At 64.0% G+C, this 57,003-nt stretch carries 53 protein-coding genes and 2 pseudogenes (1 of these 55 only partly in view); 32 read left to right on the top strand and 23 right to left on the bottom strand.

Going from position 1 to position 57,003, the window contains the following annotated elements; translation table 11 throughout:
• The 5 genes from JYA52_RS06365 to JYA52_RS06345 all read left to right on the top strand — a co-directional run.
• Positions 1-248: the final stretch of a prephenate dehydratase gene (locus JYA52_RS06365; RefSeq protein WP_205652356.1), read on the top strand. Its footprint begins 610 nt before the window's first position; the window shows 248 of its 858 coding nt (coding positions 611-858); its start codon lies off the left edge, out of view; it ends in the stop codon at positions 246-248.
• 93 nt (positions 249-341) lie between these two features.
• On the top strand, positions 342-1,139 hold the full coding sequence (locus JYA52_RS06360; protein WP_205652355.1) for a hypothetical protein: 798 nt from the start codon (positions 342-344) through the stop codon (positions 1,137-1,139).
• A gap of 99 nt (positions 1,140-1,238) precedes the next feature.
• Positions 1,239-1,625: a VOC family protein gene (locus JYA52_RS06355; protein ID WP_205652354.1), complete on the top strand. Its 387-nt coding sequence runs from the start codon at positions 1,239-1,241 to the stop codon at positions 1,623-1,625.
• Between the two features lie 169 nt (positions 1,626-1,794).
• Positions 1,795-2,607 (top strand): MBL fold metallo-hydrolase, encoded by an 813-nt coding sequence (locus JYA52_RS06350; protein ID WP_205652353.1) that lies wholly within the window; start codon positions 1,795-1,797, stop codon positions 2,605-2,607.
• 120 nt (positions 2,608-2,727) lie between these two features.
• Entirely contained in the window at positions 2,728-2,991 is a 264-nt protein-coding gene (locus tag JYA52_RS06345; protein ID WP_205652352.1) for a hypothetical protein, read from the top strand.
• A gap of 83 nt (positions 2,992-3,074) precedes the next feature.
• Here the strand turns inward: JYA52_RS06345 and JYA52_RS22920 are convergent, their stop codons facing one another.
• The 3 genes from JYA52_RS22920 to JYA52_RS06330 form a co-directional block, all read right to left on the bottom strand.
• Positions 3,075-3,632, bottom strand: coding sequence for a response regulator (locus JYA52_RS22920; RefSeq protein WP_307869323.1), 558 nt, complete (start codon positions 3,630-3,632; stop codon positions 3,075-3,077).
• Between the two features lie 99 nt (positions 3,633-3,731).
• The gene (locus JYA52_RS06335; RefSeq protein WP_205652351.1) at positions 3,732-4,055 is read right to left on the bottom strand and encodes a sensor histidine kinase; all 324 of its coding nucleotides are present in this window, start codon (positions 4,053-4,055) and stop codon (positions 3,732-3,734) included.
• A complete protein-coding gene (locus JYA52_RS06330) occupies positions 4,036-4,698 on the bottom strand; it encodes a HAMP domain-containing sensor histidine kinase (RefSeq protein ID WP_205652350.1) in 663 nt (220 codons plus the stop codon). The genes JYA52_RS06335 and JYA52_RS06330 overlap by 20 nt, the downstream gene beginning before the upstream one ends.
• Before the next feature lie 238 nt (positions 4,699-4,936).
• On the opposite strand from JYA52_RS06330, the gene JYA52_RS06325 reads away from it, so the two are divergent.
• Positions 4,937-5,098, top strand: coding sequence for a hypothetical protein (locus tag JYA52_RS06325; protein ID WP_205652349.1), 162 nt, complete (start codon positions 4,937-4,939; stop codon positions 5,096-5,098).
• A 364-nt stretch (positions 5,099-5,462) separates the two neighbouring features.
• Here JYA52_RS06325 and JYA52_RS06320 read toward each other — a convergent pair whose 3' ends face one another.
• Positions 5,463-5,960 (bottom strand): hypothetical protein, encoded by a 498-nt coding sequence (locus JYA52_RS06320; protein ID WP_205652348.1) that lies wholly within the window; start codon positions 5,958-5,960, stop codon positions 5,463-5,465.
• Positions 5,961-6,425: 465 nt separating this feature from the next.
• Between JYA52_RS06320 and JYA52_RS06315 the strand changes: the two genes are divergently transcribed.
• On the top strand, positions 6,426-7,037 hold the full coding sequence (locus JYA52_RS06315) for an ammonium transporter (protein WP_372433748.1): 612 nt from the start codon (positions 6,426-6,428) through the stop codon (positions 7,035-7,037).
• A 63-nt stretch (positions 7,038-7,100) separates the two neighbouring features.
• Here JYA52_RS06315 and JYA52_RS06310 read toward each other — a convergent pair whose 3' ends face one another.
• The 8 genes from JYA52_RS06310 to JYA52_RS06275 all read right to left on the bottom strand — a co-directional run bounded on the left by JYA52_RS06310 (position 7,101) and on the right by JYA52_RS06275 (position 12,727).
• Entirely contained in the window at positions 7,101-7,532 is a 432-nt protein-coding gene (locus tag JYA52_RS06310; protein WP_205652347.1) for a dihydrofolate reductase family protein, read from the bottom strand.
• 98 nt (positions 7,533-7,630) lie between these two features.
• Positions 7,631-7,990: a cupin domain-containing protein gene (locus JYA52_RS06305; protein WP_205652346.1), complete on the bottom strand. Its 360-nt coding sequence runs from the start codon at positions 7,988-7,990 to the stop codon at positions 7,631-7,633.
• A 104-nt stretch (positions 7,991-8,094) separates the two neighbouring features.
• Entirely contained in the window at positions 8,095-8,562 is a 468-nt protein-coding gene (locus JYA52_RS06300) for an ester cyclase (protein WP_205652345.1), read from the bottom strand.
• A 261-nt stretch (positions 8,563-8,823) separates the two neighbouring features.
• Positions 8,824-9,705 (bottom strand): alpha/beta fold hydrolase, encoded by an 882-nt coding sequence (locus JYA52_RS06295; RefSeq protein WP_240460021.1) that lies wholly within the window; start codon positions 9,703-9,705, stop codon positions 8,824-8,826.
• A 147-nt stretch (positions 9,706-9,852) separates the two neighbouring features.
• Positions 9,853-10,101 carry a hypothetical protein gene (locus tag JYA52_RS06290; protein ID WP_205652344.1) on the bottom strand — a complete coding sequence of 83 codons (249 nt, stop codon included), beginning with the start codon at positions 10,099-10,101 and terminating at the stop codon, positions 9,853-9,855.
• Complete coding sequence (locus JYA52_RS06285; protein WP_205652343.1) at positions 10,098-11,282, bottom strand: CaiB/BaiF CoA transferase family protein; 1,185 nt, start codon at positions 11,280-11,282, stop codon at positions 10,098-10,100. The genes JYA52_RS06290 and JYA52_RS06285 overlap by 4 nt, the downstream gene beginning before the upstream one ends.
• Positions 11,283-12,161, bottom strand: a complete 879-nt coding sequence (locus JYA52_RS06280; RefSeq protein ID WP_240460026.1) for an HpcH/HpaI aldolase/citrate lyase family protein — start codon at positions 12,159-12,161, stop codon at positions 11,283-11,285. It abuts the gene before it with no gap.
• Entirely contained in the window at positions 12,161-12,727 is a 567-nt protein-coding gene (locus tag JYA52_RS06275; protein WP_205652341.1) for a MaoC family dehydratase, read from the bottom strand. The genes JYA52_RS06280 and JYA52_RS06275 overlap by 1 nt, the downstream gene beginning before the upstream one ends.
• 216 nt (positions 12,728-12,943) lie before the next feature.
• Between JYA52_RS06275 and JYA52_RS06270 the strand changes: the two genes are divergently transcribed.
• Positions 12,944-14,116 carry an acyl-CoA dehydrogenase family protein gene (locus JYA52_RS06270; protein WP_205652340.1) on the top strand — a complete coding sequence of 391 codons (1,173 nt, stop codon included), beginning with the start codon at positions 12,944-12,946 and terminating at the stop codon, positions 14,114-14,116.
• Between the two features lie 44 nt (positions 14,117-14,160).
• Here JYA52_RS06270 and JYA52_RS06265 read toward each other — a convergent pair whose 3' ends face one another.
• Positions 14,161-15,084 carry a LysR family transcriptional regulator gene (locus tag JYA52_RS06265; RefSeq protein ID WP_240460020.1) on the bottom strand — a complete coding sequence of 308 codons (924 nt, stop codon included), beginning with the start codon at positions 15,082-15,084 and terminating at the stop codon, positions 14,161-14,163.
• Positions 15,085-15,215: 131 nt separating this feature from the next.
• On the opposite strand from JYA52_RS06265, the gene JYA52_RS06260 reads away from it, so the two are divergent.
• The 7 genes from JYA52_RS06260 (at position 15,216) to JYA52_RS06230 (ending at position 25,076) form a co-directional block, all read left to right on the top strand.
• On the top strand, positions 15,216-18,554 hold the full coding sequence (locus JYA52_RS06260; protein WP_205652338.1) for a 2-oxoglutarate dehydrogenase E1 component: 3,339 nt from the start codon (positions 15,216-15,218) through the stop codon (positions 18,552-18,554).
• Between the two features lie 81 nt (positions 18,555-18,635).
• Complete coding sequence (locus JYA52_RS06255) at positions 18,636-19,295, top strand: response regulator transcription factor (RefSeq protein ID WP_205652337.1); 660 nt, start codon at positions 18,636-18,638, stop codon at positions 19,293-19,295.
• 3 nt (positions 19,296-19,298) lie between these two features.
• The gene (locus JYA52_RS06250; protein WP_205652336.1) at positions 19,299-20,762 is read left to right on the top strand and encodes a sensor histidine kinase; all 1,464 of its coding nucleotides are present in this window, start codon (positions 19,299-19,301) and stop codon (positions 20,760-20,762) included.
• Positions 20,759-21,715, top strand: coding sequence for a TAXI family TRAP transporter solute-binding subunit (locus JYA52_RS06245; protein ID WP_205652335.1), 957 nt, complete (start codon positions 20,759-20,761; stop codon positions 21,713-21,715). The genes JYA52_RS06250 and JYA52_RS06245 overlap by 4 nt, the downstream gene beginning before the upstream one ends.
• A 52-nt stretch (positions 21,716-21,767) precedes the next feature.
• The gene (locus JYA52_RS06240) at positions 21,768-22,481 is read left to right on the top strand and encodes a GntR family transcriptional regulator (protein WP_205652334.1); all 714 of its coding nucleotides are present in this window, start codon (positions 21,768-21,770) and stop codon (positions 22,479-22,481) included.
• A 163-nt stretch (positions 22,482-22,644) separates the two neighbouring features.
• Complete coding sequence (locus JYA52_RS06235) at positions 22,645-24,036, top strand: MFS transporter (protein ID WP_205652333.1); 1,392 nt, start codon at positions 22,645-22,647, stop codon at positions 24,034-24,036.
• A gap of 98 nt (positions 24,037-24,134) precedes the next feature.
• On the top strand, positions 24,135-25,076 hold the full coding sequence (locus JYA52_RS06230; protein WP_307869322.1) for a nucleoside monophosphate kinase: 942 nt from the start codon (positions 24,135-24,137) through the stop codon (positions 25,074-25,076).
• Between the two features lie 176 nt (positions 25,077-25,252).
• Here JYA52_RS06230 and JYA52_RS06225 read toward each other — a convergent pair whose 3' ends face one another.
• Complete coding sequence (locus JYA52_RS06225; RefSeq protein WP_205652331.1) at positions 25,253-25,600, bottom strand: cupin domain-containing protein; 348 nt, start codon at positions 25,598-25,600, stop codon at positions 25,253-25,255.
• A 179-nt stretch (positions 25,601-25,779) separates the two neighbouring features.
• On the opposite strand from JYA52_RS06225, the gene JYA52_RS06220 reads away from it, so the two are divergent.
• From JYA52_RS06220 to JYA52_RS06170, 11 genes and pseudogenes are all read left to right on the top strand, one after another.
• Positions 25,780-26,475: a haloacid dehalogenase type II gene (locus tag JYA52_RS06220; protein WP_205652330.1), complete on the top strand. Its 696-nt coding sequence runs from the start codon at positions 25,780-25,782 to the stop codon at positions 26,473-26,475.
• Between the two features lie 18 nt (positions 26,476-26,493).
• Complete coding sequence (locus JYA52_RS06215; protein ID WP_205652329.1) at positions 26,494-26,964, top strand: RidA family protein; 471 nt, start codon at positions 26,494-26,496, stop codon at positions 26,962-26,964.
• A 137-nt stretch (positions 26,965-27,101) separates the two neighbouring features.
• Positions 27,102-28,205: an alanine racemase gene (locus tag JYA52_RS06210; RefSeq protein WP_205652328.1), complete on the top strand. Its 1,104-nt coding sequence runs from the start codon at positions 27,102-27,104 to the stop codon at positions 28,203-28,205.
• 84 nt (positions 28,206-28,289) lie between these two features.
• Positions 28,290-29,024 carry an SDR family NAD(P)-dependent oxidoreductase gene (locus tag JYA52_RS06205; RefSeq protein ID WP_205652327.1) on the top strand — a complete coding sequence of 245 codons (735 nt, stop codon included), beginning with the start codon at positions 28,290-28,292 and terminating at the stop codon, positions 29,022-29,024.
• A 35-nt stretch (positions 29,025-29,059) separates the two neighbouring features.
• A complete protein-coding gene (locus JYA52_RS06200) occupies positions 29,060-30,466 on the top strand; it encodes an NAD(P)/FAD-dependent oxidoreductase (protein ID WP_205652326.1) in 1,407 nt (468 codons plus the stop codon).
• A gap of 162 nt (positions 30,467-30,628) precedes the next feature.
• On the top strand, positions 30,629-31,762 hold the full coding sequence (locus JYA52_RS06195) for an FAD-dependent oxidoreductase (RefSeq protein ID WP_205652325.1): 1,134 nt from the start codon (positions 30,629-30,631) through the stop codon (positions 31,760-31,762).
• Positions 31,763-31,833: 71 nt separating this feature from the next.
• Positions 31,834-32,574, top strand: a pseudogene (locus tag JYA52_RS06190) (GntR family transcriptional regulator).
• A 25-nt stretch (positions 32,575-32,599) separates the two neighbouring features.
• Positions 32,600-33,250, top strand: a complete 651-nt coding sequence (locus JYA52_RS06185; RefSeq protein ID WP_205652324.1) for a GntR family transcriptional regulator — start codon at positions 32,600-32,602, stop codon at positions 33,248-33,250.
• A gap of 296 nt (positions 33,251-33,546) precedes the next feature.
• A complete protein-coding gene (locus tag JYA52_RS06180) occupies positions 33,547-34,206 on the top strand; it encodes a GntR family transcriptional regulator (RefSeq protein ID WP_205652323.1) in 660 nt (219 codons plus the stop codon).
• 52 nt (positions 34,207-34,258) lie between these two features.
• The gene (locus JYA52_RS06175) at positions 34,259-37,159 is read left to right on the top strand and encodes an FAD-binding and (Fe-S)-binding domain-containing protein (RefSeq protein ID WP_205652322.1); all 2,901 of its coding nucleotides are present in this window, start codon (positions 34,259-34,261) and stop codon (positions 37,157-37,159) included.
• A gap of 28 nt (positions 37,160-37,187) precedes the next feature.
• On the top strand, positions 37,188-38,675 hold the full coding sequence (locus JYA52_RS06170) for an NAD-dependent succinate-semialdehyde dehydrogenase (protein ID WP_205652321.1): 1,488 nt from the start codon (positions 37,188-37,190) through the stop codon (positions 38,673-38,675).
• Positions 38,676-39,787: 1,112 nt separating this feature from the next.
• Here JYA52_RS06170 and JYA52_RS06165 read toward each other — a convergent pair.
• The 3 genes from JYA52_RS06165 to JYA52_RS06155 all read right to left on the bottom strand — a co-directional run bounded on the left by JYA52_RS06165 (position 39,788) and on the right by JYA52_RS06155 (position 43,614).
• Complete coding sequence (locus tag JYA52_RS06165; RefSeq protein ID WP_205652320.1) at positions 39,788-40,627, bottom strand: hypothetical protein; 840 nt, start codon at positions 40,625-40,627, stop codon at positions 39,788-39,790.
• Positions 40,628-40,729: 102 nt separating this feature from the next.
• Entirely contained in the window at positions 40,730-42,880 is a 2,151-nt protein-coding gene (locus JYA52_RS06160) for a transglycosylase domain-containing protein (protein ID WP_205652319.1), read from the bottom strand.
• Between the two features lie 149 nt (positions 42,881-43,029).
• On the bottom strand, positions 43,030-43,614 hold the full coding sequence (locus tag JYA52_RS06155; protein ID WP_205652318.1) for a helix-turn-helix domain-containing protein: 585 nt from the start codon (positions 43,612-43,614) through the stop codon (positions 43,030-43,032).
• A gap of 121 nt (positions 43,615-43,735) precedes the next feature.
• Here JYA52_RS06155 and JYA52_RS06150 point away from each other — a divergent pair, with 121 nt between their 5' ends.
• From JYA52_RS06150 to JYA52_RS06140, 3 genes are all read left to right on the top strand, one after another.
• Positions 43,736-44,800: an NAD(P)/FAD-dependent oxidoreductase gene (locus JYA52_RS06150; protein ID WP_205652366.1), complete on the top strand. Its 1,065-nt coding sequence runs from the start codon at positions 43,736-43,738 to the stop codon at positions 44,798-44,800.
• 5 nt (positions 44,801-44,805) lie between these two features.
• Positions 44,806-45,681: a class I SAM-dependent methyltransferase gene (locus tag JYA52_RS06145; protein WP_205652317.1), complete on the top strand. Its 876-nt coding sequence runs from the start codon at positions 44,806-44,808 to the stop codon at positions 45,679-45,681.
• 1,056 nt (positions 45,682-46,737) lie between these two features.
• Positions 46,738-47,490, top strand: coding sequence for a DUF429 domain-containing protein (locus JYA52_RS06140; protein ID WP_205652316.1), 753 nt, complete (start codon positions 46,738-46,740; stop codon positions 47,488-47,490).
• Positions 47,491-47,899: 409 nt separating this feature from the next.
• On the opposite strand, the gene JYA52_RS06135 is transcribed toward JYA52_RS06140, so the two are convergent.
• Entirely contained in the window at positions 47,900-48,409 is a 510-nt protein-coding gene (locus JYA52_RS06135; RefSeq protein ID WP_205652315.1) for a hypothetical protein, read from the bottom strand.
• Positions 48,410-48,924: 515 nt separating this feature from the next.
• Here JYA52_RS06135 and JYA52_RS06130 point away from each other — a divergent pair.
• The gene (locus tag JYA52_RS06130) at positions 48,925-49,296 is read left to right on the top strand and encodes a ribosomal maturation YjgA family protein (protein ID WP_205652314.1); all 372 of its coding nucleotides are present in this window, start codon (positions 48,925-48,927) and stop codon (positions 49,294-49,296) included.
• 695 nt (positions 49,297-49,991) lie between these two features.
• On the opposite strand, the gene JYA52_RS06125 is transcribed toward JYA52_RS06130, so the two are convergent.
• From JYA52_RS06125 to JYA52_RS06110, 4 genes are all read right to left on the bottom strand, one after another.
• Complete coding sequence (locus tag JYA52_RS06125) at positions 49,992-50,846, bottom strand: sucrase ferredoxin (RefSeq protein ID WP_205652313.1); 855 nt, start codon at positions 50,844-50,846, stop codon at positions 49,992-49,994.
• Between the two features lie 52 nt (positions 50,847-50,898).
• A complete protein-coding gene (locus tag JYA52_RS06120) occupies positions 50,899-52,104 on the bottom strand; it encodes a cupin domain-containing protein (RefSeq protein ID WP_240460018.1) in 1,206 nt (401 codons plus the stop codon).
• A gap of 2 nt (positions 52,105-52,106) precedes the next feature.
• A complete protein-coding gene (locus JYA52_RS06115; RefSeq protein WP_205652312.1) occupies positions 52,107-52,358 on the bottom strand; it encodes a hypothetical protein in 252 nt (83 codons plus the stop codon).
• 107 nt (positions 52,359-52,465) lie between these two features.
• Entirely contained in the window at positions 52,466-52,984 is a 519-nt protein-coding gene (locus JYA52_RS06110) for a hypothetical protein (RefSeq protein ID WP_205652311.1), read from the bottom strand.
• A 227-nt stretch (positions 52,985-53,211) separates the two neighbouring features.
• Between JYA52_RS06110 and JYA52_RS06105 the strand changes: the two genes are divergently transcribed.
• Positions 53,212-53,580: a hypothetical protein gene (locus JYA52_RS06105; RefSeq protein ID WP_205652310.1), complete on the top strand. Its 369-nt coding sequence runs from the start codon at positions 53,212-53,214 to the stop codon at positions 53,578-53,580.
• A 1,414-nt stretch (positions 53,581-54,994) separates the two neighbouring features.
• Positions 54,995-55,804: an alpha/beta fold hydrolase gene (locus JYA52_RS06100; RefSeq protein WP_205652309.1), complete on the top strand. Its 810-nt coding sequence runs from the start codon at positions 54,995-54,997 to the stop codon at positions 55,802-55,804.
• 1,015 nt (positions 55,805-56,819) lie between these two features.
• Here JYA52_RS06100 and JYA52_RS06095 read toward each other — a convergent pair.
• Positions 56,820-57,003: pseudogene (locus JYA52_RS06095) on the bottom strand (sugar phosphate isomerase/epimerase); the annotation flags it as partial.

Below are 57,003 nucleotides of genomic sequence, written 5' to 3'. Positions count from 1 at the left end.
TCCCGTCCGCGCTCTACAAGGCCCTTGGCGGTTTTGCCACCAACGGCGTGAACATGACCCGGCTGGAGAGCTACATGGTGGGCAACGAGTTTGCTGCCACCATGTTCATGGCCGATGTCGAGGGCCACCCCGCGGACCTGCCGTTGCAGCTGGCCTTGGAGGAACTGGAGTTCTTCACCACCGAGGTCAGGATCCTGGGTGTGTATGCCGCCGCCGAGTTCAGGACCGGGGAGGCAGCGAACGACTGACCTACCTGCTTGGAGGGACGGCGAATGTTCCGTTTCAGGGGTGCCGCCCCTGCACGACGCATTCCCGGTGCGTCGCGATAAACTGGATTGACCATGATCGGTGCCCAGCTCCGTCTTCTGGCCTGGTTCGTCATCCCCGCGACCCTCCTCTCGGGCTGCGCGCCCGCGATCAGACTCGATGAGGCCGCCACCGATCGACCGATCCAGACCTCCTCGGCCCCGCCGGCCGCCCGCGAGGACGTCCCCGCCCCTCACCGGCCCCCGTCCCCCACCCCGACCCCGGTGCCACGGGCGTTCGCGCTCAACCTCTATCAGGAGGGGGACTTCGTGCCGCAGTACACCTTTGACTGGTGTGTGGCAGCGAGCATCCAGATCATGCACAACGTCACCGACGACACGGGGGGCGGCACGTGGGCCGATCGCGTTCAGCAGGGCCAACTGTGGGAGATGGCCCGGGCACGGTCGTCCAACTCGTTCAACGGTGCCAACCCCTTGGGTTGGGCGAAGGTGCTGACCGAGGTAGGGATGGGGCCTTACGCCGTCGTCAGTATCGCTGACTACGGCGAAACGCTGCGGACCGCGGCGCGAGCCATCGCCGACACGGGCCGGCCGGTCGGGCTCGTCATGTGGCGCGGTCGCCACGTATGGGTGATGAGCGGCTTCACGTCGCTCGGTGATCCCGACCAGTTCCCGAAGTTCTCGGTCACCGGCATCCGCGTCCAAGATCCGCTCTACCCTTACGGCGACCAGCAGTGGGGACCATCCCCCGCGCCCAACGCCCTGCTCACCCCCGAGCAGTTGGCGACGCAGTTCGTCGTCCGCGAGCCACGACGTTGGAGCAGCAATCTGCCGACCGGCTACATGCTGGTGCTGCCGGTCGCCAAGGCCTAATCAGACCTGTCGTAGTAGCAACAATCCACATAGGCGCTCTTGAAATCTGAAGAGCGCTGGACGTAGATGGTCGCAGACAAAACACCCGAGGAGGTCACCATGACGGTCGCTTTCAACCACACCATCGTCTACGCAACGGACAAGCGCCGCTCGGCGGAGTTCCTGGCGACCGTGCTCGGACTGCCGAAACCCCAAGCCATGTGGTCTTTCATGACCGTACCCCTCGACCACGGAGTGGCCCTCGATTTCGCCACGGCGGACCGGCCCATCTCCCCGCAGCACTACGCCTTCCTGGTCAGCGAGGAGGACTTCGACGGAATCTTCGCGAGGATCCAGGCCCACGGCATCCCCTACTGGGCGGACCCGGGACGGTCCCGCCCGCAGCAGATCAACCACAACGACGGCGGACGTGGCGTCTACTTCGCGGATCCTGACGGGCATTTCCTCGAGGCGATCACGCGTCCATACGGATCGGATGCTGCATGACACTCTGGGGCCGGGTGCCAATGAGAACGATTGGCCTGCCAACTCCATTGGTACCGCAAGGATCCTCTTCCTAGGAGACTTTCGCGTGCCATATTCTGGGCACGCCAGCCCACGGCCCAAGGTGAAGAGGGCGGAAAGCAGGACACAATACGCTGAGAAGGGACCACCCATGCTGATCTGCGCAACCTGCGCCGTCGAACGCGATGAACCTACCCCGGAGCTCTGCCCGATCTGCACCGATGAGCGGCAGTACGTGCCCGAGGACGGACAAAAGTGGCTCACACTGGACGGGCTGGCGCAGGAGGGACAGCAGACATTGTTCAAGGAGAACGAACCAGGACTGATCGGGATCAAGACGGAGCCAAAAGTCGGGATCGGCCAGACCGCTCAGCTCGTGGTGACACGCGAAGGTTCGCTGCTGTGGGATCCGGTCGGCTACGTCGATGACAACGCTGTGAAGGCCGTGCTCGAGCGAGGTTCGGTCCTGGCGATCGCCGCCAGCCATCCACACATGTTCGGTGTGCAGGTCGAATGGTCGCATCGGCTCGGAGGCGTCCCTGTACTTGTGGCAGATGCGGACCGCCGCTGGCTGGGGCGCCACGATCCAATCATCGAATACTGGTCCGGCAGTCAAACTATCGCCGAAGGATTGACACTGCACCAGACCGGTGGGCACTTCCCGGGCAGCGCGGTGGTGCACTGGGCTGCAGGAGCGGATGGCAAAGGAGTCCTGCTGACCGGTGACAGCGTGTATCCGAATCCAGACCGCAGCTCCATCGCCTTCATGCGCAGCTACCCGAATCATTTGCCGCTATCCGGCGCGGTGGCGTTGCGAATCGCCGCGCAACTTGGAGAGCTCAAGTTCGACCGGATCTACGGCAACTTCAACAACGTAATCCCGTCCGGTGCCAAGGCCGTCCTGCACGATTCCGCCCAACGGCACGCTGCTTGGGCGCGAGGAGACTTCGATAATTTGACCTGAACCCCATCCGCAGCCGTCTCCGCTCCGAACAACCAATGTCGCCGGACCGATTAGGCCTACCCCGCGGGCGACACCGGACGCGAGACCGAAAACAATAAACAACCTCTGAAACGAGCGCACATGACTTCCACCCCATACTTCGACCGGTTTCTCTACGAGGCCATTGCCGCCGATCGGGAAGCAGGAGCCGGGCTCGGGCCCGACTCCCTGTACGGTCTCTACACGAGTTGGTGCATGGTGAGTCACTCCCCCATCGCGTCGCCGGGAGCCTTGTTCACAGCGCTCAAGGAGCGGCATGGCATCAGTCCCTCGAGCAACCGCCTTGCGATGACTGGTCCAGCCGCGACCGATTACATCCTGGCCAGCGCACCAAACCTCGTTTGAGGCAGCCAACACGTCTCAGGCCACGGCTGCCCCACGTCCACTAAATACCTGCTCCATCAGCATCACTCCCCCGGAGACCCGGATTACGGCTCGATGAGCCCGGTGCGGATGGCGAACCGTGTGAGGTCCAGCCGGTCGCGCAACCCCAGCTTCTGCAGGACGTTAGCCCGGTGGCGATCGACGGTCTTCACGCTGATCCTGAGGATCTCGGCGATCTCCTTAGCGGAGTTCCCCTCTGCGACGAGCTTCGTAATCTGTTCCTCGCGGGGCGTGAGGATGCTCTGCGGCATCCGGTCGCCACGGCGGTCCCGCTCCAGGTAGTCGCGGATGAGCGCAGTGACCGCGCCGGGGTAGAGGAACGACTCCCCGCGCATCGCTGCCCGGCACGCCTCGATGAGGTCTCGGTCAGCGACCGACTTGAGCACATAGCCCGAGGCCCCGGCGCGCAGCGCTTCGAAGAAGTACTGCTCATTGTCGTACATCGACAGGATGAGGATCCGCACGTCGGGTGCGCTCCGCGATATTTGCCGCGCCGCCTGGATGCCGGTCATCTGGGGCATGGCGATGTCGAGAACAGCGAGGTCCACCCCGCCCGCGGTCGCGGCGGCGACGGCCTCTGTGCCGTCGGCGGCCTCGGCCACGACGGTGAGGTCTTGGTTCCGCGTCGAGGATCAGGCGAAGGCCGCGGCGGACCAGCGCGTGATCGTCCGCGAGCAGGATGCGTGGGTTCGGCCATCAGTTCAGCTCCCTGCCGCGGGGCCGGGAACGACGAGGCAAACGTCGGTCCCCCCGCTCGGCCGTGCGGCAACCGTCAACTCGGCACCGATGAGCAGCGCGCGTTCGCGCATCCCCCGGATGCCCGCGCCCACGCGGAGGTCGCCGCCCCGCCCGTCGTCGAGAATCCGCAGGGTGAGCCCCGTCGTCGACGAGGTGAGCGCGAAATCGACTCGTGTCGCGTGCGCGTGCCGGGCGACATTGGTGAGCGCCTCCTGCGCGATGCGGTAAAGCACCAACTCGACCTCCCTGCTGAGCTCGGGGAGCTCGTCATCGAGCTCCCACGTCATCGAGCTCCCACGTCACCGGGATCCCGCTCGAGCGGGAGAACTCCGAGCCCAGCGAACTCAGCGCGCTCCGCAGGCCAAGGTCGGCGAGCACGCCCGGGCGCAGCCGCTGCGCCACTTGCCGGACCTCCTCCAGGCTCGCCCGGACCGCTTCCTGGGCCACGAGGCTCTCCTCCCGGAGATCGTCGGGAGATCGGTCGACAACGCGCTTGAGGCTGAGGAGAGCAACAGTCAGGCTCTGGCCGATCTGGTCGTGCAGTTCCCGCGAAATCCGCTGACGCTCCCCCTCCTGCGCAGCCAACGCGAGGGCGCTGCTCGCGCTGTTCTCCGCCTCCAGGCGGTCCAGCATCTCATTGAAGGTCCGGATCAGGTGTCCGAGGTCGCCGTTGCCGGCCTCGGTCGCCCGATCGCCACCGCGCCGCAGCAGGCCCACCCGGCGCATCACACTCGTCAGCGCGTCCAGCGGCGCCAGGCTGGCCCGCACCAGGGCTGCGTTCGCGGCAAGGATGAGAGCAAGGCCGATGAGCAGGACCGGTACCTCGGTGAGCAGCACGGGCGAGGACACCGTCGCCGGCGAGAGCGCCAACACGAGCGTGCCGATCGCGAAGAGCAACCCGTTGATGATGAACAGACGCCAGAACAGCAACTGTGCCGGTCCTTACGGAGGCAGGCCGCGAGTCGTTCCGGCGGCCCAGGTTTCGGGCGGGGTCCGCATCCGACTAGCCTGACGCGGCCCGCGTCCTTTGTCTATGAGGGCTCGCCCCCACGGGCGGACAAGCCCCGGGCGCGCGGCGCTCCGGAAATGGGTGTTACCCCCAATGGCACCTCCCTGGCCGCGGCGCGAGACTGAATCTACCCCCAAAACCGACGGAACGGAGGACCCAATGGAGACCGTCGCGGCCAGCGCGAACGTCGTCGGGATCGGCATCGCAGCGAAAGCAGGGCACCCCATCTCGTTCTGGCAGTTCACCAAGTACGGCATCATCGTGACCGTGCTCAGCACGCTCATGGCCTGGCTCTACGTCTGGCTGCGCTACTTCACCTGATGCGATTCACACACCAGACCGTCCCGAAAGCGGGCGTCGGCGCGGCGCGGCAGGGCAAACATCGAAGTCAATCTGACACCGTCCAAGCGATCCCCCACGACCGCCATCCACGGACCCCAACCACTCGCTGAAGGGGGACGTTCCGGCAGTGTGAATCGCAGCGGTATTTGGCGTTGTTCTGTCAGCAGTGAACGGCGGTGTCCGTTCCAGGAACCCGCACCGAAGTACTTTATGGGCGAACCAAAGCGCTTGGTAATCACACCCATCGGCTGAAGCTGGCACTGCCTCGTGTCTTACCAACCGATCGACTTACGGACACCAAGGGTGTCTCCGCAGTGAGCATGAGCGGCGGTGGGCCTCGCCGTCACGAGCCGAACTTGAAGGAGTTGACGACTGCGCCAGCTCCGGCTCCCCCGAGATAGTCCATGAGGCTGTGCTGCGCAACCACCGAGGTTACCTCGATCGCGACGTTTCCTCCCTTCCAGTCGAGGAGGAAGAGTCGCATCTCCAACGGAGCGCCCATTGTGTGGTGCAGTTCAGAAACTCCGCCACCGACGATGACGGGAACCGCGTGGATGACGCCGTCGAGCGGGCATGTGCTCCTCCATCCATCACCCACCCGGAAGTCGAGCGCGATACCGGACAATCCGCCCACCGACACAGGAGCCTCGGCCACGATCTCAAGACCCGGCACAGTGCGATACCACGCGGCTAGTTCCGCGGCACTTGTGCCAACCCCGGGCTCCGCTTCTTCGACGCACAGCGATGGCGCACGGACATTCTGGTAGACACCGATGTAGCTGCCGCCCCAGACGTCTACCTGTGGATCGCCGGTCCGGCTCAGCAGTACATTTCCAGGCAAATCCTCACCGTTGGCCCAGCCTTTCGGGACGGTGTAGGACAACTTCGGTTCAAAGGACTTGGTCGAGTAGGTACCCGCATCAAGGCGACCCAGACAGACACCACCATGTGGATCCGGACAGGTTGACCCCGCTGATTGCCCTGGTCCACTGGGTGTGGCATCCTCCGATGGCGCCCCGGACTCGCCCGATGAGGTGCAAGCACCGAGCGTCCCTATCAGTAGGCTGGCGAGGATCACCGCCACGGTTGGTGGCCGGCGGCAACGGGAATGCGGCTGCGAGGAAGTATCCATGCCGCCTCGGGCGACGATTTCCCTGACGCGCATGATGCCTCTTGTCATTTTGAGTAATGAGATCCGGAATGAGGTGTACACGATAAATCGGGCACTTACGAGGCGACGACCGGTGCCACGTCAATAGCGACGGCCACAGGCCCTCAACATACGCTCGGGACGGAGCTGAGGGAAGTGGCTGATGCAGGACAGCCCCCTAACTCCTTGCCGGCAGCTTCTGGCCGCTATGCGTTGGGCACAAGGCTCGGCCTCCTAGCATGGGCCCTGGTGGAACGCATCAGGCTTGGCAGCGCCAGCAGCATGGGCGCCGCCTCCGGCCTGAACTCGGCCCTCGTTGCCATCACTCCGGCGTGCGGCGCGGTCAGCCCGCTCGGCGCCCTGGCCATCGGACTCATCGCCGGCGCCGTCTGCTCACTGGCCATCGAACTGAAATTCCGGCTCGGATTCGATGATTCGCTCGACGTCGTGGGCGTCCACCTGGTGGGCGGCATCCTCGGAACGCTCCTTATCGGATTGTTCGCCACTGAGGCCGCCCCCAACAAGGTCAACGGACTGTTCTACGGCGGCGGTTTTGGTCTGCTCGGCGTCCAGGCGCTGGCAACCCTGGCTGTGCTTGCCTATTCCTTCGTCGTCACGTGGGTCATCGCAAAGGTCCTCAACGTCACGATGGGCCTGCGCATCCACGAGGCCGATGAACTGCGCGGCATCGACATCGCAGCCCACGCCGAGGCCGCGTACCTGAGCGACGAAGAGCCTGTCGAACTGGGCTCCCCCCACCGCGGATAGCCGGGGCCATCATCGTCGAATACATCAGGTGCTTTCGAGATGATGGCCGGTGGATGGACAGAGTCAGACGTGCAGGGTCGGCCGGTAGATGAGCTCTTGGGTGTGGCCGTCGAGCGTCCGGCTCTCGATCAACTCGAGGTCGAAGTCGGCCCCACCCTGGAAGATCGGGTTCAGTCCGGTCTGACCGGTGATCACAGGGAAGAGCGTCACTTGGACGCGGTCGACCAAGCCGGCGGCCATCAGCGCCCGGTTCAGCGACAGGCTGCCGTGCGAGCGCAACGGCACCTCGGACTCTTCGGTGCTCGAGGCCAGCATCTGCACGTGCGCCCGAAACGTGTTGGCCCCGAAGACCATCCGCTGCTCCTGGTCGTACAGGGCGAGGCGGTGGTCGAGCAGCTCGGGACCTTGCTTGCCCCAGTAGCCGCCCCAGTTGCCGCTATGGGCGCCGAAGCCGTCGAGGCTGGTAAAGACGTCGAAAGTGTAGCTAGCGGTCATGATGTTCTCCTCGAGTTCCTTGGGAACGGCGGCTCTCAGCCCAGGGAGCGGCGGCAATGCCAACGGCCGTCACACCACTACGCCCAACGAACCAGCCATCACATGCTTGGATCTGACGTCGGACGAACAATGACGAGCATGCGACAGCCGCCGCCGCTTAGGTAAGGTCCGTGACGCATGCCGGGTGGACGGCACGCGTACATACCGGGTGTGAAAGTCTTCCCGAGGGTCACATCAGTGAGTTCCCCCGAGAGAATCATGACCTCCTCCCAATAGTCGTGGACGATCACGCCGCTGGCTATGGTGTTGGCACCGGGATCATAGCGTTGGAGCAAGGTCGAGTCTCCGCTCAGAGGGTCCGCAGCGAGTATCTGCTCCCAGATTCCGCGTTCGGCGTCGCCGTTCGCCTTCTGCCAGTCAACGAGGGGTTCGTGGAACTCCAGCTCTGGTTTGCGCATTTGCATCTCCTTCAGTCTCCACGGAGGTCCGTGTTGTATGCATAGAGTATGCGAGAGCTGGAGTTGCGCCACTCTTCTCAAACCGATTACCCGTGATTAGGCACCTAGGCTAGCCCCAGTTGCGTTTGTTGAGTGGTGACGTCGTAGTAGCGGCGCTCCTCGACGATCTTGCCGGACTCGTCGAAACGGCTGAAGAATGCCATGGGAAACTCTAGCCGGCGGCCTGTTGCCGGGATTTCTTCTCCAGTGGGTAGTTGGAGCGGTCCGGTGTTCGTTCCGACAATTGTGCCCTCACCGGCGACAAGGCGCTCGTCTACCAGAGTGTTCGTGTAAGAGAACTCGATATCCGGTAGTGCCCTGAGGAACACCTCCGCGTCCTGTTCGATTGCCGCCCGGCCGCGCAGCGGCTCAGGGTACTGCGGGTCGACGACTACTGCGTCCTCTGCATAGAAGCTGGCAAAAGCCGTGGCATCGTGTGCATTGATCGCCCGAAGCTGCGCTTCGAGGGACTGCCTGGTGTCTGCGGGCTCCGATTGGTCGGGGTTGCCTGTGCCGAAGCTCTGAGTGGTCATGAGAATTGCCACCAATCTGCGCATGAAAATGCGGGTGCTTCTGCGTTTGAGAAGCACGGTTTTGGTGCCAGCCCCCGCCTGTGGCATTAAGTGCGGGGCAGCTTGGAAAGGTTGCAGAGCCTTTCGCGGCTATCCGTGAGCAGTACCGCGACGAACGCGGCCAGGCCTATTTTAGGACTCGAGCAGTTTCCGGGAAAGGTCATAGAATCTGCCCATTCAAACCAGCCCGGGGACAGAAAGACAGCAGGTCTTGAAAATGTCCTATAAGGGGGGCCGCGACCGGTCCTGCCAGCCGGAAGGCACAGGCGAGTCCAGGAAGGTCGTCACAACGTCCCGCACCAGGCCGGTCCTTGCCAGCCCAAAGAAGTGTGTTGTGCCGGGAAACACCGCGAGCTGTGACGCGGGAACGCCTTCAAAGTCACCGTTCACATCTCCGCCGCGCAGCTGGAGGAACCGCACCACATGCTCGAGCTTGACCATGTCGCAATCGCCGACGGTGATCAGTGTCGGGGCGGCGATGCCGCTGATCTCATCATCACTCCACCCTCTTGCGCCCGCGTCGTAGCTACCCAGCTTGTCCAACAGCCCCTGGAGATGCTCGCGGTCCGGGTGGGGCGACACGGCCAGATAACGCTGTTCCATTGGGGTGCCGGCGATCATATCGACGGTCATTGCAGCGACCGCTTCGGCGTTTCCACCCCGGTCGCCGTCGGGTCGAAACGACACGGACGAGACGATGAGTTTGCGGACAAGGTCCGGGCGGTTCACCGCCAAGTGAAGTGCGACAGCACCGCCGACGCTGAACCCGAATACATCGACCTCGCGGACGTCCAAATGCGCAAGGAGCCCGGTAACATCGGATGCCAGGTCGCGGGTAGTCAGTGGACGGTCGATGTCGTTCGTTCGACCGTGACCTTGGAAATCCGTGGCGATGACCCTGCGCCCTGCCGACAAGCTCGGGATTAGTGCGCCAAATTGCTGCTCGATATCGAACAGCCCGCCATGCAGGAGCAACAGCGGTGTGCCGCCGGCACCATGCAGCTCGCAATACATCTGCAGTCCGTTGACGGCGACGTACCCGGTTTCGGGAGCTTCCGTCACTCGCCGGTGCATCTGCATGTCCTCCGCTTCGTTTCGGGCCATCCTAGTCCGGATGCGGTCTCGGCGGCAGGGCCGTGGATCGCGGCGTGCGGCCTTGCTCTGGCTGCTCCACACGAATGTCCGATACGGAAGTCGTCAGGTCCTCGACGGCGAGGTAACTTGGTATCCAGATATTGGCCGAACCAATAACTAAAACCGGCGGTCTCCGCCGTAAACCGGCCTCACCCGGTAGCCGGATGCCTTGACGAAAAGTGCGCGCTGTTCCACCGCGTCTGCCTCGATCCAGAGCATGGCCGAATCGGCCGTGGCTTGGCCAACCCTTCCCACGCGTACCAGGGCCCCGTTGAGCCGCACTTCGACGATTCCGCCCACAAGGTGCGCCCAGTCATCCCGGTCCCTGAGCGCCGGGGAGACAGGCGCCGCGGGGACGCTCCTCATGACCCGGGCGTCCGCTGGCCTGCAGCTACGGCCGCTGTCACGGGGCGTTCCGCAAGTTCCGCAAGGATCGCCGCCGTGTGCTCACCGAGTTCCGGCACAGGACCCATCCTGAAGTCTGCCTCGCGGGATGTCACCGGCGGGATCAGGCTGCGTACCGGGCCAACGGGGGACGCGACGTCGCGCCACCGGTTCCGTTCGGTCAGCTGCGGATGTGCCGAGAAGCCGCGCATGTCCCGGAGTTGGGCGTTGGCGATGTTTGCGGCATCGAGCCGGGCTACGGCCTCGTCGGTGGCCTGGCCGCCAAAAGCCTCTTCGATGGCTTCATGCAGCGCGGCACGGTTCTCCACCCGCAGTGTGTTCGTGCTGAACCGCGGGTCCGTTGAGAGCTCGGGCCTTGCCAGGACGTCGGTGCAGAATGTCGCCCATTCGCGCTCGTTCTGTATGCCGAAGAACACGGTGCCGTCGGCCGTGGGGAACGGGCCGTAGGGTGCAATGCTGGCGTGCTGAGCTCCGCTGCTGACCGGGGGCGCGCCCCCGTACTCCGCGTAGAAGTAGGGCTGGCTCATCCATTCGCCCAGGGCTTCCAGCATGGATATCTCCACCACGTCCCCCCGTCCCGTGGCAGCCCGCTGCAGCAATGACGTCAGGACACCCGTATAGGCATACATTCCGGCGGAGATGTCCGCGATGGACACTCCTACCTTGGCAGGGGCATCCGGCGTGCCCGTGACACTGAGCAGGCCCGCCTCACACTGGATCAGGAGGTCATACGCCTTCTTCTGCTCATGCGATCCGCCGCGGCCATAGCCGGAAATGGACACGTGGACCAACCTCGGGTTCAGCGCCAGCGCATCGTCCGGTCCCAGGCCCAGCCTCTCGACGGCGCCGGGTGCAAGGTTCTGGACGAGGACGTCGGCGCGGGACACCAGGTCCTTCAAGGTCCGCATTCCGTCGTCGGACTTGAGGTCCAGGACGATGCTTTCCTTGCCGCGGTTCAGCCACACGAAGTAGCTCGACATCCCGTGGACGTTGCGGTCATACCCGCGGGCAAAGTCGCCCGTGTCGCGCTCCACCTTGATGACCCGAGCCCCAAGGTCCGCGAGCTGGCGTGTTGCGAAGGGGGCCGCGACCGCCTGTTCGAGTGAGATTACTGTGATGCCTTCCAAGGGCAGCCGGGACATCTAAAGCTCCTTTCCGGCCTGGGCCAGGATGCGTTTGGCCCGCTCCGTGACCGGGCGGTCGACCATCTGGCCGGCCACCTGGGCCGCGCCGCCTTCGGCGCCCACAACGCTGTGGGCCCACTCGATTTCCGCCTCCGAAGGCAGGAACGCTGCATTCACCGCAGCGACCTGGGCAGGGTGGATGCAGAGCTTCCCGCCGAACCCGAAATTGCGGGCGAGCCTGGCCGAAGCGGCAACGGCGTCTTCGTCTCTGATCTCAGTGGAGGGCGTATCCAGCGGCGCCGCTATGCCAGCGGCCCTGGACGCAAGGACGAGCCCGGAGCGGGCGTGGTCAAGAAAGCGGTCAGCGCTGTCCGCGTTGACGTCGAGGGAGAAATCGATGGCGCCGAACGCCAGCCGGGTCACGCCGGGTACCTGAGCCAGGCTCAGGACGTTCACGAGCCCCAGCGCCGATTCGACGAGCGGCACGAGGGCGAGGTCCTGCGGGAGATTTGCCCGCAGCCCGGCGAGCGCAGCGGGCCGCTCAGCCTTGGGAAGCACAATGCCCAGCAGTCCGTGTTGCTGCCACTCCGTGAGCGCCAGCAACGCCGAGACCTCGGCCTCATAGGTGGCGGAGTCCGCCGGGTTCACCCTCACCAGCGCACGAATGCCCCCGCGGGCCAAGGCGTCCACCGTCGACGCCAGCGCCATTGGCTTGTCCGCCGCCGCCACCGCGTCCTCCAGGTCGATGATCACGACGCCGGCGCCTGAGCCGGCTGCCTTGGCAAACCTCTCGGGGCGGTCGCCGGGAACAAACAGTGCGGTTACGGCCGCCGCGACGATCTCCGCGCCCGTCACCGTATTGGACAGCGCAGCAGGCGCCGTGGCTTCCCCCGCCATCACTCGAAATCCTCCGTCCGGGGCAGGCTGGATTCGTCCGGCCGGGCGGCCTCGACGCCTGGAAGATGGCCCTGCCGGTAAACCATGAACGTGCGTCGGTAGCTGATGACAATCTTGCCGTCCTGGTTATATCCCTCGGTGGCCACTGTCACCAGGCCCAGGTTGGGCCGGGACTTGGACTCCCGAAGAGCCAGCACCTTGGACCGGGAATAGATGGTGTCGCCTTCAAAAACCGGGTTCGGCATCCGGACCTCGTCCCAGCCCATGTTCGCAAACACGTTCATGGACAGGTCGATGGTGGATTGGCCGGTGACCAGGGCCAGCGTCAGCGTCGAGTTCACCAGCGGCAGGCCAAACTCGGTGGCCTTGGCAAAGTTCCTGTCCACATGGGTCTTGGCCACGTTCTGCGTCATCAGGGTAAAGCTGTGGTTGTCAGCCTCAGTGACGGTTTTGCCGAACGGGTGGTAGTAAAGGTCCCCCACCGCGAAGTCTTCAAAGAGCCGTCCCGTCCATCCCGGCACTACCCGCGTCTGGCCCGCAGCAGGCTGCGGCATGGTTTCAGTCATTTTCGTCTCCTTCGACAAGTTTCACGACGGCAAGCGATACAAATATATTTTGTATTAGAGCAAGCATTCCCGCTGACTATCCCAGCTGTCAAGGGACGCAGCGCAAGCCACTAAAGGAAATTCTTCTGACGACCTCTTGTTCTGCGTCAAATATATTATGTACTCTGGACATCGGGCTACCAAAGACGCAATAGCCAAATACCCAAGGAGCATCCAATGACACTTGAAACCACCGTTGAGCAGCTGCGGGAAAAGACCCGTTCCCTCTGCGCCCTGTTTCCGGACGAGTACTGGCGCGAAACCGACCGCAACCGCCGGTACCCGCAGGAGTTTGTGGACCGGCTCACCAAGGAAGGGCTCTTGGCCGCGCTGATCCCCACAGAGTATGGCGGCCTTGGCGTCGGGCTCACCGAGGCCAGCGTGATCATGGAGGAAATCAACAAGTCCGGGGGGCACTCCGCCGCCTGCCACGCGCAGATGTACACCATGGGCGCCCTCCTCCGGCACGGGAACGAACAGCAGAAGAACGCCTACCTCCCGGCGATTGCTTCAGGGGACCTCCGCCTCCAGGCCTTCTCGATCACCGAGGATGCTGCCGGCTCGGACACCACCAGCATCGAAACCGCCGCGGTTCAGGACGGCGACGACTATGTGATTACCGGCCACAAGAGCTGGACAAGCCGGATCGACGAGTCAGACCTCGCCTTTGTGCTTGCCCGAACCTCCGACAAGCCCGACGGCAAGGGAACGGACCGGACCCACGGACTGACACTCTTCCTGGTGGACCTCCGCCAGGTGCGCGCCCAACAGCCCGAGACGCTCGAAGTGGTCAAGGTGCGCACGATGTTCAACTACGCCACCAACCAGGTCTTCTACAAAGGCATGCGCGTTCCGAAGTCGGCCGTCATCGGCGAAGTCGGCAAGGGGTTCCGCTACGTCATCGACGGATGGAACGCGGAACGCATCCTCCTGGCATCCGAGGCAATCGGTGACGGCTACTGGTTCACCACCCGGGCAGTCGAGTACGCCAACACGCGCACCGTCTTCGGCCGCACCATCGGCACCAACCAGGGCGTGCAGTTCCCCATCACCGACGCCTACATGAAAGTCCGGGCAGCCGACATGATGCGCTACGAGGCAGCGCGCCTCTTCGACGCCGGCGAACCCTGCGGCGCCGAAGCCAACATGGCCAAGCACCTTGCATCAGAGGCCAGCTGGGCAGCAGCCAACGCCTGCCTCGATACCCACGGCGGCTACGGCTTCGTCGACGAATACGACGTCGAGCGGAAGTTCCGCGAAACGCGCATGTTCCAGGTGGCCCCGGTCAACAACAACATGATCAAGTCGTTCGTCGCCACCAAGGTGCTGGGCCTGCCCCGCTCCTACTAACGACGCGTCTCCCACTAACAGTGTCGGAGCAACGGCGCTGCCCACTATTGGATGAGGCGGGCGGACGGCCACCTTCCGGCATCGATCAGGCTAAGAACGGTCTGCTCCAGGATTTCGGCGACCATCCGGACAGCGCTTGTGGAACGGACGCTGGCCGGCTTGGCGAGGACGATCCTTCGCGGGATTCCTGGACCGACGATGGGCGCCGCGTTGAGGGCGCCGCCCGCCGCCTCGGCCGCCACCATAATGCCTGGCAGCACCGTCCATCCCAGGCCGCCCTGCACGAGCTGCATCTGGACGCCGGCATCGTTCGTTTCCACGGCGATGTCCAGCGAGAGCCCGATGCGTGCCGCGGCGCCTTCAACGAGCGAGCGGATGCCGTGCGGCGCACTCGGCATGACCAGGGGACGCTGCAACAGTTCGCGGAAGTCCACCCCCTCAGCAGCGACAAGGCCTGCGGACGGAGGTGCGACCGCCCACAGGTCCTCCTCCAGAAGCGGTTTCACATCCAACGCGGCTGCCGACGGCTGGTTGTACGTAAGGGCAACGTCCACGTCCCCGGCCTCAAGCCACCGGCTGAGGTGGCCTCCATATCCGGTGACTACTCGCAGCCGCACTCCGGGATGCCGCTCCGTCACGGCAGAAACCACGGGCACAGCGAGCAGCGGGGCGGTGCTGGCCAGAAGGCCCACGGTGACGATTCCGTACAGGCCTGCCCCCGAGGAACGGGCCTCCTCGCGGGCGCGGTCCAGCTCGCTGAGTGCACGCCGTGCGCGTTCGATGACCTGGAGGCCGATGTCCGTAGGGCGCATCCCTGCCCGGCTCCGGTCGAAGAGGGTTGCCCCGAGCTCGGTTTCCAGGTTGTGGATCTGCCGCGTGACGGCGGGCTGCACAATGTGGAGCAGCTCGGCGGCCCGCGTGACACTTCCCGTGTCGGCCACTGCCAGCAGAGCCTGGAGCTGCCTCATTTCCATGTTTCCTCCATCCCGAACTGGGCCTTGCCGCATCTCACACCGGTGCGGCTTTGCCCGATCACACTATGACATACATCCATCACAGGAAAGTATTGGTAGAGCTCATCCATAACAAGGAGGATGGAATGCAACCCGTTGGGGTGCCACTGCAGTCCTCCTTCCAAATGGCACCTGACACCCTGTCCCCGCGAAAGTCGATGATGATGCTTCAAAACGTAACCACCCCCGATTCACATCCCGCAGAGTCCGGTTCAGGAACCGGCAGCACGGCAGGCCCCGACATCCGGCGCCCGCTCCGCGGCCGGTCCGCAGCGATGGCCCGCAACATGGAAGCGAGCCTGGCCATCCCGACAGCGTCAACCATCCGGACGTTCGAGGTGTCGGCATTGATGCAGTGGCGGGAGCGGCTGCGGTCCGAAGGGTTCAATGTCCCCATCGCCGCCGTGCTGGCCACGGCCATGGCGCGGGCAGCCCAGGGGACTGTGCCCGCGGCCCGGCGCAGGATCGAGGCGGCGGACAAGGACCTGGTCCTGGTCGAAGAATCCACAGTGAACCTCGGCGTGGCCGTGGATGTGGAGACGCCGGCCGGCCACTCCATCATGGTCCCCGTGATCCGTGATGCCGCCAGTCTTTCCTTCCCTGCCTTTGTCGGCCGCCTTGGTGAGCTGTCCCAGGCATGCCGGGCCGGGACCGTCGCCGTCACCGACCTCCGCGGCGCCACCCTGATCCTGACCAGCACCGGCCGGTTCGGGTCCACCACCGGCGTCCCGCTGCTGCCGCCAGGCCCGGGAATCATCGTGGCAGCGGGAGCCATCGGCATTCCGGCCGGCCTTGAGACGCTCGCCCGCACCCAGCATGTGGATCCCGTGCTCACGCTGTCCTCGACCTACGATCACCGCGCCATCCAGGGGGCCGATTCCGGGCTCTTCCTGGGGACCGTCGAGAAGCTGCTCAGGTCAGCGGAATTCCTGGCTGAACTCGAAGGCGAGCTCCGCGGAACCCCTGCCGGCGATGCCCTGCCCGATCTTCCCGCCCAGCCGGGTTCCGAACATGATGACATCAGGCTGGCCGAGTACGAAACGTCCGCCAGCACCGCCGTCGCCCGGCTTGAACCCGTTCGTGCCCGCGACGAAGGATCCTGGCTTCCAGACGGCGTCGAAGTGGAATTCAGCCACCTCTCGGACCCCGAGCCCCGCCAGTGGCTAGCCGAGCTCCTGAGGAACGGCACGCCGTCGCCCGCTTCCTCCCGCCGCCTTCAGGCACTTCGGCTCGCCACCGAACTCGATGTCTTCGAGGCCTACCTCCAGACCCAGTTCCTCGGCCAGAAAACGCTGTCCGTCCAGGGACTCGAAGCGACGGTCCTCGCCCTCGCCGAAATGGCCGGACACGCTGCGGAAGCGGGCTATTCGGACACGGTCCTGGGCATGGCGCACCGCGGCCGGCTGAGCATCATGGCCCACATCCTGAACTGGCCCGCCGAACGCATCCTGGCGGAATTCCTGCCCACGGCACGTGCCACAGCCAACGCCCCCGTGGGCGACGTCCGCCAGCACCTCGGCGGCGAAGGAAGGTTCGACGACGTCGACGGTTCCTCCATCAACGTCACCCTCGAGCAGAACCCCAGCCACCTTGAATTTGTGTCCCCGGTTGCGCTGGGCGCAGTCCGGGCCAAGCAGGACCGGCTCGTCGCCGCCGGGCAAAGCAGGGACCAGGCCCAGCGCCGCGTCCTGCCGGTCCTCCTCCACGGCGACGCCGCGTTCACCGGCCAGGGCGTCGTCTACGAGACCCTGAACCTGCAGAACCTGGCACCGTACGACGTGGGCGGCAGCGTCCACATTGTCCAGGACAACCGCCTGGGCTTCACGGCCACCCCGTTCCAGCTGCGCTCCACCCTGTGGCCCTCCGACGTCGTCAAGGGATTCGACGTCCCTGTCATCCACACGGACGCGGACGACATCGACGCCAACCTGGTCGCCGCCAAAATCGCCTTCGACTACCGCGAGCGCTCCGGCAAGGACATCATCATCCACGTCCTGGGCTACCGCCGGCACGGCCACAACGAGACGGACGAACCGCGCTACACGCAGCCCGTCTACTACGCCGACATCGACGAGCACCCGCCCGTGCACGAAATCTATGCGGCAAGGCTCGAGGCCTCCGGCCTGGTGCCGTCCGACTATGTGGAAACCACCAAGACCGCGGCGCGGGCAGCGTTGGTCCAAGCACTGGAGAAGGCGCGGACGTTCGACCTGGAGACTGTGGTCAACCAGCAACTCTCTCCCCGCCCGGCCGTGCGGGCTGCGCTGGAAGCCGCACCGGCTGACTGGGCCCTTCAGGTCCTCGACCTGGCGGAGCAGGACCGCGACGGCTTCGCGATCCACCCGAAGCTGATGCGCCAGTTCTCCAAACGCCGGTCCACGCGCGCCCAGGACGCACTGGTTGACTGGGGACAGGCGGAACTGCTCGCACTGAAGCTGATCAACGCGGCCGGCGTGCCTGTCCGGCTCACGGGTGAGGACGTTGAGCGCGGGACCTTCAGCCACCGGCACATCGTGGTCCATGATGCCGCCACGGGCGACAAGGCGGAGCGGCTGGCCTTCGACAAGGCGCCCTTCCTGGTGGCAAACACGCCGCTGACCGAGGTGGCCACCGTCGGCTTCGAGTACGGCTACGGCCGGACCAACACGGACTCCCTGCAGATCTGGGAGGCGCAGTTCGGCGACTTCGTCAACGTGGCCCAGGTGATGTTCGACCAGTTCATCATGGCCGGACACGACAAATGGGGCCGCGACAGCAGGCTTGTCATCCTCCTGCCCCACGGCTGGGAAGGCGCCGGGCCGGAGCACTCCTCGGCAAGGCTGGAGAGGTTCCTGCAGCTCGCGGCCAGGGACAACTCCCGCATCATGATCCCCACGACCGCTGCCCAGTATTTCGCAGCCCTCGTCGGGGCAGCGGCGTCGGACGACCCCAGGCCGCACGTGATCTTCACCCCCAAGTCGCTCCTCCGCGCCGAATCGGCAAAGTCGCCGGTAGCCGACTTCGCACCCGTCGGGTTCAGGTCCGTCCTCGCCGACGGCGCCGCCAGCGACCAGACCCGCAGGCTGCTGCTGTGCTCCGGCAAGGTCGGCGTCGAGATCAAGGACCGCCTCGGCGACGGCGTGCGGCTCCTCCGGCTCGAAGGCCTCTACCCGTTCCCGCAGGAGGAAATCCTGCAGGAAGTGGCGGCCGCGGCCAACCTTGAGGAGATTGTGTGGCTGCAGGAAGAGCCGGAGAACATGGGCGCCTGGACGTACGTGCTGCCCAAACTCCTGAAACTCGGCCTGGGCAAGTTCAACCTTGGCTACGTCGGCAGGCCGGAAGCCGCATCCCCGGCCGAAGGCTACTCGGCCCAGCACAAGGCAACGCAGGAGCGCCTCCTCGCCACGGCGGCGCAGGCCGGTGAAGTTGACTACCGCATCAGCTGACGCGGGGCCTAGAGTATCGGACAGGCGCGGGGCGGTGCAGGCTTGCCTGCACCGCCCCGCGCAGTGAGAGGAGTCAAGGGGATGCGCATTGGAGTCGTCGAGGATGATGACGGCGTGGCCGGCGCCCTGATCGATGCGCTGGCTGCCAACCGCATCGCCGCGGACCGGATGTCCCGCGGCGGGGATATCCTCACCCGCCACCCCGAGTTCGACCTTGTCCTCCTCGATCTGGGCCTGCCGGACATGGACGGCATCGAGGTCCTCCGGAACCTCCGGCAGGTCTCGGCCGTGCCGGTCATCATCCTCACCGCCCGCGACGACGAACGGTCGGTGGTCAGGGGGCTGCGCAATGGAGCCGATGACTACCTGGTGAAGCCGGCGCGGATGACCGAACTGCTGGCCCGGATCGAAGCGATCCGGCGGCGGGCCACCAGGGCGCGGGAGTCAACATCGGCGGTACGCCAGTTTGGCGACCTGGCCGTTGACCTCGCCGGGCGGGAACTCACAGTGGCGGGCACACCCGTCCCGTTGACCACCAAGGAATTCGAACTGCTCGCCGCGTTGGTGGACAACCCCGGCACCGCAGTCAGCCGGCAGCAGCTGATGGACCAGGTCTGGGGCGATGCCTTTGTCTCCGTGTCGCGGTCCCTGGATGTCCACATGACGGCGCTCCGGGCCAAGCTCGGCCGTCCTGCCCGGATCGAAACAATCCGCGGCTTCGGCTACCGCTGGATCGGCTGACGCTTGCGGACCCGCCTCCTCCTCGTCCTCGCGGTGCTGGGCGCCGCCGTCGTCACGGCCTTCGCCTTCCCCTTGGCGGCCTCCATGGCTGACGCGCGGACCCGCGAATTTGTCCTCAGCCGGGACGCGGACCTCCAGCGCTTCGCCGACCTCGCGGACGGCTACGCCAGGAACGGCAGCCCCGGCCTTCTCTTTGAGGAAGCCGGCGCGTACCACGGCCTCTACGGGGAGGCCCTGGCGGTGGTTTCAACACGGGGAGCCGCGCCTCGGGCCGTGGGCACGAGCCTCGATGATCCGGCCGTGTCGGCCGCCATCGGCCGGGCGCTGCGGAACGAACGGTCATCCGGGGTAGAGGTGCTGACACCATGGAGCCCCGGCACCGTGGTTTTCGCCAAGCCCATCGGGACCGGCGCGCAGGTCAACGGCGCGGTGGTGATTGTTGCGTCGACGGAGTCCACGCGCAACGACATCCTGCAGGGCTGGGCGGTCATCGGCGTCGGGTTCCTCGCCGCGGTCATCGGTTTCGGCGTCCTCGCGCTGTCCGTGAGCAGGTGGGTGCTGCGTCCCCTGGAGGAAGTCAGCACACGCATGCAGCTGCTGACCCAAAGCCTCCCCTTTGTGGCCACGGGCAGCGGGACATCGGACGCCGCATCGGCCGCCGGGCGGACCGGGCCGCCGGAGCTGCGTGCGCTCTCGGCCGCCTTCGAAACGATGGACAACGCCGTCCACACGTCCGCGGACGCACAGCGCCGGCTGGTGGCCGACACCGCCCATCAGCTCCGTAATCCCCTGGCTGCACTGCAGCTGAGGCTGGACACGCTCGGGCCGCGTGTCATGGACGACGGTAAAAGAAGCCACGAGCGCGCCGTGGGCGAGGCCATCCGGCTGGAGGAGATCCTCGACGACCTGTTGGCCCTGTCGGTTGCCGAGGCTCCCAGGACGAAGGGCCGCGACGGCGAGCAGACATGCGTCCCGCAGCTGGTCGCCATCGAGCGGGCAGACTTCTGGCACGACACGGCCGCGGAATCCGGCATCCAGTTCACCGTGGACGACGACCCCGCCGGGCTGGAGGCAAACATCAGCACGGGCGATCTGGAACAGATCCTGGACGTCCTCTTCGACAACATCTGCAAATACGCGGGTCCGGGGACCACCGCGCGGATATCGACCGGCCGGGGCAGCAGCCCGGAAGCAGGAAGGCGGACGGAGGTCACCGTTTCCGACGACGGCGCGGGCGTCGCTCACGGGGAACTGGAACTGGTCACCCGGAGGTTCTACCGCGGCAGCCCCCGCGGGGAACCGTCCGGGGACGGCGGCGGACCCGCGGGCACCGGCCTGGGCCTGTCCATCGTGGAGGCCCTGGTGGAAAGCAACGGCGGCGAGCTGCTGATCCGGGACACCCCTGGCGGCGGCCTGACCGTCGCAATGTCATTCGCGGCCCCCGCGGATGAGGAGGCCGGGAGATGACAACTCACCCAAGCGCCCCTTGGCTGACCCGACGGCGTCTGCTCGCCGGTGCCGCGGCAGTCGCCGCGGGCTTGTCCCTCGGCAGTTGCCAGCAGGATGCGCGCACGTACAGCCTCGGCACGGCGGAGAACCGCGGCTTCTTCTTTGACTTCGGGCAATCACTGGCCGCCGCCGTCGGACGTTCGGATGCTGGCTTCACCCTCAACCCCCAAATCACCGGGGGTTCGGTAGAGAACATCCCGGACATCCTGGCCGGCCGCGTGGATCTGGCACTGGCCCTGGCCGACGTCGCCGCCGCCAATGCAGAGCGGGACAAACTGCGCGCGGTGGGCCGCGTCTACCTGAACTATCTGCAGTTCGCGGTCCCGGCGGATTCGCCAATCCGCACGCTGGCCGACCTGCGCGGACGCACTGTCAGCCTCGGCGGCAGTTCGGCGACCGCCAGGGCCGGAAAGCTGCTGCTGGCGGCCGCCGGCCTCAGCGAGTCCGATGTGCAGGTGCGGGCTGTTCCGATCACGGCGGTCCTGGACGCGCTGGCCAGCGGGGAAGTGGACGCTGCACTATTCGCCGGCGGAGTCCCACACCCCGCAATGGATCCTGGCGGCGGCCGCGGCCCGGCCCAGGGGATACGCCTGATTGATCTTTCTGGCTATTTGCCGGACCTGCAGGAAGCCTACGGTCCGGTGTATCAGCAGGTCCGGCTGCCCGCTGGCCTCTACGGCGCACGGGAAGAGGTCGGGTCCATCGGCATCGCCAGCCTCCTCCTGGCCCGTGCGGATCTCCCGGATGATGTCGTGGGCCGGATAGTCGATGTCCTGATCGACAGATCCGCCGAACTTGTCCCGCCTGGCACCGTGGGCGTGCAGTACCTGGACACGCGCTCCCTCATCTATACGTCCGGGGTTCCGCTTCATCCAGGTGCTGCCGCGGCTTACCGCCGCCACCACAAATAATGGAGGTCCAATGCCGTAATTTGGATATAGCAGACCAGAGAGAGAAAGAACCATGACTGAGCGCAAACGTGTTCGTCCGCAACTGAGCGACGAAGCCTCCTCCTACATCCGCGCCCTGATCATGTCCGGCAGCCTCCGTCCCGGCACCCAGGTGCGTCCCGAGGTCCTGGGCGAAGCACTGCAGATCTCCACCACGCCGGTCCGGGAAGCGTTGCAGTCCCTGCGGGTGGAAGGGTTCCTGGAACTCGTTCCCCGCAAAGGTTTCCAGGTGGCGCCGCTGACCGGGAAGGACATCCGTGACATCTTCCGGGTCCAGGCCCTCATCGGCGGTGAACTGGCCGCACGGGCCACCCTGAACGCGTCCGAAAGCGCGCTCGCCGAGCTGGAGGCCCTGCACCACGAATTGATCGCCGCCGCTGCACGACACGACGAGGTGCTCCTCGAGGAAAAGAACCACGCCTTCCACCGTGAGATCAACATGCTGGCCGACTCCCGCAAGATCATCTGGGTGATGGGCCTGGTCACCCGCTACGTGCCACGCCGCTTCTACTCGAACATCCAAGGCTGGCCCCAGGCCACGGTGGATGACCACTCCAAACTGCTGGAGGCCATCCGCTCCAAGGACGCGGCTACGGCGCGGCAGGAAATGGAAGAACACATCATGCACTCCGGCGAGCTGCTCGCCGCCCATTTCGACGAGCGCGTGGCCGCGGCCGAAAGACCCGACGAGGCCCCCGACCAGGCCCCGGGACTCGCCCGGGTGTAGTCCGGATCACAACAACCCTAAGGGAGTCCTAAGAATTCGCCGTTTCTATTTCCCGACGCGGTGACGTGAGACACATTTGAACTAGTTCACGGGCGCAAGACCCGAACACGATGGCAACGGCAGCAGACCGCCGGCGGCATCAGACAAGAACAAGGGAGTTCAAATGAGCACACAACAAGCCTCGGTGCCGGTGGCAAAGCCACGGGTCGTCAGCAATGTGGTCAAGGGATGCCTGGGCAACCTGATCGAATGGTACGACTGGTTCGTCTACGCCTCGTTCAGCATCTACTTCGCCGCCGAATTCTTCCCGGCCGGGAATGCCACCGTACAGCTGCTGTCCACGGCCGCCGTCTTCGCCGTCGGATTCCTGATGCGGCCCCTGGGCGGCTGGCTCCTGGGCATGTACGCCGACCGGCACGGTCGCCGGAACGCCCTGGCCGTTTCCGTGCTGCTGATGAGCGCAGGATCGCTGGCCATCGGCCTCACGCCGTCCTTCGAAACGATCGGCATCATGGCCCCGATCATCCTGGTCGTTGCACGCCTCCTGCAGGGGCTCAGCGTCGGCGGCGAATTCGGGTCCAGCGCAACCTACCTGTCCGAGGTCGCCACACCCGGCAAGCGCGGCTTCTTCTCCAGCTTCCAGTACGTGTCGATCATCATCGGCCAGCTCTCCGCACTCCTCGTGATGATCCTGCTCCAGCGCGTCCTGACCCCCGAGCAGATGGGCGAGTGGGGCTGGCGCGTACCGTTCATCATCGGCGCTGTGGCCGGGCTCGGCGTGATGATCCTCCGCCGCAGCATGGACGAGTCCGAGCACTACAAGATTGAGAAAGCCCGGGAAGCGGCCGGACTCGAAAACGGAACCAAGCCGGTGGGATCCCTGCGGGCACTGCTGCAGTACCCCAAGCAGCTCGCGGCCGTCTTCGCGCTGGCCATCGGCGGCACCGTTTCCTTCTACGTCTACACGACGTACATGCAGAAATACATGGTCAACACCTCCGGCATCGCCAAGGAAGACGCTTCCGTCATCAGCTTCTTCGCCCTGCTGATCTTCATGCTCCTGCAGCCCATCGCCGGCGGCCTTTCCGACCGCATCGGCCGGCGGAAGGTCATGCTTTTCTTCTCCATCGGCGGCACCGTCATCACCGTGCCCGTGCTGACCCTCCTCGCCGAGACCACCAACGTCTTCGCAGCCTTCGGCATGATGATGCTCGGCCTGGTGTTTGTATCCGGCTACACGGCCTGCGCCGCGATCGTCAAGGCGGAGATGTTCCCCACCCGCGTCCGCGCCCTGGGCGTCGGCCTCCCCCACGCCCTGGTCGCTGCAACCTTCGGCGGCACGGCCGAGCCCGTTGCCCTCGCACTGAAGCAGGGCGGCATGGAGTCCGCGTTCTTCTGGTACGTGACGGCCTGCATCGCGCTCACCCTCGTCGCCGCCATCATGGTCAAGGACCCGTCCAAGAACTCAACCCTCGAAGCCGACCTGCAGCCCACCGAGGCCGAAAAGGCACAGGGCGAAGCGGTCCTCGTTAGCTCGGGCCGAAGCGCTTCCTAGCTCCGCCGGGGCAGGCACCTCAAGAACAAACAGAACGTACGACGGCGGGAAGATCCCGCCGTCGTACGTTCTTGCCTGCCCATTGAAGCCGCTGCTTAATGGCGCACCGGCGGATCGAGGGACCACGGCGGTCGAGGCAGACCTTGGGGAAAAATGTTCGATCTGGCGCGCATGCATGGCGGGGCGTAGATTCAATCAATCCAACACGATGGCGAAGTGGCGTTCTTCAAAGGGGAGCCAAGATGGCCGGATGGAATGCGGACAATGCGGCCGGTTCTACTGGACTGGGTGCGGTAACACTGGTGGAGGGATCGTCCTTCTGTATTTCCTTGCAGAACGGGGACATCTTCGCCCACCACCCTCATGGTGTCTTCCATCAGGACACGAGAATCCTCTCCCGCTGGTGCCTCACCGTGAACGGCCAGGAGCTGGAGCCGCTGGGCGCATGGACTCCTTCACCCTTTCGTGCGACGTACATCGGCAGGGCCGTGCGTGCCGACGGCCGCGCCGACAGCCCGCTAACGGTTGTCCGCAGCCGGGAGTTGGGGGCCGGAATCCTGGAGGACATCGCAGTCCACAATTACTCCCAACAGCCGGCCGCCTGCGACATCGTGCTCTCCGTGGATGCGGATTTCGCCGACCTCTTTGAAGTGAAGGATGGGATGGTCCGCGACCGACTCAGCGAGAGCGACGTCGAGGACGGCTTCCTGCTGGACGGCTACCCGCGCACCACGGCGCAGGTTGACTACCTCGACGAGATCCTGGCCAACGGTGACCAGAAGCTCGACGTCGTCCTCCAGCTGACCGCGGACGACGAGGAACTGGTTGCCCGGCTCCTGGGCCGTGCGAAGGAGACCGGCCGCAGCGACGACAACGAGGCCGTCATCCGCCACCGGCTGGACCTCTACCACGAGCAGACCGAGGCAGTTGTGGCCACGTACGCTGCGCGAGGCATCCTGACACAGGTGAACGGCGTCGGCGACATCGACGAGGTCACCAACCATGTCATTCAGGCCGTCAAAGCGCCCTACACTGTCTGAAAAAAGCCCGTCTCCTCGAAGGCTGCTGAAGACAGGAGCCCAGACACGAACAGTTAACGGCTCTCCAGAGGAGTCCGTGGGTCACTGCTCGCCGTGATGCCGGAAGCGCGAGCAGGCCGCCCCCCTCGATGAGGGGGGCGGCCCGCACGTCAGTAGCCTGTCCGGTGAGACGGCGCTCAGTCGAAGCCGTGGCAGTAGACCTTGCGAATGGTCTCGGTGACCTCCCAGCGGCCCGACCAGTCCTTGGGTTGCACGATCACGTCGCCGCCGGAGATCGCGTAGCTGTTGCCGGTGGCGCCGTCGGTGACGGTCGCGCGGCCGCTCACGATGTAGCAAACCTCGGTGTCCTCGCGAGGGGTCACTTCCCAGCCGCCAGGCTGGCACTCCCAGACACCCGTCTTGATGGCGGTGTCGAACTTCAGGATCGACGTCTTGGGGTCACCCGAGTCGTATCCAGGACGGTGGCCGTTGGGCTCGAGCTCCCCGGCGATGGTGGCCGCAGGTACGTAAACGTATGGTCGCATAATCTTCTCCTTCTGTAGTGCTGTCAATTGTTGACAATCGTAACCGACGCCACAGCGAATGTCTAAGGTAATGGCAGATCGTTGACAATCTACGCACCTCGGGAGTATCGTCGACAATCGACAACACTTCGCTAAGCGTCGTCGACAATCGACGAGGCATCACTTCATTGGAGGATCACATGGCATTCGAGTTCGAAACCAAGCCCAAGTTCGTTACGTTCGACATGAACGGAACGCTGATCAAGTTCGCTATTGCCGACGCGACCCGAGAGGTCCTGGGCGACCGGCTGCCTGCCGAGATCGCCGACGCGTACCTGCAGGCCACCAAGGCCTACCGGATCGATGAGTGCATGGGCGAATACAAGCCTTTCCGCCAGATCATTGCCAACTCCATGGAACGCGCCTCACGCAGGCTCGGCATTGAGTACCGTGAAGCCGACGCTCAGGCTGTCTACGAGATCGTCCCCACCTGGGGCCCGTACCCGGGTGTCACCGAGGCACTCAACCGCCTGGCCGAGGAAATCCCGCTGGTCATCATCACCAACAGCGACACCGCGGATGCTGCCCGCCTTTCGGCGAACCTCAAGGCCCCCTTCGATGTTGTCATCAGCGCCGAGGAGATGGGCACGTATAAGCCGCGGCTCGGTGCGTTTGAGTACATGTTCGACAAGCTGGGCGTGACACCGGATGAGATCGTGCACGTCTCCGCGAGCCCGATGTACGACCACCGCTCCGCCGCCACCCTGGGCATCAAGAACAAGGTGTACGTGGACCGCGGCTTCGAACACGACGAGCACTGGCTCGGCTACGAGCGGATCACCGACATCGCCGACCTCCCCGTCCTCTTCGGCCTGCCGCGTCCCGCTGGCTCCTAACAGAGGGCCCGGGTACAGATGAGCGTCACCAAGGCCGGATCGGCTGTGGATCGGCTCCGGGCCCTCGGTCTGGAGCTACCCGTCCTCGCTGATAACCCGTACTACGTGGACCACCGCTCGGTGGACTCCAGCATCCACATCGCAGGCCAACTGCCTTTCAAGGACGGTGTGCTGCTGGGCCAGGGCGTAGTCGGCCGGGATGTCGAGCTGGAGACGGCGCGGGAGCTCGCGCGCCATTGCGCGCTGAACTGCCTCGCCGCCGCTGTGCAGGCGGTGGGAGATCTGGACCGGGTCCGGATCGTGCAGATGCTGGTCTTCGTGGCCAGTACGCCGGACTTCGGCCTGCAGTCGCGGGTCGCCAACGCGGCCAGTGAACTGCTCATCGAAGTGTTGGGTGAGTACGGGCGGCACGCCCGCACCGCGATCGGTGTCGCCGGGCTGCCGCTGAACACTCCGGTAGAGATCCAGATGGTCTGCACGGCCGTTTAGCGACGGGCACCACGGCGGTGGTGTACGACGGCGGTGGTGTGCGGGACCCGCTGAGGCGGGTCCCGCACATTCAGCACTCGAGGAAGCCAGCACCGCCGCCCTCGATCATTCATAGACAGAATCATGAGGAGTACAGCGTGAAGCGCATTCAACGAGCACTCGAGGCTCTCGTCGAGCGAATCGATACCCCCGCCCCCATCGTGTTGGCCGACGTGGTGCAGGGGAACATCGACCGCATGCAGGCCTTCGCCGCCCAGCACAACCTCGACGTCAGGCCACACGTCAAGACCCACAAGTGTGTCGAAATCGGCCGGCGCCAGATCAAGGCCGGCGCGGTCGGAATCACCGCAGGCAACGTCGGTGAGGCCGAAGTCTTCGCCGCGGCCGGATTCGACGACATCTTCATCGCCTACCCGATCTGGCCCGCCGGAACGAAAGGGCCGCGGATCCGCAAACTCGCCGACACCATCCGGCTGCGGGTCGGCGTCGATAACGTCGCGGCGATCAATGCCCTCGCCGACGCGATGGGCCCAGAACCGGACCGGCTGCAGGTCGTGATTGAGGTCGACTGCGGTGCCCGCCGTTCAGGGGCTCCTGCCGAGGCCGCGGGCGACCTCGCTCTGGCCGCCCGCAAGCGCGGTCTGGTGCCGGTGGGTGTCTTCACCTACCCGGGCCATGGCAGCGCCGGTCCGGACGCCCGCAAGCGTGCCGCGGATGACCAGGACGCCGCGCTCACCACCGCGGTGCGCAGCCTCACCGCAGTCGGTATCACCCCGGAGGTGGTCAGCGCCGGCTCCACACCCACCGTGGAGTTCGCCACCAACAGCGTCATCACCGAGATCCGGCCCGGCGAGTACGTGTTCAACGACCTGAACAACACCCGGCTCGGCGCCTGCACCGAGGATCAGATAGCGCTGTTCGTCGCCGGCACGGTGGTCAGCGACTGGGTCCCCGACCAGGTCATCCTCGATATCGGCACCAAAGCCCTCGGCCGCGAAGGCAGCCCCGAGGTCGGCTACGGCAGCATTGCCGGCACCACGGCCGTCCTGTCCAAACTCAACGAGTACCACGGATTCCTCCCCCTGCCGGCCGGGTTCCGACCCGGCGTCGGGACCGTGCTTCCGGTGGTGCCCAACCACGTCTGCCCGGTGGTGGTCAATTTCGAGGAGTACATTGTCACCGACAGCACGGGCACGATGCTGGAATGGTGGCCGGTCGACGCCCGCGGATTCCTCAACTGACCGATGCGGACCGATCACGCGGGACGGGACTTCCGTTCCCCCAGCCTGCAACCCAGCAAACTTACCCACGATGGAGTGACTGACATGAGACTTGATAAGACCACGGCCCTGGTCACCGGAGCCAACAGCGGAATCGGGCAGGCAGTATGTTCCCACTTCCGCAACGAAGGTGCCCGACTGCTGCTTACCGGCCGCAGGGAGCAACTCGCCAGCGCACAGCCCGACGATCTGTACGTCCCGGGAGACCTCAATGACGAGGCGTTCGTCGAAAGCCTGGCCCGCCAGGCGGCCGAGTCCTTCGGCACCGTAGACGTCGTCGTCCTCAACCACGGCCTGCAGGTCAGCGGCCCGCTGACCGAAATGGCCTACGAGGATGCGAAGAACGTGCTGCACAGCAACCTGCTCAGCTCCTTCCTGGTGATGAAGCACTTTGCGCCGCTGATGCCCGCTACGGGTGGCTCGTTCGTCCTCGTCAGCTCGCGGCTGGGCATGGTCGGCAAGCCCGATGAGGTCCTGTATTCGGCGGCTAAAGGCGGCCTGATCATGCTGGCCAAGGGCGCGGCGATCGAATGGGCGTCGCGAAACATCCGGGTCAACGTCGTCGCGCCAGGGCTGACCGTCACCCCGGTCATTGAAGCATCGTTCCAGCGCAGGGACGACGCCGAGGCCTACCGCGCCCAGCGTGAGGGCCAGATCCCGCTCCAGCGCCTGGCTACCCCCGAAGAGATCGCCGACGCCATCCTTTTCATGGCGTCCCCGGAATCGTCCTACATCACCGGCGCGGTCCTGCCCGTCGACGGCGGATACACCGCCGCCTGAACACCTCAACGCTTCACAGACAACGAAGGACAACCATGACAGCCCTTGCGGCAACACCCCGAAACGGAGAGCTCGGCTTCTGGATGGCCGGACTCGCGGACAAGAGGCCCGCCTACCCCCGCTTCACCGGTCAGGACACTGTAGACCTGGCAATTATCGGTGGCGGCTACACAGGCCTGTGGGCCGCGTACTTCGCCAAGAAACTCGAACCCTCACTCAAGGTCGCGGTTTTTGAAGCAGAACAGATCGGCTACGGCGCCTCCGGACGAAACGGTGGCTGGCTCTCAGCAATGCCCCCAGGAAACCGGGCCACCTTCGCCCGCGCCTCCGGCAGAGGGCTGGACGCCAGTATTGCGTTGCAGCAGGAGTTTGTCGCCGGCGTCGATTCCGTCCTGGACATCCTTCAGGCCGAGGGCATTAACGCGGATCAGAACAAGGGCGGCGCGCTCGTCGCTGCCCACACTAAGGCGGGGCTGGGCCGGCTCGTGACCCGGCGTGACACGGACTGGAAGTACGGGCTGACCGAAGACGATGTCCATTTGCTCGACCGGAACGAGTTCCAGAGCCAGATCAACATCTCCACCGTCCATGGCGGGCTCTTCTACAAGCACTGCGCCCGGATGCATCCGGCGAAACTCGTCTACGGCCTCGCCGACACCCTGACCTCCATGGGGGTGAGCATCTACGAAGGCAGCCGGGTAGGCAGCATCGACGGCAAAATCCTCACCCTGGACAACGGGCGGGTGACCGCGGCCAAAACGTTCATCTGTACCGAGGGATATTCCGGACAACTGCTTGGCAGCAGGGCCCTGATACCGATCAATTCCTCAATGATCGTGACCAAGCCGCTATCGGAGGAGGCGTGGCAGCAGATTGGCTGGACCGGGCCGCAGTGCCTTAACGACTCCGCACACACTTTCATCTATTCGCAGCGGACAGCGGACGGCCGCATCGCCATTGGCGGCCGGGGAGTGCCCTACCGCTACGGCTCCGGCACAGGGGGCGCCGGTTCAACAGCCCAGTCCACCGTTGACCTGATCTCTACAAAGCTTCGCTCCTTCTTCCCTGGTTTCCCATTCGAGGTGGACCACGCCTGGTCCGGAGTTCTCGGCGTCACCCGTGACTGGAACGGCGGCGTGCACTGGGACCAGGCGTCCGGAATCGGATCTTCCACCGGATACGCCGGACATGGCGTCACGGCGGCCTACGTAGGCGGCAGGACTCTCGCGGAGCTGGCCTTCGAGAAGGAAACAGAACGGACGACACTCCCCTGGGTCGGGTACCGCTCACGGAAGTGGGAACCCGAACCCATCCGCTGGCTCGGTGTCCACGGCATGTACCGGCTCTTCGGACTGGCTGACCAATGGGAAGAACGCAGGGACTCCACCAAGACCTCACTCCTGGCCAAATTCGGCAGCAGACTCGCCGGACTCCACGAATAGTCCATCAACCAATAACTTTCCCCCCGAACCCCCTTGAAGGGAAGCACCATGAAAACCATAAATAAGATCCAGACGACAGCCGCGGGGCTTGTGATGGAGCGCAGTGACGCCAATCCCAAGGAAGCCAGGACCCAGGCGCTCCCGGAAAAGGTGCTGTAAGCCATGGACGGAAGACTGGCTGTCATAGGCCTGGGCAGCATCGGAAGCATGGCGTTGTGGCAGGCATCGCACCTGACCGACTCCGTGACCGGATTCGAGGCGCAGTCACCTGCTCACGGCAGAAGCGCCGTGGGCGGCGACACCCGCCTGTTCCGCATGATCTACCTCGGCAACCCCGACCTCTACCCCATCCTGGAACGCTCGCGCGATCTCTGGGCTGAACTGGAAGCAGAAACCGGACAGGACATCTTCACACGCTGCGGCGGCCTGTCCATCGGCACCGCCGACGGCCCCTACATCCGCAGCCTCCTGGAAACCGCCCGAACCAACGAGGCTGCCCACGAAATCCTCAGCCGCGAAGAGATGGCGGAACGCTACCCGCAGCACAGCCTCCGCCCGGATGACTGCGCCATCTACGACCCGAACGCCGGGGTCCTGCGCACCGACCGGGCCGTCACTGCCGCCGTCGCCGCAGCCCAGGCCATCGGCGCAACCGTCCATACAAACACCCCGATTGACAGCATCACCGAAACCGAAGATGGCGTGGTCATCACCTCCGGAGACACCTCCTGGACCTTCGAGAACGTCATCGTCTCCTCCGGGGGCTGGTCCAGGCGGCTTATGCCTGACTATCTAAAGGCGCACACGGAAACACGCAGAGTTTTCCTTTCGTGGTTCGTTGCCCGCGACGCAGCCCAGTTCACGCCGGAAAAGTTCCCTACGTTCAACCGGATGTACGAGGGCCGCTCCATGTATGGGGCACCTACCGTCGATGGGGTCACAGTCAAAGCCACCTTGGACGGCCGGGGCACCGTAACACCGGACCCCGACGGTTTCCGCAGGGAACTTTCAACAGCCGAAATTGCCGAGACTTTCGAAACGGTCTCGGAATTCATCCCCGGTCTCATCCCGACGATCGTCCGATCGGATGCCTTCCCGGACCTCTACACCACGGACCGGAACCCTCTACTGGGTTGGCTCAGCGAGTCAAGCAAGATCTATTGCGCCACAGGCTTCTCCGGGGGCGGATTCAAGAATGCCACCGGGTACGGCCACATTGCCGCGTACGAAGCGCTCGGCAAACAGTCCCTCGAAGGCCTGGAATTCGTACGCCCGGACAGGTTTAAGACGAGCTAGACCAATCCGTCAGACAGCACCGCAACAGCAATCTAGACAACCCGTAGTATGCCAAAACGTGAGATGAGTGGATGTCAATGGCGGCACCAGAAGGATTACTTGCACTGGAGGCAAGACCCACGGCGCAGGTGATCGCGGACCACTTGCGGGAACAAATCGTCCAGGGGTCCATCCGCCCCGGGCAACAGATCAACGAATCCCTCCTGGCGAACCAGCTCAACACATCCAGAGGTCCTCTCCGGGAAGCACTGCAGCGTTTGTGCCAGGAAGGGATCCTGATCAGTCGGCGCAACTACGGAGTGTTCGTCAAGGAGGTCGAAACGCATGACCTTAGGGAGATCTACACAATTCGTGAGTCCATCGAATCCGCCGCCGCCAACAGGCTGTTGGACAGCAGCCCGAAGCAGATCAAAGACACCTGCAAAGTGCTGAAGGAAATTGTGGGCGAAATGGCGAAGCAAGTGGCTGGTTCCGACTGGCAGACCATGGCAGGGCTGGACATGCAGTTCCATTCAGCCCTTGTTGCCGGCATGGGAAATTCCCGTTTCATCCGTATCTACTAGACACTCGCCGCTGAATCAAGAATGTGCCTCTTCGACTTGGAAGTCTTCTACCCAAGGATGGACGTTCTGGTACAGGAACACCAAAACATCCTGGATCTCCTGAAGGCAGGCGACAGGGATGGCCTCCTCAGGGCCATCAAGCGGCATACGCAAGAAGCCGTTGAGGACCTCACCGCAACTCACCAAGAAAAACCATCAACGTCTGAAGACTTCTCCTGGCCGCAGGCCCACGATGGACACCCTGTATAATCGACAATCGACAAGGAGGCGGCACATGGACCGCAAGTTCGAGTGGCATGAACAGCGGACGACGACGCCCGACGGCGTCTACCGCGTGCTGCGTACCGCCATCCTGGACGGAACTGTGCCGCCCGGCGAACAGTTGCGCGAGACGCACATTGCTGCCGATCTCGGGATCAGCCGGTCCCCGCTACGTGAGGCACTGACCAAGCTTGAGGAGGAGGGGCTGGTCGTGAAGATCCCCTTCCGGGGATCGTTCGTTGTGGAGGTAAGTGCTCGGGAGGTCGCCGAGATCGCATCAATCCGTTTGCTTGTCGAGCCTTACGCTGCCGAGCTCTCGGCCGCAACGTTGCGCGGTCCTGAGCGGCTTCGGTTGAAGCAAACCATCGAGGAACTTTACCGGGCCACGGACACCAACGATATCCCGGCCAGCATTGATGCTCACCTTCGCTTCCACAGGCTCTTCTACGAATATTCCGGGAACGCCGCCCTGCACGCTCTTTGGAACGGTTGGGAGAACAAGCTGCGTCTCTACTTCTCGGTCGACCATCGGACTTACAGCGACCTCCATGAAATCGCCGTTGAGCACGAGAGATTGGCTGCACTCGCTTTGGAAGGTGACATCGAGGGCTTCCGTCATGAGACGGTCCGTCAGTTCCAAAATGCGCTCCGCGCCGAAAGTTAAACCAAACGTCGGTGTTCATCCGGTGAGCATTAGAGACCGAACGGGCGCCGCCGGTTTCTGGGGTGCCTAGACCCCATTCTGACCAAATTCCAAGCAACTCCAAACCATGGCCGCGCTTCCCGTGACAGGGGCGCGGCAGCTCTGTGTTCTGCCCTCTTACAGGCCTTGCCGAGGAGCGGTTCTGACCCAATCCCTGACTTGCGAGCCTGACTTTGCGCTTCTCGCGTCGTAGTCAGAGTTACCTAGAGTGTCGCCAAGTCTTAGGAAAAAATGTATAGCTGTTATACAGTTTTGAGGTGACAATCAATGAAGTTGTGACAGTTGCCGACGCCGTCCGTATCCGGCTTGAACGCAGCCTCCTGGCCGGAGACTACTCAGCGGGAGCACGGGTTAAGGACAGCCACGTGGCCCAGAAGTTGGGCGTGGCGAGGCCGACTGCCCGCGTTGCGGTGCAAAGCCTCATCGCCGAAGGCTTCCTGGAACGTGAAACCGGGCAAAGTGCAAGGGTCCGTCGTTTCTCCGTCCAGGACGTCGCGGACATATTTCGCGTACGCCGACTCATCGAATTTGAGGCGGTCCGTTCGGTCCGCCAAGGCGCCAATACGGAGCCCATCCGGGAATCCCTGGCGAGGTTTTCAGAGGTCAGGGATGATCAGGATTGGGAAACTGCGGCACAGGCTGACATGGGCTTTCATGCGGCCGTCGTGGAAGCTGCCGGCTCGCAGCGGCTGAGTAGGCTCTTTCAGACGATTTCTACAGAGATCCGCCTCCTGATGGCCCTCCTTCGCCCCCGGTACCTCCATGTATCCACGCTTCACGACGAACACACTGAGCTCCTGAGTGCGCTGATCGCCGGCAACCCGGACAAGGCATTGAAGCTTTGGGCGGCCCATTTGGACGACGCCGAAGCGTTCCTCAGCACGAGAACCCAGGAAGAAGTCTCCCGGGAGCACTAGTACGGCAACACAACTCGAAACCGTTCCATGAAACTCCAAGTGGAAAGCGACCATGCATTCAAAGTTCACCGCCCCGGAACGTGCAGCGATCCTGGCAAAGCTTCAGGCCGCGGGTGTGCCCGTGGAGGGCTCGGCTCACCGGCTGGCCGCATACTCCTATGACGCGTCCAACTACCGGATCCCGCCTGTCGGGGTCGTGTTTCCGCGCAGTGTCGACGACGTCCTCGCCGTCATGGCGGCATGCCGGGAAACCGGAACTCCGCTGATCAGCCGGGGCGGAGGGACGTCCATGGCCGGAAACGCCATCGGCCCCGGAATCGTTCTGGACTTCTCGCGGCACATGAACCGGATCATAACCGTCGATGAGGCGACAGGAACGGCAGACGTCGAAGCCGGCGTCGTGCTTGCCCAGCTCACCCGCGAAACAGAACACGCAACCGGCGGGAGCCTCACTTTCGCCCCCGACCCGTCCTCAAAAAACCGTGCCACCATCGGTGGCGCCATCGGCAACGACGCGTGCGGCAACCACTCGGTACGTTATGGACGGACTTCCGATCACGTCCACGAGATCGAGGTCGTCACCTCCGACGGCGCCCTGCTCACCGCATCAGACAACGGCGTCCGGGCCACCGACCCGTCCGACGCCTACTCCGTATCCCGCGCGTCCCAGTTGGGCGAAGACCTCAAGAAGCTCGCCCAGGACAACCTGTCTGCTTTCCGCCTTGAACTTGGCCGCATCCAGCGCCAAGTTTCCGGCTACCACCTTGCCAATCTCCTGCCGGAGAACGGCCTTAACGTTGCCAGGGCACTGGTCGGCACCGAAGGAACCTGCGCCGTCGTCGTCCGCGCCCGCATGAAACTGGTCCCCAAGGCGCCCAGCGCACTGCTGGTCTGCCTCGGCTATGCCGATGTGGTCGACGCTGCAAAGGACATCGAAACCATCCTCGACTTCTCACCGGCGGCAGTCGAAGGCATCGATGAGGCCATCGTTGACACCATGCGGCTGCGCCGCGGAGACGACTCCGTCCTCGGGCTTCCCCAAGGCAAGGCGTTCCTCTACGTGGACCTCGACGGCGACGACCCGGACGAAGTGGCCCGCCAGGCCGCCCTGCTGCTGGAACGGCTCGCCGCGAACGGCCGCCTGGTCGATGGATGTGCAGTTCCGGACTCTGCTGAACGCGCTACATTGTGGCGGGTGAGGGAAGACGGCGCCGGCCTGTCATCCAGGCCCGCCAGCGGCGGAGAATCCCACGCCGGTTGGGAGGACTCCGCCGTTGCCCCGCAGAACCTCGCAGCCTACCTGGCCGACTTCCGGACACTCCTGGACGAGTATGAGCTGACCGGGATCATGTACGGGCACTTCGGGGCAGGATGCATGCACATCCGCATCACCTACGACCTGCGCAGCGAAGAAGGCCGCAGCGTGTTCCGCAAGTTCACGCAGGCCGCCGCCGAACTTGTTGTCCGCCACGGAGGCTCCTTGTCCGGAGAACACGGCGACGGCCGTGCCCGCTCGGCACTGCTTCCGCACATGTACTCCCCCGACATGCTCGCCGCGTTCGAGGAATACAGCAGGATGTGGGATGAGGCAGGGATCCTGAATCCGGGATCGATCACCGATCCGGATCCGATTGACGCCAACCTGGCCCTCGAGGGCGTCCCCGAACGTGAGTGGAGAACGCACTTCGAGCTCCGGCCCGTCGAGGCCGCCGCGGCCGGAGCCGACCCCTGGGTGCATGCCGTCCAGGCTTGCATCGGCGTCGGCAGGTGCCGTTCGGACTCCGGCGGGGTGATGTGCCCGAGCTTCCGGGCCACAGGGGACGAGAAGGACTCGACGCGTGGACGGTCCAGGGTGCTCCAGGACATGGTCCGGGGTGCCCGGACCATCGACGAAGGCTGGAAGTCAGAAGATGTCCGCGAGGCATTGGACCTGTGCCTGGCCTGCAAGGCCTGTTCCAACGACTGTCCTGCAGGCGTGGACATGGCCAGCTACAAATCGGAGTTCTTCTCGCACTACTACGAGGGGAAGCTCCGGCCGATGTCGCACTTCTCGCTCGGGTGGCTGCCCAGGTGGTTGAAGCTAACGTCCCGCATTAGCCCGCTGGTCAATGGCGTCCTGGCAAGCCCGCTTGGCAAGGTCGTGGCCGCCGCGGGCGGCCTCACCACCAAGAGGAAGATGCCGAAGTTCGCTTCCCGGAAGATGCTCCGCGACGCCCTCGCCCCGTACAGCGCCCCCGCCAAGACAGCCGACGCCGTGCTGTTCGTTGACTCGTTCACCAAGGGTTTCAGGCCCGAAGTGGCCGGGGCAGCAGCCCGGGTCATGGAAAGCACGGGTAGGCAGGTCGGCTGCGAATCGGATGCCTGCTGCGGCCTGACCTGGATCTCTACGGGTCAACTCGACACCGCGAAGAAGCTCATGAGCAAGGCCGTAGCGAAGCTCGATGACGGCACCGATGCACCGATCGTCGTCATCGAACCAAGCTGCGCCGCCGCATTGAAGAAGGACGCGCCGGAACTGCTCGGCACCGAGGCCGCCGAACGCGTATCCCACAGGATCCGCAGCTTCGCCGAAGCCGTGAAGGAATGGGTCGACGCAGGTTGGACGCCACCGGCCGTACCGCCGGACGTGACTGTGCAGACCCATTGCCACGAGTACTCAACCTTTGGGGCGACAGTACAGCGGAAGGCATTGGCGGCCCTGGGAGTAGCCAATGTCGCCGAGGCAACAGGTTGCTGCGGCGTAGCGGGAAACTTCGGCTTCGAAGCCAACCACTACGACATCTCCATGAAGGTGGCACAGCAGGCACTGGCTCCTGCCCTTGAAGGCACTGCGGCAGACACACCGGTTCTTGCCGACGGCTTCAGCTGTGCGATGCAGGTCAAGCAATTGGAACCGGAGCGCAAGAGCCTCCACCTTGCCGAACTCCTTGATCCCCGGAACACCGTCCTTTAGAGCAAGCCATAAACGAAAGAGAGAACCGATGAGCCTCACAGCCAACGTAGCTACGCCGCTGATTACGGCAGACGCCGACAGCCTCCGGCACGCGGATGCAGTCATCCAATCCATCAAACTGCCCAGCCAAGGTATCGCAGTCCAGGACCCTGCCACGGCCGAGACCATAGCCCACGTCCCTGACGCTGATGTCGAGGCTGCGCTGGAAGCTGTTGGGAAGGCCGACGCGGCTGGAGCTGACTGGTCAAATAGCACCCTTCGTCAGCGCGCCGACGTGCTGCACGCCTGGTACGACAAGCTCGTTGCCCACACCGAAGATCTTGCACACCTGATCTCACGCGAAATGGGCAAACCCCTCGCAGAGGCCCGCGGCGAGGTTAAGTACGGCACCGACTTCGTCCGCTGGTACGCCGAAGAGGCCGTGCGCCCCGCAGGGAACTTCCGGGAAACGCCCGACGGAGGCGCGAGCCTCCTCACCCGCCGCTCCCCCGTGGGCTTGGCGGTACTGATTACGCCATGGAACTTCCCGCTGGCCATGGCCACCCGAAAAATCGCACCGGCGCTGGCAGCAGGCTGCCCCGTCGTCATCAAGCCTGCGACCCTTACTCCCCTGACGACGTACTTTGCGGTCCAGCTCGCCGTTGAGGCAGGGGTGCCTGAAGAACTGATCCAGGTCATCACCACCTCAAAGTCAGGGGCGTTCAGCGAAGCCGTCCTGCTTGACCCAAGGGTCCGGAAGGTGTCCTTCACCGGGTCAACGCCGGTGGGCCGTCAGCTCCTGAAGCTTGCCTCCCGGAATGTGCTCCGCAGTTCGATGGAGCTCGGCGGTAACGCACCGCTCATCGTCTTCAATGACGCTGATCTTCAGCGGGCGGTGGATGGAACGTTTGCCGCGAAGCTGCGCAATGGCGGACAGTCCTGCATTGGAGCCAACCGCATCTACGTCCAGGACGGGATAGCCGATGACTTCGTCTCCGCACTCACCGAACGCTTCGCCCAAGTCGCCGTCGGAAGCGGCCTCGGACAGCAGACCGGACTCGGTGCACTGATCGACGATCGTGCAGTCGCTCAAATGCAGGCGTACACCGAGAATGCCGTGAGCCTGGGCGCCACACTGCTGACCGGCGGCCACGGATACGACTCTGCAGGCAACTTCTTCGCCCCGACCGTCCTTGACCACGTCACCGAAGATTCCGACGTGGCCAAGTCTGAGATTTTCGGCCCCATCGCGGCGATTCAGCGGTTCAGCTCAGAAGCCGAGGCAATCAACCGGGCCAACGCGACAGAATTTGGCCTCGCCGGCTATGTATTCACCGAGAACCTCGACCGCGCCCTTAATGTCGCCGACCGTCTCCAGACGGGAATCGTGGGCATCAACCAAGGCGTACCGTCCAACGCTGCCGCCCCCTTCGGAGGCATCAAGCAGTCAGGCCTCGGACGCGAAGGAAGCGCCGAAGGGCTCGAAGAATACGAAAACATCCGCTTCTACAACGTGGCGCGACGCGCCACTGCCTAGTATCGGGTACTGAAAAGTCCGACGCCGGCGCCCACCGAACCGGCCGCCTCACCACAGGTGCCGCAGCAGCGGAAATCCGGTGCCGCCGTCGTGAGCGTCCAAAACACTGACCAAGCATTGATGTACCAGAAGGTTGTGGCCCGGGATCCCAAGGGATCCCCGGGCCACAACCTTCAATGGTTCGGATTACCTCCGCGGCCAGAACAGCACCAGGGCGCCGGCTGCGATAGAGCTCGTCAATGCCTGGGTGCGGCTGCTGTGGCTGCACGGACGATGTACCGTCTATCCGGAGCCAATGATGGCGAGGACAGGGGCCCCGGCCACCGAGGCAATCCACAGAAAGGCACAAAATGCGACAGAGCAGTCGTATATCCATGTGGACGTCCCTTTAGCGGAGACGTCATCATTCTTTGTCGGCAGGGCCATGTCGAGGATGACTACGACCTGGTGATTTCCGGCAATGCCTACGCCTACTAGGAAGACTATGGGAATACGTCGGTCCGAAACCCTTTGCGGAACATCGGGCGAGGGAGCGGCGCAATGCTAAGTCTGATCTTGCTCATCACAGCAGGGCTCCTGACCAACTCGAGAGCAGTCCCGCACCTGCCGTCGTCAGCAACACGTGAATGCCGCCGGACTCCACCGACCGACAGGCCTAGTCTGTCTCGGGCCCCGAGCAGAACTCACAGTCGTCTTCACAGGTGAACCATACAGTGTCATTTTTCATTTGTTGGCCGCCCTTCTCGTGCTGTCCCCCGGGTTGCTTTTATGGCCTTTTGGAGTTTGGCGGCCGTCTCGTGGTCACCCAGGCCGCGACTGGTCCTGAAGCCATACGGGAAAGATAGCACAGATCGTAGATTGTGAACAATCTACATTTGGTGGCTATCCGGAGTCTGTTTCCTTGTCCCCCGCGGCGGGTGCAATGGTTGTGGGCGCGGACGAGGAATGGGGTGCCGGAGTGGTGCTGTGAACCTGCCATTGAGGACGAAATCGGCTGCTTGGCCGACGGCGCAACCCTGATCGGGACGATGAGTCCTGGCCTGCGGCCGGACCTTGTGGAGGCGCTGGCGGAGCGGCCGATTACGGCGCTGGGGCTGGCGTCGCCGGCGGTATCAGCGGTTTAAGTTGTGGATATTTTCATCGATATAGCGGGTGACCCATTCTTGAAGCTGTGCGGTGTTCCAGCTGGGTGTGGTGACAAGGAGTACTTCGCGGTCTTCACGGAAAGCAGTGGTGATCCCGTCCTCCTTCGCGAGGGTTTTGACCAGCCGGTCCACTTCCCGGGAGTACTCGTGGGCGATGTCCTCCCGCAAGGACACCTCAAGCTCACGCCCGCGGAGCGCGTCTTCGCCCAGGTCCTCGACCTCGATAAGAGGTTCGTCCTCGGCGACTGTCTCCTCATCGGTACCGTTCAGTCGTTTGATGACCGCCGCGGCTATGCGAGCCAGCTTGTCGTCATCTGAGGGAAGCCGCCCGCTGGCCTGTCCTCGGGCAAGGCCTGGCACGAGGTCAGCCAGTGGAACCTCCTCGCTTTTGTGGACGAGCATTGGGCGGTTCTGCCACATGTACGACTTGATGCGGTTGTATCCGACCCGCCACCGGGCTTTGGGGGCTCCTTGCTCCACGACCCGGCACAGGTAGGAATTAACGCCATCGATGATGGCAATCGACTCTGGCGACAGCGTCGGCTCTGTGCCGATGCCGTAGCGGAGCCATGTGGGGCTGGTCGAGGCGTCAGGCTCAGGGGTTCCAGTCGTCAGCTCCGTCAGCACCGATTTCACCCAGCGCCAGAGGGGCGTGAGGCTTTCTACTGTCCCGTCGAGGTTGACGGTATCGTCAGCGTGTTCGGCTAGATATCGGGTTAGATTCTCCAGCGCGTGCGGTCGCTCTTCGAGGAACTCCTGTAGCGCCGCGGCGGCCTCTTGCTTCTTCATCTTTGCGTAGGTCCTCATGGCAAATGAATAACATAGTTGATGCCGTGTTCCGGCGAGCCGCAGTGTGGCGTGGTCGCTAAGGCCGGCGAGGGCTTTCTGCGACTGCCCGGCCCAGTGTGCTCACTTGCCGATCATCGAAGCCGGAGGCTTGGGGAACGCCTTTGTCGGGTAGAGTCCGGCAACCTTGTTCATATATGTCGACCACTGCGGTCCGGCGAGCATGTAGCCGTCGATGCGGTCGTAGCGCTTTCCGTTGATGGTGAGGTTCCTGCCGGGCCGCTTCTGGCCCTCCATCGTGTCCCCGAAGAAGGACGCCGTGGCCAGCCCGGTCGTGTAGCCCACCACCCAGGTGGCGCCGTTGCTGTTGTTCGTGCCCGTCTTGGCCGCAATGGGCATCCCGCTCTTGATCTTGGGCTTGATGTGGACGCCCGAGCCCTTCTTCATCACGTCCTGAAGCACCGAATTGACGCCACGGGCCACTTCCCGGTCCACGGTGGCCTTGCAGCTTGGCGTCTGGGCTGGAAGGGTCCGCTTTGCGATATCGTTCACCCGCAGAATGGCAAACGGCTCACAGTAGCGGCCGTCAGCGGCGAAGGTGGCGAAGGCATTGGCCATGTGTAGCGGGGCCACAGCCGTCCCTCCGAGGATATTGCCCAGCTGGTGCATGTTGGTCCGGGAGCCGTCGAGCCCGCTGTGGATACCCACTGCATCGACCATTTTCTGGATTCCGCAGAAGTCCAGCTGGGCAGCTTCGGCAAAGGTTGCGGTGTTGATGGAGTTGTACAGCCCATAGTCGGCGGGCATGCTCCGGTAGAACTCGCCCGAGTTGTTCTGCAGATCCTCAGAGGCTTCGAGTCCCGCCCTGCGCTGGGTGCTGCTGTAGGCGCCGAGGATCTTCCCGCAGGAGGAGCGCCAGTTAAATCCGAGCGGGTACTCCCGCCGGGACGCGTCCACGACCTGCGTGATCTTGTTTCCCTCATGAAGCCACTGCGCGAAGGTGAACGGTTTCATGGTGGAACCCGGCTGGAAGCCGCCGACGCCGTTGAGGTCGTTGCCATTGGCGTCCTTGGAATCCACGTTGAAGTTCAGCTGCGTGTCGAACTTCCCCTTCTGGGGCAGGAACACCGTATTCTGCGCCATCGCGAGGATCTTGCCGGTACCGGGCTGGATCGTGACCAGTGACGCGCCCCATTTGGTTGGATTCGCCCCGGCCGTCGCGTTCACCTGCGCCTGGGCCGCGGCCTGCAAACGGCTGTCGAGGGTGGTGGTGATGGTCAGCCCGCCGCGGCGCAGCTTCTGCTCGCGCGCTTCAATGGCTGCCCCGTAGGCGGGGTTGTTCAGGATCAACTGAGCGACGTAGCCGCAGAAATAGGGAGCCATCACGGCCGCGGCGCAACCCTGGTTGGAGGGCCGGATTTTCAATCCCACGTCAGCGACCACGGCGTCGTCGTGCTCTTTTTGCGTGATCTTGCCCTGTTCGAGCATGGCGCCCAGGACCTGATTACGGCGCTGGATGGCGTTCTCCGGACTCGTGACCGGGTCATAGGCGCTGGGGCTGTTGACGAGCCCGGCGAGGAGTGCGGCCTGGGGCAGGTTGAGCTTGCTCGCGGGAATGCTGTAGTAGTACTGGGCAGCCGCTTCGATGCCATAAGCGTTGCGATTGAAGAAGACGATGTTGAGATAGCCTTCCAGGATCCTTTCCTTGGTGAATTTCTTTTCAAGCTCGATCGCGAGCCGCATTTCACGCAGCTTGTCCCCGATGTTCTTTTGCCCACTGAGGATCACCTGCTCTTCACGTCCGGCGGAGATCCTTGCTTCGTTGGCCACATTGGTCACGTACTGCTGGGTGATGGTGGACGCTCCCTGCCGCTCCCCTTCGGTGATGTTGGTGGTCAGTGCCCGGAGAAGGCCCAGGGGATCAATCCCGCCGTGTCCATAGAAACGGCTGTCCTCGATCGCCACGACTGCATCCTTGATATACGGAGACATCTCTCGGAGCGGGATCTGCACACGGTTTTCAGCGAAGAAGGTCGCGATCGTCTTTCCGTCCGCAGTCAGCATCTTCGTGGTCTGTGCCGGCGGCTCGACCGCCAGTTCGCTCGGAAGGCTGTTGAAATAAGTGAGCGACCTGGTGACGGTGGTGCCCGCGAGGGCGAGCTGCGGAACAAGGTAGGCTGCCACAAGGACGCCACAGATGCTACTGAGGACGACGAACCCGAACATCCTCAACAGGAGCCTGCGCATTGGCGATGACAGGCGCGTTCTTGCCATGATTCCAGCTCACATCCCGTCCCGGGTGACACAAGAATACGCGCCCGGCCACCTCCAATCCAGACATCTGCAGGCGAACCGAAACACTCTTTCAATTCCGGCCAGCCGCGGGCAGCAGGCGCCCCCTGCGGCGGCGGACAGAGCTTCGGCTATGAGGGCTTTGGCCGGGCGCGTACGTGCATCCGCTCGCCCTGCTGTCCAAACAGGCTAATGAACTCGACGGGTTTTCCATCGGCGCTGGCGAACCAGTGTGGTGTATGGGTGTCGAATTCCGCGGCTTCGCCTGGGCGGAGTTCAAAGTCTTTGTCGCCCAGCACCAGGCGCAGTCGTCCGTTGAGGATGTAAAGCCATTCGTAGCCTTCATGAACGCGCGGGTCGGGCTCTGCCCCGCGGGCATCACCGGCGAGCACCATCTTAAACGCCTGCAATCCGCCTGGGCGGCGCGTGAGAGGAACAGCCGTCATGCCGCCATGGGTTATGGGCCGCAGATGGATTCTTGGGTCCCCGGTGGGCGGCGCCCCCACCAGATCATCGAGGGGAACACCGTACAACCTCGCGAGAGGCAGCAGGATTTCTAGGTTTGGCCTGCGTTGGCCGGATTCCAGGCGGGACAGGGTGCTAACTGACACTCCGGATGCGGAAGACACTTCTCCGAGGGTGAGGTCCCGTTCCGTGCGGAGTGCCCGAAGCCGGGGGCCGACCGCCCCGAGAACGTCATTAAGCTCATTTGCCATAACCCACAGTTTGCCATAACAGCAATATAAATTGCCAATAGTGCTGCCGGCGCTGGAAGGTGTTTTAACCGCCTAGGCCTGCTGGCGGAATCTTTCAGGACGCGAGCAAGGACGAATGAGTATGGACCCCTCACGGTATGACGTTGTAATTGTTGGCGGCGGCGCGGCGGGACTCAGCGCGGCCACAACGCTGGGCCGGGCGCTGCGCTCGGTGCTGGTCATCGATTCCGGAACTCCCCGTAACGCACCTGCGGCAGGTATACACGGTTATCTTTCAAGGGACGGCGTGAGCCCCGGGGAACTCCTGTCCATCGGACGCAGCGAAGTGCTCTCGTACCGAGGGATGGTCATTGACGGGGAAGCCGTTTCGGCACGGCGAACCCCCGATGGATTCGAGGTGATCCTCGGCGATGCCCGCCGGTTTTCCGGCAGACGCCTCCTCGTCACCACCGGTTTGACTGACGGGCTGCCGCCCATCGACGGGCTGCGGGAGCAATGGGGAAAGGGCGTTGTGCACTGCCCCTACTGCCATGGCTGGGAAATCCGTGGGAAGCGGATTGGAGTGCTCGGGACCGGCCCGCTGTCGGTCCATCAGGCACTGTTGTTCAGGCAGTGGTCCCGGGATATCACCCTCTTCCTCAATGACACCGTGGAACCCATCGACGAGGAGTGGGACAAGCTCGCCGCCCGATCCGTAACGGTCGTCGACGGCGCCGTGGCCTCCGTTAACGCTGTAGATGATGTCCTCACGGGGCTCACGCTCCGCCAAGGCTCCTCGTTTGACCTACAGGCCCTGGCTGTCGGAACACGGATGGAGGCCAGGTCCACGCTTCTGGAATCACTCGGGCTGAGTACCCAGGTGCACCCATCGGGGGCCGGACGGTTTATCGAGACCGATGCTATGGGCGGTGCGACGGCCGTCCAAGGTGTGTACGCAGCGGGCAATGTCTCCAACCTAATGGCCCAGGTGATCACCGCGGCGGCCGAGGGTGTCATGACCGGCGCCAGGATCAACGCCGATCTAATTGAAGAGGAAACGCGGTGGGCCGTTGAGGGGCGCTCCGGCCCCTTCTCGGCTGCCTCGGAAGCAACCGTCTCTAGGTCCATCCAGGGTCTCCGACGCCATGGCCTTGATGATGGGCAGACAGCCACCGAGATGGCCCCTGCGGCCACAGGAGAAAGGTAATCAGCATGGATCACCAGCCCCACCCGACGCAGGACAACGACCACCAGCACCACCAGCGATATGGCAGTTATGACCAGCACCGCATCCTCGACCTCGATGCCGAGGTGTTCGGCGACAATCTTGCAGCCGTTTTGGACTTGTCCGGCGTGCCATCTGCGCGCAGGGTTGTTGACCTCGGCGCGGGCACCGGCGCAGGTAGCCGCCTGCTGCGCGAGCGTTACCCCGACGCCGCGGTGACGTGCATCGACAACGACCCGCAAATGCTCAAGCTGCTGCGCGAGCAAGGCTTCGCCGTGGTCGCGGCCGACCTCGACGACGGGTTCCCCGCGCTTGCCGGCTCCTTGACCACGGCGGATCCAGCGGCCGATGCGCCGGTGGACCTGGTATGGGCATTCTCCTCGCTACACCACGTGGCCCACCCCGCCCGGCTCCTGTCGGGGATCTGCCGGGCACTGGCGCCGGGCGGGGTCCTGGTCGTCGTCGAGCTCGCCGCCCTGCCCCGCTTCCTCAGCCATCCGCGCGAAGCGCTGCTGGAGCAGCGCTGCCACGCCGCTGCGGAGGCCGAGGGGTGGAACCATCACCCGAACTGGACACCGGTCATCGAGGCCGCCGGGTTCACCGTCACCCAGTCCGAGGTGACGACAACCGCACTCTTGACCCCGGCTGCACGCGAGTACGCCCAGCAGTGGTTTGCGCGCTTCTCGCACATGGCGGCCCTGACCGCAGACGACCGCGACGACTTGGAAAACCTGCTGGAACGGCTCCCCGACGATATCGAGCTGGAACCCCGTGCCACCCGGACCGTCTGGGTGGCCACCCCCGACCAGAACCGGCACCCGGACTTGTGGGCGGAGGACATCGCAGAGGACATCGCCGGGTAGGACCAGGGCGTGCCGCCCAGACCAAGGCCTGCAGCGCTTGTTGCACTGGCAGTGAAGCTGGGAAATCCGTGCGTTAAGTGATCTCCGCGCATGGAGGTGCCGGCATAGCGGTGACTACTTGGGTATTCGGATCGTGCTCTAGGGCCGGCCTTCCGGCCACGATCACTGTAGCGCGCTCCCATGGCCGGTCTTCAAGTAGGAAGGGAATTTCTTGTTCTTCCCACTCCCTGTGCAGGTCTTCTTCTTCCTGGCCATCTCGTGCCAGGAGGCGACGTCGGGCTTCCAGGTTGTCGCACTGCACCCAGATCGAAGCGTCGACTAGGTCGGAGAGAGCTTGGCGTGATGATCCGCTCCCTTCCACCCACACCACGGAACGCCCGGCGGGTAGAGCTATGGCACCTGGTCGTTCTCGGGCCACCCAGCCCGGCGGACGGTAATGGACTGGGTCGCCTTGGAGCAGGGGTTCGAGGACACCGTCACGGAGTTCATCGGCCCAGTCAAAAAACGAGAGATGCCACGCTACATCGTCCGTGTGAACGACATCTGAGTCCGGCACTCGAGCTAGTAGACGATCGACCAGGGTGGTCTTGCCTGCCCCGCTCCTTCCATCCACCGCTACAATCCAGGGGCGGTTCGGACGTTGTCCAGCTGCCGGCAGTAACCGCCGCACCAAGCCTTCCAGTGACTCGGCATGCCAGAGTCCCGCGGGTTCGCCGACTTCCGGTTTCATATCCATGGTTACCTCGACTTCGATTATCGGTCCCGCCCAAAAGCTGCCTCATATGGAGTCTCGAGAGTTGCTGTGTTTAGCGCAAGATCTTTCCGTGGCTGAGGATAGCTGGTGTACTTCCATCTGCGCCGGCCTGCCGTATTGCGGGTGTCCGGTTGATTCAGAGCGATAAAGGTCTAGGTCGTTCCCTGATCCAGGGAGAGCGCGGTGCCGTAGCGCAGCAACGGACACACGTCGCGCCTAAATGTCCGCGAGGGAGTATCAGGAGCGCTGCGTCACTGGTCTAGAAGCGGCACGGTTGGTGTCTGCCGGGTTACCTTGACAGAGTGAAGACTCTGGGCGTTGACCTGGCAGCGGATCCGAAGAGAACGGCTGCTGCGGTCCTTGAATGGCGCGACGGGCAGGCACGGCTCGTCCACCTGTCCCTCGGCGTCAGGGACGAAACCGTCGTCGAGCTTTTCGGAGCATCAGACGTGACCGGAATCGACTGCCCTCTTGGCTGGCCCCAGCCGTTCCTGTCATTCCTGCTCGGTCATTCCCGCGAAGATCCGGATGCGGTGCTTCGTCATGACGGGTTGGACGGACGTCGTGAGCTTGCCTACCGGGCCACGGACCGGTTCGTCACCCACACAACGGGCCTGATTCCGTTGAGCGTGTCGGCGGATCGGTTGGCGCATCCGGCCAAGCGTTGCGCAGTCATTCAGGCCAAAATCGCGCGTCTGTGGGGCGTTCAGCCCAGGGACGGATCGGACCGTCTTGTCGAGGTCTACCCTGCCGCTTCCCTGAGGATTTGGGGCATCTCGGCCCGCAGGTACAAGGGCCGTGGGACGCCGGAATCCGAAATCCGCGATGACATCCTGGGCCAGCTCACCGCCGCGGCACCTTGGCTGGACCTTGGCGCGTACAGGGACCAGCTAATCGCATCGGACGATCTGCTCGATTCGGTCATCGCATCCCTGACAGCCCGCGCGGCCGCACGCCGGGCTACCCTGCTTCCTGGCCCGGATCAGAGCCTTGCAGCGCGTGAGGAGGGCTGGATCCACCTGCCAGCAGGTTCGCTCACTAATCTGAACAAATAGGGCCGACCCGGCTACCTATAGCGGGCCCTGAACCGCTGCCCGACAAATGCTCACACTCAGTACCGGTGTCCATCAGAGTGGACGCCTGTTCATAAGGCCTGGGCGCGTGCGATGCCATGTACTCACCAGTCGCGGGTCAGGAAGCCCAGCAAAGAGTAGACCAACGTCCAAGACTGCATCCGGCGCCATCCGCCCAATGTGACAAACTTCGGACTCCCGATACAGGGGCGTGTCCGCCAGCTGCGGGAGCCTTGGGTTCTGGGAGCAAGCGGGTCCCGCACTGGGTCCCGTCCGCTCCCAGTGGCAGTCGTGGATGCCGTTTGCTCCTATCGGGACCTTTACCTGGTAGGTTCCCCAGAGTGGCCGCCGGTGTCCGGCAGCCACTCTCGGCATCTCTTTGTCTCCAGGATTACTTCAGCATCCACACGTCAGTGGTGTAGTCCTGCCGGCCGTCCGCTGGAGTGAAGTCGGTGTGGACCCAGACCCGCAGGTAGGTTTTGCCGTAGTACTGGTAGGGCTTGACCCACACGCTCTTGGTGGCCCAGCTGTACTTGTAGGTTGCGCTCTCCCATCCGCCGTTCTCGGCGTAGGTGCGCCGCGAACCCCAGTCGCAGTCGGTGGGGTGGCACTTTCCGAACACCCGGATGGAACCCGCGGGATAGACGCAATGCCCGCTTGTATCGCACAGTGCCTGGTCAGCGCAGCCCCAGTCGAGCACCACTTTGGTGACTGAGTTGGTGTTGGGGTCGATGTTCTTCCAGGTTCCGTTCGCCTGGCTGGAGCCGCTACACAGGGCGTGGGCAGGTGCCGCCGTCAGCGCGCTGCCGACGAAAACGAAGGCGAAAGCAGCAAGCAACATGGCGATCAGGACGGCGGTGGCGGACCGGCCCGTCCGTTGCCGCAAGGTGTTAATGAACATGGGAGGTTCTCCTAGTGTGGTGTGTGTTTTGTTGGCCGTTTGGTGCACGGTCCCCGGTTTTGATGGACCGGATGCCCTAAACCGGCACTCCCATCGTGGGCGCGGGCGGGGGCTAGCCGCTTCCGTGCCAGCACGGTTCTTGGCCCCACCACGAGAAAGCCACTGGTTGCTGGGCCGCGACGACCAGTTCACGGGTCCTGTAACGACTGCTTGTCGCTCTCATTTTCTTGTTCCCCTAAGTCAGGGAGCCGAAGAGCTCTGATGGCCAGCCAGGACAGCGGAAGGAACCGAACTGCCCCGCCCATCTGGCGGGCATCGCCGTCATCGGCCGGCTCGACTAGCGCAACAGAGTACTGAGCTAAGGTGAATACGAAGATCCTCATGGGTCCCCATTGGGGAGGAAACGTGCAACTTCGACAATGGGGGCATGGGGCAATGATCTGTCAGGGAAAAGCGGCGGTGCAGGGGCTGTGAGCTCTTCCGTGGTACCGGGGCGTCCAAGAATCAGACGGAGCTTGCTGTGCATCGCCGGGCTGATCAGCGTTGTGCTTGGGTTGAGCATTCGCACGTTCAGCGATGCGGCGTGGACCGGCCCTGCAGGTGATGGCCTGTACGCGGTTCTGGTCTATATTCTCGTGGCCGTCCTGATTCCGTCGAAGTCCAAGGCACTGACTGCGGCGGCAGCCGTTACAGTCTGTGTGCTGATCGAGCTGTTCCAACTCACTGGCCTTCCTGCCGAACTCGTAGAATCCTGGCCACCACTTCGGCTGGTCCTGGGAACCACGTTCGGCGCCGCGGATTTGTTGGCCTACGCCTGTGGTGCTGCCGTCGCTTATGCGGTGGATCGGACGACGGGCACAGCGGTGAATTGCACTCGCCATCACTAGGAGCCGTCCTTCCGTGCTCCCGGAGAGGACAACCACCTGACGAAGCCCCCGCCCGCCGGACCCTAGAAGTGGCTAGTCGGACAGGCCCCCGATGTACTGCCCCAAGTGTCAGCGTCCTCGTCGACGTGGTCGGCCGTCTAATATCGTCCAGCTTTGAGCCGCGCGAACCGTTCTGTAATGTTTCCACGCCCCAGCCAGGATATCGCCGGCTGGGGCGACCACTCGTGGATTCCCGGTAGTTCTGACCACGTCGCGTGCGACCGTTGCGCGCAGGCCGGCAACGACGTCGGTTTTCTGCAAACCCACCCCCGGCGCCTTTCCCCACGCGTACGACCGGCTCGATGAGCTCAGGCCTGTTGTTCCGGACACCCTCGCTCGGTTCGAGGTCAGCGATGGAATTCTTCCTGCCGCCTGGGAGAATCTGCTTCACATGCCCTCAGCGATCGTGCTGTTGCCCGGTTGCAGGTATTCCAGACAGCCGTGACACCGCCCGTACCTGCGCGACTCCGGAGGCATGCTCAATAAAGTCCTCGAAACACGTCTGCCCTCTTTCCCACATTCCGACCAGCGTTGATACCGGCAAGGGGCAATACACGTCGCCGGCGTACCGAGGCCCTGCTCGAGGCCGGGACCGCAGGGCCAATCGGAACTGCCGGCGACTTACGGGACCACGACTGCCTTCGGTAACCCGTACTTCAGACTGCGCGGATCGAAATGAGCTCGTAGACCATGGCCGAGCTCATCGCCGGTCCGCGGCAGGTCAACTGACATGGCGGAGCGCGGTGGGCCTGCAGTTCGACGTCGACACGCGCCGTGTGAGGCAGGCGACCGGTGATGCGGATCCGCCAGTGATCGCCGTCGCGGACGGTCGCGGCGACCATGTAGTCATTCCGGCCGGCTGGGCCGAAACGTCTGAGCGTGGCAGCGACAGCGGCCTGCTGTGCCGGGAAGAGATCCGTGTATCCGCGCAGATAGTCTGCGTGGATACGGCCGGCGAGGTGCTCTTCGATGGTGGCGACGGACGATTCGGCATCCAGACGGCCGTAGTAGACGCCGTCGGGCACAACAACGACGTTGGCCGCGAACCTGTCACCGCCTACGTGCGTGCATTCCCACACCAGCTCCGGCCAGCGCTCACTGAGTGCACGTCCCACGGGCCGTCCCCACACGGCACAGCATTGGTCATGTTGACTGTGAGTGCAGACAAGGATGACGGGCGGATGGCCGAGCGCTCCGGGGAAGCTGAGGGCTGTGGCAATCTCGGCCAGATCCTCATCTTGGCTCCACGTTCCCCAATGCTGACGACAGGCGCCGGAGTCCTCATAGTGCAGTACGGCCCAATGGTTCTCACCCTCACGCCGGCGTGGGCCCGGCCGCCTCACGAGCAGCACCCGCGCCCTCGCCGCCTTCGCGGCGGCGAGCACGAGTGCTTTGGTCTCAGGCTCCAGCTCAAGGCCCTCGAAGCCGTTGACCGGCCATCCGCCCCGGTACTCGATGAGGACCCAGACGACGCCGTGCGACGCCGTCCCGGCAATCGGGTCGCCGCGCATCCGGGCGCCTTTCGAGCAAAAGAAGCGTTCCGTTGCGGCCACTGTCGCGAAGTCACTGTTCAACGGGAACGAGGACCCCCGCGCGCAACAGTTCTTCGACGAGTTCGACACCAAGATCATGCGCGGCGTGAACCTCCCCATCGAGCAGGCGCGTCACTGACGGCAGATCGGCCTCTGGGAAGTCGAACCAACCCACACGCGTGGTGAGGCGCGAGCCCTCCAGCCGCGCTTCCAGTGCACCCCGAAGCCGCACCCGAGACTCGGGGCTGAGGCCGTCGACGGCGGCGAGCTGCGCCAGCGGTCCTAGCGGCGCCGGGCGTCCCTGTTCTCGCCAGGCGCGGTGGAACAGCGGAGTGGAATCAGCCTCAGCGAGGGCGACGGCGAGGCGGGCTCGGACGGTGTCGATCTCCGCGCCCGGCCCGTCGACGCCCAATGGCAGCGTACGGCGCATCTCGGGATCGTCGCCTAGCACAGCAAGCGCGGCCTGGGCGAGCTGTTCGGCCAACGCGTAGCGGGTCCAGCTGTGGACGCCGAGCGTGAGATGGATAGAGACCTCACCCTGTGCTTGGGCGGCATGCAACCAGCCGCGGGGCAGGTAGAGGGCATCCCCGGGCTCGAGCACGGTATCGATGTAGGCCTCGCCTTTCGCGGCCTCGGCGACAGCGGACCGGTGATCGGTCCAGGGTTGACTACGCAGTGGATCCGGGTGGACCGGCTCATGGATGATCCAGCGCTTGGTCCCCTCGATCTGCAGAACGAAGACGTCGTGGACGTCGTAGTGATCGTCGAACCCACGGTTCTGCGGCGGGGTGATGTATGCATTGGCCTGCACCGGATGTCCGAGCTCGGTGCTCAGCTTGGCACTGAAGTCCGAGACTGGCTCCCACGTGCGGTGCAGAGCCTGCAGGACGAGCGTGGCACCGTCGGCGAATTTCCGCCAAAGAGCGGTGTCGTCAAGCTGGTCAGAGATGGTGGCGCCGACGCCGGCGGAGGAGGTGAATGACGAGTCGGGAAATGTAGAGCCTCCCTTGGCGACACGGAGGAAGGGTGTGCGCAGTCCACGGCGCGAGATCAGTTCGTCGACGGCCTGGGCAGAGAACAGATCGGAGAAGTCGCTGGCGCAACGCGTGAGCAGCGCTGTACGCCCCCAGATATCGCCGGCAAACCTCTCACGGCCGATGTCAATCAGACGTGTCTCCAGGACACCGGCGCCTTCCAGTGCGCCGGTGTCCTGAAAGTCCGTGCGGGTGGTGCTCAAACTCAGCTGCCCCGTTCTTCGGCACCGCTGTCGGCGCCGCCGTCGGCACCGCTGTCAGCTCCCCCGTCAGCTCCCCCGTCAGCACCGCTGTCAGCTCCCCCGTCAGCACCGCTGTCGGCACCGCTGTCAGCTCCCCCGTCAGCACCGCTGTCGGCGCCGCCGTCGACTCCGCCGTCGTGGGCGCCCGGGACGCCGGCCGCGCCACCGTCCGCCGGGCCTTCCTGTTGGCTCGGATCCTGCTCTGGATTAGTCATGCTTCCTCCCGAGAATCGAATGGCTAAGATCAGCCCCGTTTTGGCACCTGATCCCAAACCGGGCGATTCTTCATCGACACCGCCCGTGATCACCCTATCGGGATGGGTCAGCCGTGGGAATAACCCTCTTTTACAGCCCAGGAATCAGAACGGGACAGTCCCATCTGGTCGGCGCGGAGTCCAAGGTCAGTCCACCCTTCACTATGTCCGCTGTCATGCCGCTGCCCCTGCAACCCGACCTCGGACGACATCAGAGCAGAGTTCGCCCTCTGACAACTGCGTCCATGGCCGGATTCACCGCCCGTTGTCATCGGCGGCAAACGCCCGGGCAGAGGGGCGCCGCTGAGGAACGCCTCATACTCGGCCCGGACGTCCTCATCGACTTCCGGCTGCTGGCTGCTGTAACGAGCGTCGGTCCGGTCCCGCTTCGGTCCGGAGATCCAGAACTCCTCCCCCGTGTCTACGTCGTAGAAATTGGAATCGAATCCGCTGTACCTTTCCAGGGTCCGGCCCCGGAAGTAGCAGGTCTGCCAAGATTTGGAGAACTGCAGCCTCGTTATCCACGCTGGCCCGCGATCCGTGTTGTAGCCGGTTTTCAGGTGGACGTACATGATCCGCTCAGGCATGGCGACATCGTAGCGCCAGATGTGGGACGCATCAGGACTGGTCTTTCTTGATCAAGAATTGATCGTCGACGGTGAGGTCCTTGAGGTAGGGCGTGCAGTCTGTTGGTACCGGCTAGGAAAACCGGTCCTTCGCAGCCCGACCGGAAGGCAAAGGCGCCATGCCAGCAGCTATAGACACAGAGATGACACGTAGGCACAGACTGAGAAGTGAGCGTCCGAAGCCAGCGTTGGATGCACAACACCTCGAGAAACTCGCCGAAGAATCCTCATGGGAGGTCGCAGAGTCCTTCATCACGGAGTACGCCGCCCTCCTCCCCCGGCGCGTTGACCGCATCGTCCGCACGGTTACTGTCCGGGACCGGGACATAGCCATGGATTTCTTGCTCAGCCTGAAAACGACGTCGTGGCTTGCCGGCGCCCTGCGGATGAACCAGCTGTGCCGCGAACTGGAGCTGGCACTCGCCCTGGCGGATGTCGCTGCAGTGGCAACCATTGTGCAGGACATCGAGCAGCACCTTCCGAGCCTGCAGGAGGCACTCGCCAGCCGTCCGCGCCACGTGCTGACGGTGTTGTCGCCGGCAGCGCTTCGCCGCTGATGCCCAGGCATGTCACCAGACGCGGAGTTTCAGGTGTGATCCTCCAGCCTCAGCGTTAAGCCGGACCGCCTCCACGACGTCGTCCTCGTACAGGCAGTGCATCGTGGCCTGCCAGAATTGGTAGCGCCAGCCCGGGTGAACTCTGCGGAGGACGAAGTGTGGCGGACTGCCCAGTCGGGTCGGTTCCCTATCGGTGGCAGGTTCTGGCTGCGGGCTTGGGCAGCAGGCCGAGTTGTCCTAAGGAACTCCACTGGTCGTACTAGACGTGATGGGCTGTGATGATGCTGGCTTTCTCGTGGCTGGCTGCGCTATCTGATCAACCATTTTTGACAGCCATGACGGCTGTTAACCCCACCGCAGAACGCATTGCTGCCGGCGAGCTCAAGGATGACAGAGAGGAGGACGCCGAGCAGTCGTGAGGCGCCTCAACCGGTCCGCTCACACGGACACCGCCCACTGCCCCTGTCCATGGCGTATCGCCCGGGCTGGACAGCAACAGATGCGCAAAAATGTACCCCTGCTGAACTGCAATGACATGCGAAGTGGCCCCGACACAATCCAGCGCGAGCTCCACCGGCCGAAAGGGGGCACCGGGATGCTCCTGTCCAACGGCGACCTTCGCACCTGAAGCACCAACACAGGCTGCAGTGACGGTGTACTGCCCGGCCGCCGGCACCTTCTCGGTTTTGCCAAAACCCCTGACGGGACCATCCAATGGCCCCACGTCGGAAAGGATAACCGGTCCCGGCACTGCCCTAAGGAGCCGGTCTAGCTCAGCGTAGTTTTTAACCTCGCGCTCCAGCACCTGAGGATCAGCGTATGGCTTCGGGGGCCCTGTTACCGGCCCCAGCTCAGCTGTTGGTGTGTGCACGGGCTCGGGGCCAGTTCTTGGCGTCTGCACCGGCTCCGGGTATTCATAGACGCACCCTGCGGTCCCACTTAGAGGGATCAGTAGGCAGAGGGCAAACCCGATGCTGTGCGGTTTGTCTAACGTTCCCACACTTCCATGGTGGTCAAGCCCGCAATTCAAAACAACCGCTGACCAGCCTACGTTCCGTCCAGCCGGAACTCGGCCCAGAGCGGGTAGTGGGAACGAAATCCGCCAGGAGAGATTTCGTTCTTCGTCAGCTCGGTCATGACGTGAGGGGTGAAGTCGACCGCGCTCACGAACCTGGAGGACCCGCAATACAGGCTGGAGGTGACACGTAGCTTCGGATCCCGCTGTAGGCGTCGGTACGTGAACAAGAATCCCCTGACTTTGGGGCTGTCACGCTACGAACGGTCTGACAGGTTCGACCGCCTTAAGATTCTGATCGGATCAGAGGGAACCACAACCCCGTTGCGACTCTAGCCGCGGCGACGGACACTATGAACGTTCGAGGTGGGACAGTCTCGGTGTATGGGAAGGTTCGGAATGGGAAAGCACCTGCAGACCGGTGACCTGAACATCTGGACGGAACAAATAGGCGAAGGCCCGGATGTCCTGCTGGTCGGAGGCCTCGGCGACACCGTCGAATCGTGGCAGCATCAACTGGACGGGCTTGCAGACACCTACCGCCTGACAGCCTTCGACAACCGGGGTGCCGGCCGGACCGAGAAACCCTCCGGGCCGGTGTCAATCGAAATGCTAGCCGACGACGCGGCCGCCGTCCTTGACGGCCTCGGCGTATCGTCAGCCCATGTGGCCGGGTTCTCGGGCGGAAGTGTGATTGCACAGGAGTTGGCTCTGCGTCACCCCGAGATGGTCCGCAGCCTGGTCTTGCAAGGCACGTGGACAGTGATGGATACGTACCTTCGGAGTTGGGCGCTCTTCATGAGATGGCTCGTCGAAGTGGCACCCACTGAACGGGCCTTCCACGAAGGCCACTTCCTGTTCACCTACACGCCGAGGGCGTACAACGACGGGACCGTCGAGCGGATCATTGACAGCCTGATTGCTTTTCCGCATAAGCAGAGCACCGAGGACATCCAGGCATTCATCGACGCCTTCATCGACCATGAAACAACAGACCGCCTCCCCGGCCTGAAGGTCCCGACCCTTGTGCTCGTTGGCGGCATCGACTTGATCAGCCGACCCAATCTTTGCCGAGCCGTGGCCGACAAGATTCCCGGTTCCATTTTTGAAGTCTTTGAGGGTGAGGCCCACCAGCCCTTCCAGGAGATTCCGGATGCTTGGAACACGCGCGTCAAAGCCTTCTGGCACAGCGTCGAAACCAAAGAATGATGCCGTTTATGACAGCAGGCTCAGGAGCCGGTTCGGGACCGCCAGCCGCGCGGCCTGCCTGTCCGCCACCCCGGGACGGCTGCGTCCAGGGCCTCAGGTTTCTCGGGATCGAGTTCCCCGCGGCGGGCGTTGGACCGCTGGGGCTCCAGCCACACGCCCAGCTCGTGTTCTTCGCCGTGATCTCAGCTTTGTGGCGGGGCCAGTCATTGCCGGCTGCCCGGTACTCGACCAGCGCTGTTAGCACCTCCTGCAACCGCTCCTCGGCCGCCACAACCCCAGGGGCTTGCCTTCCCAGCCGCGGCAGCACCGCGAAGCCGTCCCGGTGCTCTTTGACGATTTGGCCGGCCCGGGCGTCTTCTCCCCGTCGCGGCAGCCACACCGCCAGGGATCGTTCGGAGGTGCTCTCCGCGGTCCGGGACGGGTAGCGTCCCGTTTCCTGAACCATGGCCACCGGCCGCCGCATCCGCTCCAGGCCCTGGGCGGTGACTTTGGCCTCCCTGGCGGTGGCCGCTTCGTGTGCGGGGCGTAGCCCGGGATCAGCTGCGCCGCGAGGCGAAGGTGGTAGCCGACGGTCGGAGCGGGGACCTCTCACCAGTTCGGCAATCCGCTCCCGAGTAGGTCCGACCCGGTACACCAGCACCCATTCCTGGTTCGGAGTTGCACCCCGCTTCGTTGTCGCCACGGGACCCGTGCTGCCACCCGTCCCAGCATCCCCCTAAGGTGCTTAGGTGCCAGGGGTTAGAGTAGCGCCATATACAGGAAGGCAGGCACTATCCGTAATCGAAGAGAACCCGGAGCCGACGCCCAGAGGCTATGGACACCCCTAGGTTCACGGTGCCGCGAACAGCCTCATTGCTGGTGCTGCCGACGACGCGCACGGAACCTTGGTGGCGATCCTTCTCTGATGACCGCTGACGACCACGATGCTCACTGTGGTTGCGCTGACCATGCGGCGCAGCCGCAAATGCGCCTGCGCGCCATTGCGGCCGGGCACCACTGCACGGCTGTCCCTGTGTCAGTCTTTGCTGCTGAAGGCGGCGTCGAAGGACGCCTGCGAGGCGGGGAAGTCGAACTTCTTGAGCGCGGCGAGGGCTTCGGGGGCGCCGTGGAGGCGGTCCATGCGGGCGTCCTCCCATTCGATGGAGATGGGGCCGGTGTACCCGATGGCGGTGAGGGCGCGGAAGGAGGATTCCCACGGG

The organism is Arthrobacter pascens (genome assembly GCF_017052465.1).
In the GTDB taxonomy this organism is placed as follows: Bacteria; Actinomycetota; Actinomycetes; order Actinomycetales; family Micrococcaceae; genus Arthrobacter; species Arthrobacter pascens.
The sequence above is the reverse complement of the archived record's forward strand: the minus strand, read 5'-3'. Positions and strand labels throughout refer to the sequence as shown.

What these genes read in the sequence shown, in the direction of transcription:
- JYA52_RS06295 (WP_240460021.1), bottom strand. Translation starts at nt 9,705, where the DNA reads ATGGCCCGAAACGAAGCGGAGGACATGCAGATGCACCGGCGAGTGACG.
- JYA52_RS06260 (WP_205652338.1), top strand. Translation starts at nt 15,216, where the DNA reads ATGCAACCCGTTGGGGTGCCACTGCAGTCCTCCTTCCAAATGGCACCT.
- JYA52_RS06245 (WP_205652335.1), top strand. Translation starts at nt 20,759, where the DNA reads ATGACAACTCACCCAAGCGCCCCTTGGCTGACCCGACGGCGTCTGCTC.
- JYA52_RS06175 (WP_205652322.1), top strand. Translation starts at nt 34,259, where the DNA reads ATGCATTCAAAGTTCACCGCCCCGGAACGTGCAGCGATCCTGGCAAAG.
- JYA52_RS06110 (WP_205652311.1), bottom strand. Translation starts at nt 52,984, where the DNA reads ATGCCTGAGCGGATCATGTACGTCCACCTGAAAACCGGCTACAACACG.
- JYA52_RS06215 (WP_205652329.1), top strand. Translation starts at nt 26,494, where the DNA reads ATGAGCGTCACCAAGGCCGGATCGGCTGTGGATCGGCTCCGGGCCCTC.
- JYA52_RS06300 (WP_205652345.1), bottom strand. Translation starts at nt 8,562, where the DNA reads ATGACCACTCAGAGCTTCGGCACAGGCAACCCCGACCAATCGGAGCCC.
- JYA52_RS06360 (WP_205652355.1), top strand. Translation starts at nt 342, where the DNA reads ATGATCGGTGCCCAGCTCCGTCTTCTGGCCTGGTTCGTCATCCCCGCG.
- JYA52_RS06270 (WP_205652340.1), top strand. Translation starts at nt 12,944, where the DNA reads ATGACACTTGAAACCACCGTTGAGCAGCTGCGGGAAAAGACCCGTTCC.
- JYA52_RS06145 (WP_205652317.1), top strand. Translation starts at nt 44,806, where the DNA reads ATGGATCACCAGCCCCACCCGACGCAGGACAACGACCACCAGCACCAC.
- JYA52_RS06235 (WP_205652333.1), top strand. Translation starts at nt 22,645, where the DNA reads ATGAGCACACAACAAGCCTCGGTGCCGGTGGCAAAGCCACGGGTCGTC.
- JYA52_RS06220 (WP_205652330.1), top strand. Translation starts at nt 25,780, where the DNA reads ATGGCATTCGAGTTCGAAACCAAGCCCAAGTTCGTTACGTTCGACATG.
- JYA52_RS06230 (WP_307869322.1), top strand. Translation starts at nt 24,135, where the DNA reads ATGGCGCACCGGCGGATCGAGGGACCACGGCGGTCGAGGCAGACCTTG.
- JYA52_RS06125 (WP_205652313.1), bottom strand. Translation starts at nt 50,846, where the DNA reads ATGCGCGGCGACCCGATTGCCGGGACGGCGTCGCACGGCGTCGTCTGG.
- JYA52_RS06155 (WP_205652318.1), bottom strand. Translation starts at nt 43,614, where the DNA reads ATGGCAAATGAGCTTAATGACGTTCTCGGGGCGGTCGGCCCCCGGCTT.
- JYA52_RS06280 (WP_240460026.1), bottom strand. Translation starts at nt 12,161, where the DNA reads ATGGCGGGGGAAGCCACGGCGCCTGCTGCGCTGTCCAATACGGTGACG.
- JYA52_RS06100 (WP_205652309.1), top strand. Translation starts at nt 54,995, where the DNA reads ATGGGAAAGCACCTGCAGACCGGTGACCTGAACATCTGGACGGAACAA.
- JYA52_RS06290 (WP_205652344.1), bottom strand. Translation starts at nt 10,101, where the DNA reads ATGAGGAGCGTCCCCGCGGCGCCTGTCTCCCCGGCGCTCAGGGACCGG.
- JYA52_RS06255 (WP_205652337.1), top strand. Translation starts at nt 18,636, where the DNA reads ATGCGCATTGGAGTCGTCGAGGATGATGACGGCGTGGCCGGCGCCCTG.
- JYA52_RS06305 (WP_205652346.1), bottom strand. Translation starts at nt 7,990, where the DNA reads ATGCGCAAACCAGAGCTGGAGTTCCACGAACCCCTCGTTGACTGGCAG.
- JYA52_RS06265 (WP_240460020.1), bottom strand. Translation starts at nt 15,084, where the DNA reads ATGAGGCAGCTCCAGGCTCTGCTGGCAGTGGCCGACACGGGAAGTGTC.
- JYA52_RS06355 (WP_205652354.1), top strand. Translation starts at nt 1,239, where the DNA reads ATGACGGTCGCTTTCAACCACACCATCGTCTACGCAACGGACAAGCGC.
- JYA52_RS06185 (WP_205652324.1), top strand. Translation starts at nt 32,600, where the DNA reads ATGGACCGCAAGTTCGAGTGGCATGAACAGCGGACGACGACGCCCGAC.
- JYA52_RS06135 (WP_205652315.1), bottom strand. Translation starts at nt 48,409, where the DNA reads ATGTTCATTAACACCTTGCGGCAACGGACGGGCCGGTCCGCCACCGCC.
- JYA52_RS06345 (WP_205652352.1), top strand. Translation starts at nt 2,728, where the DNA reads ATGACTTCCACCCCATACTTCGACCGGTTTCTCTACGAGGCCATTGCC.
- JYA52_RS06285 (WP_205652343.1), bottom strand. Translation starts at nt 11,282, where the DNA reads ATGTCCCGGCTGCCCTTGGAAGGCATCACAGTAATCTCACTCGAACAG.
- JYA52_RS06195 (WP_205652325.1), top strand. Translation starts at nt 30,629, where the DNA reads ATGGACGGAAGACTGGCTGTCATAGGCCTGGGCAGCATCGGAAGCATG.
- JYA52_RS06225 (WP_205652331.1), bottom strand. Translation starts at nt 25,600, where the DNA reads ATGCGACCATACGTTTACGTACCTGCGGCCACCATCGCCGGGGAGCTC.
- JYA52_RS06325 (WP_205652349.1), top strand. Translation starts at nt 4,937, where the DNA reads ATGGAGACCGTCGCGGCCAGCGCGAACGTCGTCGGGATCGGCATCGCA.
- JYA52_RS06275 (WP_205652341.1), bottom strand. Translation starts at nt 12,727, where the DNA reads ATGACTGAAACCATGCCGCAGCCTGCTGCGGGCCAGACGCGGGTAGTG.
- JYA52_RS06350 (WP_205652353.1), top strand. Translation starts at nt 1,795, where the DNA reads ATGCTGATCTGCGCAACCTGCGCCGTCGAACGCGATGAACCTACCCCG.
- JYA52_RS06200 (WP_205652326.1), top strand. Translation starts at nt 29,060, where the DNA reads ATGACAGCCCTTGCGGCAACACCCCGAAACGGAGAGCTCGGCTTCTGG.
- JYA52_RS06335 (WP_205652351.1), bottom strand. Translation starts at nt 4,055, where the DNA reads ATGACGTGGGAGCTCGATGACGAGCTCCCCGAGCTCAGCAGGGAGGTC.
- JYA52_RS06310 (WP_205652347.1), bottom strand. Translation starts at nt 7,532, where the DNA reads ATGACCGCTAGCTACACTTTCGACGTCTTTACCAGCCTCGACGGCTTC.
- JYA52_RS06205 (WP_205652327.1), top strand. Translation starts at nt 28,290, where the DNA reads ATGAGACTTGATAAGACCACGGCCCTGGTCACCGGAGCCAACAGCGGA.
- JYA52_RS06240 (WP_205652334.1), top strand. Translation starts at nt 21,768, where the DNA reads ATGACTGAGCGCAAACGTGTTCGTCCGCAACTGAGCGACGAAGCCTCC.
- JYA52_RS06170 (WP_205652321.1), top strand. Translation starts at nt 37,188, where the DNA reads ATGAGCCTCACAGCCAACGTAGCTACGCCGCTGATTACGGCAGACGCC.
- JYA52_RS06160 (WP_205652319.1), bottom strand. Translation starts at nt 42,880, where the DNA reads ATGGCAAGAACGCGCCTGTCATCGCCAATGCGCAGGCTCCTGTTGAGG.
- JYA52_RS06115 (WP_205652312.1), bottom strand. Translation starts at nt 52,358, where the DNA reads ATGACTAATCCAGAGCAGGATCCGAGCCAACAGGAAGGCCCGGCGGAC.
- JYA52_RS06165 (WP_205652320.1), bottom strand. Translation starts at nt 40,627, where the DNA reads ATGAGGACCTACGCAAAGATGAAGAAGCAAGAGGCCGCCGCGGCGCTA.
- JYA52_RS06150 (WP_205652366.1), top strand. Translation starts at nt 43,736, where the DNA reads ATGGACCCCTCACGGTATGACGTTGTAATTGTTGGCGGCGGCGCGGCG.